Origin of the sequence: Acidovorax sp. NB1 (genome assembly GCF_005405905.1) — a bacterium.
Lineage (GTDB): Bacteria > Pseudomonadota > Gammaproteobacteria > Burkholderiales > Burkholderiaceae_C > Acidovorax.
On record NZ_BJHU01000049.1, the window covers coordinates 1 to 56,855 of the forward strand.

Consider the following 56,855-nt stretch of genomic DNA (forward strand, 5'->3'; position numbering starts at 1 on the left):
GGGCACGCTGGTCACGGCCATTGGCTTCATGCCCAATGGCTTTGCGCGCTCCACAGCGGGCGAATACACCAGCAACATGTTCTGGATCGTCGGCATTGCATTGATTGCGTCGTGGGTGGTGGCCGTGGTGTTCACGCCGTACCTGGGCGTCAAGCTGCTGCCCGACCTCAAAAAGGTGGAGGGCGGGCACGACGCCATCTATGACACGCCGCGCTACAACCGGTTTCGCCAGTTGCTCGGCCGCGTCATTGCGCGCAAGTGGATCGTGGCGGCCTCCGTCGTCACGCTCTTTGTGGTTTCGGTGCTGGGCATGGCCGTGGTCAAGAAGCAGTTCTTCCCCACGTCTGACCGGCCGGAAGTGCTGGTCGAGGTGCAGATGCCCTATGGCACGTCCATCGAACAAACCAGCGCCGCCACGGCCAAGGTCGAAGCCTGGCTGGCGAAGCAGGACGAGGCCAAGGTGGTGACCGCCTACATCGGCCAGGGCGCCCCGCGCTTCTTCCTGGCCATGTCGCCCGAGCTGCCGGACCCATCGTTCGCCAAGGTCGTGGTGCTCACGGGCAACGACAAGGAGCGGGAAGCACTCAAGTTCAGGCTGCGCCATGCCGTGGCTGATGGCCTGGCGCCGGAGGCACAGGTGCGGGTCACGCAAATCGTGTTCGGGCCGCCTTCGCCCTTCCCGGTGGCTTACCGCGTCATGGGCCCCAACCCCGACAAGCTGCGCGCAATTGCCGCCGAGGTCGAGGCCGTGCTGCAGGCCAGCCCGATGATGCGCACCGTCAACACGGACTGGGGCCCGCGTGTCCCGACCCTGCACTTCACACTCGACCAGGACCGCTTGACGGCCGTGGGGCTCAGCTCCAGCGCCGTGGCCCAGCAGCTGCAGTTCTTGCTGAGCGGCGCGCCGCTCACGGAGGTGCGCGAGGACATCCGCTCGGTGCAGGTCATGGGCCGGGCTGCAGGCGATGTCCGCCTGGACCCCGCGAAAATTTCGGGCCTGTCGCTGGTGGGGTCGGGCGGGCAGCGCATCCCGCTGTCGCAGGTGGGCAAGGTCGATGTGCGCATGGAAGACCCCATCCTGCGCCGGCGCGACCGCACGCCGACCATCACGGTGCGTGGCGACATTGCCGAGGGCCTGCAGCCGCCGGACGTGTCTACCGCCATCACCCAGCAGCTACAGCCCATCATGGACAAGTTGCCGGGCGGCTACCGCATCGTCGAAGCAGGCTCCATTGAAGAGGCTGGCAAGGCCACCGTCGCCATGCTGCCGATCTTCCCCATCATGCTGGCGGCGACCCTGCTCATCATCGTCCTGCAGGTCCGCTCCATTTCGGGCATGGTCATGGTCTTTCTGACCAGCCCGTTGGGCCTGATCGGCGTGGTGCCCACGTTGCTCCTGTTCCAGCAGCCTTTCGGCATCAATGCGCTGGTGGGTTTGATTGCGCTGTCGGGCATCTTGATGCGCAACACGCTGATCCTGATCGGGCAGATCCGCGAGAACGAGGAGGCCGGGCTGGACCCCTTCCGCGCCCTGGTCGAAGCCACCGTGCAACGTGCCCGCCCAGTGATCCTCACCGCCCTGGCCGCGATCCTGGCGTTCATCCCGCTCACGCACTCCGTGTTCTGGGGAACGCTGGCCTACACCTTGATCGGTGGCACGCTGGCCGGCACGGTGCTCACGCTCGTGTTCCTGCCTGCGATGTATTCGATCTGGTTCGGTATCCGGCCCGTTCGTTCTTCATCTGCATCTGTCTGATTGCCCCACTGCACATCCCTCTTACCAAAAAAGGAACTGCCATGTCGAAATCCAAAGTTGTCGTTGTCACCGGCGTGTCCTCAGGCATTGGTCGTGCTGCGGCCATACAGTTTGCCCAGCAGGGCTGCCGGGTCTTTGGCACCGTGCGCAACACGGCCAAAGCACACGCCATTCCCAACGTGACCCTCATTGAGATGGACATCCGCGACGAGGCGTCGGTGGAGCGCGGCATCCAGACCATCATCGCGCAAGCCCAGCACATCGACGTGCTGGTCAACAGCGCTGGCGTCACCCTGCTGGGCGCAGCGGAAGAAACTTCGGTCGAAGAAGCCAAGACGCTGTTTGACACCAACCTCTTCGGCGTCTTGCGCGTGACCAAGGCGGTGTTGCCCCACATGCGCGCACAGCGCTCCGGCCGCATCGTCAATGTGAGTTCGGTGCTCGGCTTTCTGCCCGCGCCCTACATGGCGCTCTATTCGGCGTCCAAGCATTCGGTTGAAGGGCTGGCCGAAACGCTGGACCACGAAGTGCGCCAGTTCGGCATTCGCGTCTCGCTGGTCGAGCCCTCCTTCACCAAGACCAACCTGGATCTGAACGCACCCCAAACGGTCGCCCGGATCGCTGACTACAGCCAAGAGCTGGACATCGTGTCGAAAGCGATCCAGGGCAACGTACAGAAGGCCCCCCCACCCCAGGGCGTGGCCGACACCATCGTCCGTGCCGCACTCGGGGCCTGGAAGATGCGCCACACGCCCAAGGGCGAGGCATCGCTGCTGGCCAAGCTGCGCCGTTTCATGCCCGCAGGCCCGGTGGGCAAGGGCCTGCGCAAATCGTTCGGGCTGGCGTAACGACTGACATCGCCCCCCGCGCAGCCGCTGGCGGCAAGCCCACCGTGGCTTGCGGCAAGTGCACTGTCTTGCAATTCAACAGGAGAGCATCGTGATGGAAGAAAACAACCCCACAGACTGGGCCACGCAGCAGTCAGACGCCGTACACCGCATGCGCGATAACGGTGGCTTGCCGGGCCTGGCCCGCGCAGAGCAAATCGCAGGCAAGAGCGGCCGCCAGATCCTCGAAGCCATGGTGTCTGGCGAACTGCCCTACCCGCCCATGAACGACACCATGAACCTCGCGTTGCTGGAGGTGGGCGATGGCCGTGCCGTGTTCCAGGGCATCCCGCAGCTGGCCCACTACAACCCGCTGGGCAGCGTGCATGGGGGCTGGTTTGCGTCGCTCCTGGACTCTGCGCTGGGTTGCGCAATTCAGTCCGCGCTGCCTGCGGGGCGGTCTTACACCACGGCTGAAATCAGTATCAAGATCGTGCGGTCTGCGTCCCACAGAACCGGCCCGCTGCGGGCCACCGGCAGGCTGGTTCATGGCGGTGATCGGCTCGCGACTGCCGAGGCCCGCGTTGAGGATGAACACGGCAAGCTGTATGCCCATGCGACAACCACCTGCCTGGTTTTTGACCTTCCTCAAAAAGGCAGGGAATAGAGAGACGCTGTTGGGCTCTCGCGCTGGGCAGGGTGGTCGTTAGCGCGCCAGCAATCGAGACACAAGCGATGCGAAAGATACTGGACCTCCCATCGGCAGCCTCGATTCGAAGACTGCGGACCTGTCGGCTTTTTGACGAGATGGACGATTCTCGGCTGGCCGGGGTTGCGAGTCGCTGCTCTTGGCAAAGCCTGCAGCCCGGGCACATCGCCGCAGGCACCTCCCACGACACGTTTTTCATGGTGTGCGACGGCAAGATGCGCGTGTCGGCCTTGTCTCCCAATGGGCGTGAGTTGTTGATATCGGACTTTGAGCGGGGTGGACATTTCGGTGCCATTGGCGTCCTGGGTGCAAGTGCTGCCTCCCTGCAGGCTCAGGCCCTGGTGCCGTCGCTGCTCGCCTGCCTGAGCCGCGCTGATTTCATGAACTTGGTGCGAGAAGACGCTGCGGTGGGCGGCCGCATGCTGGAGTCACTTCAAGTCGCTACAGAACAACTCATCAGCCGGGTGATTGAACTGGGCATCCTGCGAATTGCCGGGCGGCTTTATAGCCATTTGCTGGAGCTGGCACGCGCGGCGGGTGTGCAGGACAACCAGGCCGTGATTGAGCCCGCGCCGCGCCATGTGGACCTGGCCACACGCATTGCGGCGTCCAGGGAGGAGGTCAGCCGGGAACTGGCGCGGCTTCGGCACTTGGGCATTCTTACCTCAATGCGCCAGGCGCTTGTCCTGCATGACGTCTCGGCCCTGGAGCGAAAACTGCAGGCTCTGTGAGTGGCGCCAGGGCGGCAGATATGATGGTCCGATCCATGGGGCGACGGGAGAAGGATGCCTGTCCTTGTCCCGTGTGTCCCTCAAAACTCCCCTGAAGAAATTTCGCCCTTGCGCATCGCTTCGGCGATGGCCGCGCGCACGGTTGTGCGGTCTGCCGTGGATTGGTACGCCAGGGCGAGCGAGCCAGCGGGGTGAACGCTGCGCGTCTTGACCACCGTGGCGGCCTCGGCAGCCACTTCGGCGCGGGTTCGATGGGTCTCGAACTTCAGTGCGTATTGCGAAGCATCGGCCTCATCGGCATGCGCTCCAAAGGAGGCCAGTGCTGCCACAGCGGACACCGACAGAAGGCGGGAGATTGTGTTCATGATGAAGTCCTTTTCAAGAATGCGCTTCGAAGTCCGTTCAAGCTGCACGGAAGCCGGATCGGACATCCTTGATGCAACCAGACCTTCTTGCGCAGAGAAAATTTTCTTTTCTGGGCACGAACGGGTCTGTGTGATTTCTCACCCGAAATCTCTTTTTGGTGCTCTGGTGAAAGGCGCTCCTTGTGGCGCCACAGCGGCTGTTGCCGGGGCCGTTATGCGCCTCCCTGGGGCTTTGCGAGGGAGCGGATCTTGCCCTGCTGTCGCTCAGAACCGGTACAGGAACCCCGCCGTCACTGCAGGCTGGCTCGACTGGCCCACCAGCGGGCTGTTCTTGATGGCGTTGCCCAGGCGCGTGGTGCTCAGGTCCACAAACATCCACTGCCGTGGCGCGAGGGTGTAGCCCACGCGCACGCCTGCCTGCAGGTTCATCGCTGCGCTGCCTGCGTAGGCGGCACGGCCCGGCCGGGCCTCGTGGTTTTCCACGCCGTAGTAGTAGTCCACGGTTTTGCGGTCTTGCCGCTGCAGGGCCAGTCGCGGGGTGATGTCGAAGGCGCCGGCCTGGAAGCGACGCTCTGCCTGCAGCGTGAGCTGGTGGCCCTTGCTGTGGCCCGAGGCATCGGCCAGCAACTCGGCCGACAGGTCCACCACTCCGGTGTGCCAGGTGGCTACGGCGCCCAGCCACAGGCTGCCCTTGCGCTCGGCCATGCCCGCCAGGTGGGGCGAGTCCTTGGCCTCGTAGCCTTCAAATCCGAAGCGGGAGCGCAGCCGCAGGTCCAAGGGGCCTGCCGCGGGCAGCTTGAAGTCCACGCCGGGGCCCATGATGCTGATCCAGCGGTTTTCGTAGGTGACCAGGGGCAGGGGCTGCACCTTGTGGTCAAAGCTGCGGTAGGGCTTGCGGTCGGTGCTCACGGCCAGGCCCAGGCCCCAGGCGGGCTCCTGGGCGTGTGGTTGCGGCTGCTGGGGCTGCTGCGCCCAGAGGCTGGCGGGTGCCGTTGCAAGGGTCAGCAGGGCGGCCATGGCCGCCAGACGGCGGGGAGAGCAAGACGGGGTGTTGGGGAGATGCGTCATGGTTCAGAAGGGTATGAAGGAGGTGGGTACAGGGCTTGCCAGCGTGGACACCCCGCCGCCGGGGTGGTAGCGTGCGGCAGCCTTGCGCTGGAAGGTCGGGCAGCAGGTCGGCTGGCTGGCGGGGCGACTGTAGGAAGCCTCACTTAGCCCAGAGTTAGCCCCTCGGCGCACGGGGCTGGTGGTCTTCATGCGGCGCTCATCTGGGGCTAAGAATGGCGCGCTAGGCTGCCCCCAGGCCTGAATCCGCACACGCTTTGTCTGAAGGAGAACCTGTTGCGCGCACTGCTGGTGGAAGACGACGACATGATCGGGCGCAGCCTTGTGCATGCGCTCAAGGGCGCGGGCTGGTCGGTGGACTGGGTGCGCGATGGCGCCCTGGCACACAGTGCGCTGGCCGATGGCGACTACCGCTGCGTGCTGCTGGACCTGGGCCTGCCCGGGCTGGACGGCACCGAGGTGCTGCGCCGCGCCCGCGCGCGCGGTGACCTCACGCCCGTGCTGGTGCTCACCGCTCGCGACGGGCTGGACGACCGCATCCAGGGGCTGGACCTGGGCGCTGACGACTACCTGCTCAAGCCCTTTGACGTGGGCGAACTGCTGGCCCGCATGCGTGCCGTGGTGCGCAGGCGCAGCGGCGTGGCCCAGTCCGTTGTGGGCAATGGCGTGGTGCAGCTGGACCTGGCCACGCGCGAGGTGCTGCGCGGCGGCGCGCGCGAAGCCCTCACCGCGCGCGAATTTGCGCTGCTGCAGGCGCTGCTGGAGCGGCCCGGCGCGATCCTCTCGCGCGAGCAGCTCGAGAACCGCATCTACGGCTGGGGCGAGGAGGTCAGCAGCAACGCGGTGGATGTGCTCATCCACGGCATGCGCCGCAAGCTGGGCCCCGATGCCATCCGCAATGTGCGCGGCCTGGGCTGGCGGGTGGCGGCAGCATGAGGGCCGCCGCAGAGACCGGCGGCACTGGCGCCGGTGCGCCCAGCCGCTGGTACCGCCTCCGATCGCTGCGTGGGCAGCTGCTGGCGTGGCTGGCGCCCTGGGTGGTGGTGGGGGCCGTGGTCGCCGGGTGGGCGTTTTATGCGAGCTATGGCTTGGTGCTGCACACCTTCATGCAGACCCAGATGGAAGCGCTGGCGCGCTACCACGTGCCGGTAAGCCAAGGGGAGGAGGCGCCGCCCCTGCCGGTGATGAGCGACGAAAACGTCTTCCAGTGGGGCGCATTCGTGGTGCAGGTGTGGTCTGCCGATGGGCGGCTGCTGGCCAGTTCCAGCGCCAGCCCGCGCGCCGCACTGCCTTTGCAGCCCACACCGGGCCACCGGCTGGTGCAGCAGGGGGCCGGGTGGGAGCAGGGCTGGAGGGTGTACACGGCGCCACCGGCCGCGCCCGGCCAGCAGCGGGTGCAGGTGCTGCAAAGCGAGCAGTTCCTGCAGGAAGAGGTGTGGGGACGCACCCTGTATGTGCTGCTGCCGCTGGCCCTGCTCGTGCCCGCGCTGCTGTTCACGCTGTGGTGGGTGGTGGGGCGTGCGTCGCGCTCGCTGCGGGTGGTGGCGCAAGAGGTGGCCCGGCGCGACGACCGCAGCCTGGGGGCCATCCCCCTGGGCCCGGCGGGCCGGGTGCCCGACGAGATCGTGCCGCTGGTCGCCTCGTTCAACGCGCTGCTGGCGCGGCTGGGCGAGGCCTTTGCTGCCCAGCGCCGCTTTGTGCAGGACGCTGCCCACGAGCTGCGCACCCCCATGGCCGCCATGGCCCTGCAGATGGAAAACCTGCGGCCCTGGGTGCCGCCGGGCGAGGCGCAGCAGCAGTTTGCGCAGCTGGATGCCGGCATGCGGCGCGCGCAGCACCTGGTGGGCCAGCTGCTGCGCCTGTCGCGGCAGGAGGCACCGGCCTCGGCGCAGCCGCCCGCCCCGGTGGACATCACGGCTGTGCTGCGCGACAGCGTGGGCCAGTTGATGCCCCTGGCCGACCAGCGGCGCATCGAGGTGGGTTTTGACGGCGCCGAGCAGGTGGTGGTGCTGGCCTCGGCCGTGGACCTGCGCAGCGTGTTCGACAACCTGCTGGACAACGCCCTGCGCTACACGCCCGAGGGGGGCTCGGTCGAAGTGCGCCTGCACCGGCTGGATGCGGGAGATACAGGGAGCGCGGGCGATGAGGGCGTGGTGGTGGACGTGGTGGACACGGGGCCGGGCATCCCCCCGGACCTGCTGGAGCGGGTGTTTGACCGCTTCTTCCGCGTGCCGGGCACACCGGCCGATGGCAGCGGGCTGGGCCTGGCCATCACCCGGGCGGCGGCGCTGCGTCAGGGCCTGCGGGTGGAGTTGCTGGCACGCAGCGACGGGGCCAGCGGCCTGGTGGCGCGGGTACATCTGTCCTCATTCGCCGCTAAGGCGGTGCTAATGCCGGGCTGAGTCGCGCTTTCTAGAGTGGATGCATGTCCATCCTCCTGAAAGTCATTTCATGACAAAACGCCATCCTCTTGCAATCCTGGCCTGGAGCCTGTTGTTGATGTCGGCCCTGGCTGTGGGCCTTGCCTCGCTGCGTTATGCACTGCCTGGCATGCCGATGTCTGTGGATCTGCCCAGCCTGCAGCAGTCCCGCCAGGCCTTTGTGGTGCACGCGGTCAGCGCATCGTTCGCATTGATGCTGGGGCCGCTGCAACTTCTGGCAGCCCTGCGCACGCGCTACCCTGCAGCCCATCGGTGGACAGGCCGCGCTTATGTGCTGGCCATTGCGGTGGCCTGGGTGTCATCGCTGCCCCTGGCCCTGCACGCCATGACGGGTGTGGTGGCGGCCGCCGGGTTTTTTGCGCTGGGCCTGGTGTGGGTGGCGGCCACGGGCTGGGGCGTGGCCTGTGCTGTGCAGCGGCGGTTTGCCGAGCACCGGCGGTGGATGCTCCGCAGCTACGCGCTCACCGCCGCAGGCATCACGCTGCGCATCTACCTGGGCATGGGCGCAGCAGCCGGGGTGGACATCGAGGTGTCCTACCCCTTCATTGCCTGGCTGTGTTGGGTGCCCAACCTGCTGGTGGCCGAGTGGTGTCTGCGGCGGTCCGGACCGCAGGCCCGGCTATCGCCGCTGGGCGCAGCTTGAAGAAACCCGGTGCGCTGAGGGCGCGTGGCCCCCGGGGGGTCAGCGCACCCGCATCCCTGGCGTAGCGCCTGGCCAGGGGTTCAGCACGTAGATGCCGGGATTGGCCTTTTCGTCGCCGTGGCTGGCGGCCAGCACCATGCCTTCGCTCACGCCAAACTTCATCTTGCGCGGCGCCAGGTTGGCGACCATCACGGTGTGTTTGCCGATCAGGTCGGCGGGCTGGTAGGCGCTGGCGATACCTGAGAAGACATTGCGCGTGCGGCCTTCGCCCACGTCCAGCGTCAGGCGCAGCAGTTTGGTGGAACCCTCCACCGGCTCGCAGTTCACGATCAGCGCAATGCGCAGGTCGATCTTGGTGAAGTCGTCGATGGTGATGGTGGGAGCGAGTTCCTCGCCGCCGGGCGCTGCTACGGTTTCTGTAGCTGCTTGGGCTTGTGCAGCGGGCGCAGGGGGCTCAAAAAGTGCCTCCAGTTGCTCGGGCGTTACGCGCTGCATCAGGTGCTGGTACGGCTGGATGGCCTGCACGTCACCCACCGCGTTCCACTGCTGCATGTTCACGCCCACAAAGCCTTGCACCGCCTGGGCTAGGCCCGGCAGCACGGGGGCCAGGTAGCGGGTGAGGGTGGCAAAGGCGTTGACCAGCACAGAGCACACCTGGTGCAGGGCCTCGTTGTTGGCCGCGTCCTTGGCCAGGTCCCAGGGCTTGTTCTGGTCCACATAGGCGTTGACCTTGTCGGCCAACAGCATGATTTCGCGCGTGGCCTTGCTGTACTCGCGGGTTTCGTACATCTGCGCAATCGCGTCGCTGGCACCGCGCACCTCGGCCAGCAGGGCGGCGCCCGTGGTGCCGAAGTTGGGGGTCAGCTTGCCGTCAAAACGCTTTGTCAAGAAGCCCGCCGCACGGCTGGCAATGTTCACGTACTTGCCGATCAGATCGCTGTTCACCCGCAGCATGAAGTCTTCGGCATTGAAGTCGATGTCTTCGTTGCGTGCCGACAGCTTGGCCGCCAGGTAGTAGCGCAGCCATTCGGCGTTCATGTTCAGGCTCAGGTACTTGAGCGGGTCCAGGCCGGTGCCCCGGCTCTTGCTCATCTTCTCGCCGTTGTTCACCGTGAGGAAGCCGTGCACGAACACGTTGTTCGGCGTCTTGCGGCCGCTGAAGTGCAGCATGGCGGGCCAGAACAGGGTGTGGAAGGTGACGATGTCCTTGCCGATGAAGTGGTACTGCTCCATGGCCGGGTCGGCCATGTAGGCGTCGTAGCTCTCGCCGCGTTTTTCCAGCAGGTTCTTCAGCGATGCCAGGTAGCCCACGGGCGCATCGAGCCACACGTAGAAGTATTTGCCCGGCGCGTCCGGGATCTCTATGCCGAAGTAGGGCGCATCGCGGCTGATGTCCCAGTCACCCAGGCCTTCGCTGGTGGTGCCGTCGGGGTTGGTGCGGACGGTGAACCACTCCTTGATCTTGTTAGCCACCTCGGGCTGCAGCTTGCCGTCTTGCGTCCAGTTTTCCAGAAACTCCACGCAGCGCGGGTCCGACAACTTGAAGAAGAAATGCTCGGAGTGCTTGAGTTCGGGCTTGGCGCCGGAGAGGGCCGAGAAGGGGTTGATCAGGTCGGTGGGCGCGTACACCGTGCCGCACACCTCGCAGTTGTCGCCGTACTGGTCCTTGGCGTGGCACTTGGGGCATTCGCCCTTGATGTAGCGGTCGGGCAGGAACATGTTCTTCTCGGGGTCAAAGAACTGTTCGATGGTGCGCACTTCGATCAGGCTGCCGTCGGCACGGTCGCGCAGGTCGCGGTAAATCTGGCGGGCCAGGTCGTGGTTTTCGGGTGCGTCGGTGCTGTGCCAGTTGTCAAAGCTGATATGAAAGCCGTCCAGGTACTGCTTGCGGCCCGCCGCGATGTCGGCCACGAACTGCTGGGGCGTCTTGCCGGCCTTTTCGGCGGCAATCATGATGGGCGCGCCGTGGGTGTCGTCGGCACCCACAAAGTTGACCGCGTTGCCCTGCATGCGTTGGAACCGCACCCAGATGTCGGCCTGGATGTATTCCATGATGTGGCCGATGTGGAAGTTGCCGTTGGCATACGGCAGGGCGGTGGTAACGAAGAGTTTGCGAGCGGATGACGTCATGAAAAGCGGCTTTCTCAGGCGGAACCCGCGATTTTAGGCGGTCGGCAGCATCCCTGGCCATTGCGGGCCCTGCGCAGGCCTGCCCAGGTCGCGCAGATGCCAATCAGGGCGTGCGTGTTGGCCGCCGATGGCGCCACAATGCCCCGCATTCCAACAACCAACAGGAGACAACACATGGCCGGAACATGGGTAAAGCGGGCAGGGTGGGGCGTGGGGGGCGCCGTGGTGGCGGTGGCTGCCTATCTGGCGGCATGGCCCGTGCCCATACAGCCGGTGGCATGGACGGCGCCTGCGGCGCCCGGCTACCAGGGCGTGCACGCCCCCAACCAGCGCCTGGCCCAGCTGAACATCATCGACCTGAAAGGCGAGGTGGGCCCGGAGCACATCGCCTTGGGCAAGGACGGCAAGCTCTACACCACCGTGCTCAGCGGCAACATCCTGCGCATGAACCCCGACGGCTCGGGCCAGGAGGTGTTTGCCAACACCGGCGGGCGGGTGCTGGGGTTTGACTTTGACGCAGCAGGCAATCTGATTGCGGCCGATGCGGTCAAGGGCCTGCTGTCCATCGCGCCGGACGGCAAACTCACCGTGCTGGCCGACAAGGTGGGCAACGACCCCATCCGCTATGCCGACGCGGTGGTGGTGGCCCAGAACGGCAAGATGTACCTGAGCGACGCCTCCACCCGTTTCGCGCCCAAGGATTGGGGCGGTACGTTTGAGGCCAGCGTGCTCGACATCCTGGAACAGGCCAGCACGGGCCGCGTGATCGAATACGACCCCGCCACCCGCAGCACGCGTGTGGTGGCGCGCGGCATCAGCTTTGCCAACGGTGTGGCGCTGAGCCAGGACGAAAAGCACCTGTTCGTCAACGAAACCGGCAAATACCGGGTGTGGAAGATTGCGGTGGACGCGAATGACCTGGACATCGGCCAGCTCCATGGCCGCACCAGCAGCCAGCCTGGCCCCCAGGCCCGCGTACTGCTCGACAACCTGCCCGGCTACCCCGACAACCTGATGCGTGGGCAGGGCGGCAAGGTGTGGCTGGGTTTTGCCAAGCCGCGTGGGGCGGCCATCGACAACATGGCGGGCAAGCCTTGGCTGCGCAGCCTGACCCTGCGCCTGCCGCGTGCGCTGTGGCCCATTCCCCAGCCCTACGGCCATGTGATCGCATTCACCGACGACGGCAAGGTGGTGGCCGACCTGCAGGACCCGAGCGGTGCCTACCCTGAGACCACGGCCATCACCGAGACCTCCGACCGGCTGTATGTGCAGAGCCTGCACGCGCATGGGCTGGGCTGGTTGCCCAACAAGCCTTAGGGCTCAATCCTGGGGCGCCTCAGGCGGGTTCCCCGTGGTGTCTGGTCTGCACCTCGGCACCGGTATCCGTCCATCCAAAAAATCGGCACACTTCGGCCCGCATGGCAAGGGTGTCGGCCCGGCCCAGGGCCATCAGCTCCTGCGTGTAGCCGGACTCGAACAGCAGGTAGCTGGCCAGCGCCGCGCCGCGCACATCGGCCATGTTGGACGTGACCCCTAGGGCGCCCAGCATGGTGCGCACGGGGCCCGGCAGGTCGCCCACGTGGCGCGCAGCCACGGCGTCCAGGCGCTGTGAGGGTGCGATCACCAGCAGCTCGATGGGGCGCAGCGCGCTGTGCAGGCGTTTTTCTTCGGGGATGAGGGACAGGGTCTGGTTGATGCGCTGCACGCGCTCCACATCCACCGCCAGCGCGTCCAGAAAGATGTTGGACAGCGCATGCCCCGCGATCTGCGCCAGGGTGGGGTAGTTGGGTGTGGGGTTGGCGGCGGCATCGCCCTTGGGCTCGTGCATGCGGCCTGCGCCGATCACCAGGATGCGCTCGGCCCCCAGGTGGATGGCCGGGGCGATGGGCGCCGACTGGCGCATCGAGCCGTCGCCAAAGTATTCGATGTGGTCATCCACCTCGATGCCCTTGGCCGGGAAGATGAACGGAATGGCCGAGGACGCGAGCAGGTGCTCGTGCGTGATGCGGTCGCTGGCGGCTTTGCGCTGCGAGCGCACCCAGGGCTTGACGGGCGTGGCTGCTTCAAAAAAGGTGACGTGCTCGCCCGAGCTGTAGCTCGACGCCGTCACGGCCAGCGCGGTCAGGTGCCCCTTGCGAATCAGCCGGGGCAGGCGCACCAGCGGCACCATCTTGACCAGCAGCTTCTCCAGCGGCGTGTTGTCCAGCAGCGAACGCGGCCGCATGCGCCGCCAGCGCGCCAGGGCCCAGCCCAGCGATACCAGCGTGAGCCAGCGCGCGCCGCTGCGCATCACGCTGAGCGAGTCGGCGCCATACACCTGGCTGGCGTGGAACTGCCGCCACACGCGCGCAATGCGGCGCACGGCCCGGTCAAAGTGGTCGGCCCCGCAGGCCAGCGCGGCCGCGTTGATGGCCCCGGCCGAGGTGCCGGTGATGATGGGAAACGGGTTGGGGCCGTCGCCTTCACCGCAGGCCAGGCGCAGATCGGCAATGGCTTCCAGCACGCCCACCTGGTAGGCGGCACGGGCACCGCCGCCGGTTAGCAGCAGGCCCGTGGCGGGTGTAGACGGCGCGGTGCCAGGGGCTGCGGAGGGGGTTGTGGGCGGCATGGACGGTCGGACGGTGTGAGTCCCCCAGTGTGGAGGGGCGCCCCGGCGCGGTTCATGTGGGAAAACCCGCATGTGCGGGCCACCCCACAGGGGGTTGGGGCGGTCTTAACGCTACTTGAGCAGCAACTGAGCCACCGCATCGCCCTGCAGCACCACGATGCCATGGTCGCGGGCGTAGATGCGGGCGTTGTCGCTGACCTGCCCAAGCGCCGCCACATACACGCCGGCGGAGGCATCGGCCGCGGCCATCGCGGCCTGCAGCTCGCGCAGGGGCTCCACGCCGTGGGTCGCGGCCTTCCAGCGTTTGGCGCTGACCAGCGTGGTCTTGCCGCCCATGGTCAGGCGCATGTCGGCGGCGTTGTTGCCGCCCGCGTTCAGGCGCTCCACGGTGTAGCCTGCGCGCTCCCAGGCCGTGGCCAGGGTGTCGGCAAAGCTGCGCCAGGGCATGCTGGCCACGGCGTCGAGCATTTCGGCCACCTTGGCGGGGTTGGGGGCGCGCAGTTGCTTCCAGGCGGCCATGCAGCCCACCACGAAGATGGGGAAACCCGCCAGCGCGCCCACCACAAAGTATTCCTTGGGCAAAAACGCTCCGGCCGCCAGCGTGATGAGGCCCACCACCACAAAGCTGATCCACCACGGCGAGCGCAGCAGCACGGCAAACAGGGAGTTTTCGGACATCTTGAATTTCACGGGAGGCCTTTTGGGGTGAGTGCGACGGTGCTATGCGGTGCGCATTGTCCTTCAGCGGCAGGGGGCGGGAGCTTGGGAATAGACTACCGGCCCCACAGGAGTTAATTGAATGTCAGTCACCGAACAGGGCCTTTTGGCCGCACTTTCCAGCGTGCTGGACCCCCACACGGGCAAGGATTTTGTCAGCACCCGCGCCCTGCGCAACCTGCAGATCACCGGTGGCGACGTGGCTTTTGACGTGGAACTGGGCTACCCCGCCAAGAGCCTGGTGCCCGAGCTGCGCCGCAGCCTGGTGGCCGCCGCCAAGGGCGTGGCCGGGGTGGAAAACGTCTCGGTCAACATCACCACCAAGGTCATCGCCCACGCCGTGCAGCGCGGCGTGCAGCTCTTGCCCCAGGTCAAGAACATCATCGCCGTGGCCTCGGGCAAGGGTGGCGTGGGCAAGAGCACCACGGCCGCCAACCTGGCCCTGGCCCTGGCCGCCGAGGGCGCCAGCGTGGGCGTGCTGGACGCCGACATCTACGGTCCCAGCCAGCCCATGATGCTGGGCATCAACCGCCGCCCCGAAAGCGACGACGGCAAGACCATGGAGCCGCTGGAGAACTACGGTGTGCAGGTCATGTCCATCGGCTTTCTGGTGGACCAGGACGAAGCCATGATCTGGCGCGGCCCCATGGCCACCCAGGCGCTGGAGCAGCTGCTGCGCCAGACCAACTGGAAAGACCTGGATTACCTCATCATCGACATGCCCCCCGGCACCGGCGACATCCAGCTCACATTGAGCCAGCGCGTGCCCATGACCGGCGCCGTCATCGTGACGACCCCGCAGGACATCGCGCTGCTGGACGCAAAGAAGGGCATCAAGATGTTCGAGAAGGTGGGCGTGCCCATCCTCGGCATCGTCGAGAACATGGCTGCCCACGTGTGCAGCAACTGCGGCCATGTGGAGCACATTTTTGGCGCCGATGGCGGTAAGAAGATGGCCGCCGACTACGGCATGGACTACCTGGGTGCACTGCCGCTGAACATGAGCATCCGCCTGCAGGCCGACAGCGGCAAGCCCACCGTGGTGGCCGACCCGGACGGTGAAGTCGCCGCTATCTACAAGAAGGTGGCGCGCGATGTGGCGGTGAAGATCGCCCAGCAGGCCAAGGACTTCTCCAGCAAGTTCCCCACCATCTCGATCAGCAAGAACACCTGATCTTCCTGAGCCGCCCCGCCGCGCCATGAACCTGCTCGCGTCCCTGCGCTATCTGGTGGCGCTGCACGAGCACCGGCACTTTGGCCGGGCGGCGCAGGCCTGCCACATCACCCAGCCCGCGCTCTCCAACGCGCTGCGCGCGCTGGAAAAGGAGTTTGGCGTGGTGGTGGTGCGCCGGGGGCGTAGTTTTGAGGGCTTTACGCCCGAAGGTGAGCGCGTGCTGGCCTCGGCCCAGCGCATGTTGCACGAGCACCAGGTGCTGCAGCAGGACCTGAGCAGCGATGCCGCCCACCCGCGCGGCACGTTGCGGCTGGGCGCCGTGCCCACGGCCATGCCCATCCTCGCGCGGTTTGCGGCGCAGCTGCAGGCCCGGCACCCGGGCATCGTGCCGGTGGCACTGTCGATGAGTTCGCAGGCGCTGGAGGCAGGGCTAGAGAACATTTCGCTGGACCTGGCGCTGGGCTACACCGAACGCATGCCCGCACGCGGCGGTCCGCTGCGGGCCTGGCCGCAGTATGTGGAGCACTACTTTCTGCTGCGCCGCGCGCCGCGCCCGCCCAAAGGTGCACCGCGTGGACTGCAGATCGGCCCGCCCATGGCCTGGGCCGATGCAGCGGCGCTGCCGCTGTGCCTGCTCACCCCCGAGATGCACAACCGCAGCCTGGTCGATGGCGCCTTCCGCGCTGCAGGCGCCACGGTCATGCCCGCCATGGAAACCGATTCGGTGCTGACCCTGGCGCTGAGCGTGGTGGCAGGCCAGGTGTGCAGCGTGCTGCCCGGTGCGCTGGTCGATGCCGTGCGCGGTCACGACGGGCTGGAGGCGCTGCCGCTTACCGCTCCGGTGCTTACCACGCCGATTGGATTCATGTCGCACCGGCAGGTGCAGCCCACGCGCGCGCTCGATGCCGCACTGGCGCTGGCGCAGGACGCGGACTGGCTGCAGCATGCCGCAGCGCACAGTGGGCTGTTGATCGCCGATTGAGCGCTGACCGCAAGGATTGCGGTGGTTGATTCATGAGCCGTTGTTAACCCGGCCGTTTCATTTGTTTTTGTGATCGACCCATGTGCATCGGCAATTTGACGCCGCCTGCACCCCTGGCCGACACTGCGGCGGCGCGCCTGGCCTATGCAGGCGCCTTCATACAAAACAACGCTCCCACGCCCCCGGTCCATGCACCTTGCCCCTGAAGCCCCTCCCGCAACCGTTGTCGCCACCGTGTCGGTCAGCGACATGCGCGAGCGCATCCGCCGCAAAAGCCGCCTCAAGGGCCGCCAGCCCGAAGACGCCGCGATGGCCGAAGTGGCGCAGCTGCTGGGCCCGCGCCCGGCCACCGGCTTTCGGCGCGATCTGCTCATTGAGTATTTGCACCGCCTGAACGACCACTTTGGCGTGCTGCACGACCGGCACCTGGTCGCGCTCGCCAAGCAGATGAACCTGCCGATGGCCGAGGTGTACGAGGTGGCGAGCTTCTACCACCACTTCGAGATCGTGCGCGGCGAGGAAGCCCAGGCGCCGCGCCTGGTGCTGCGGGTGTGTGACAGCCTGAGCTGCAGCATGGCGGGCGCGCACGAGCTGCTGGCTGCGCTGCCCGACCGCCTGCGTGCGGCCGGTCAGGGTGACGTGCAGGTGTTGGCTGTGCCTTGCGTGGGCCGCTGCGAACAGGCGCCCGTGGCCGTGGTGCACCAGTGCCCGGTGCCGCACGCCACGATAAATACCGTGCTGCAGGTGGTGGAATCCAAGCCAGAAAGGGCGCTTGCGCGCCACCCACAAGCGCTGTCTGCTATCAATTTTGATGTTGCGGCGCTGGCGGAAAAAAGCATCCCCCTGCCACCCGGCGAGGTCAGCCCGGCCCACACCGACCTGGCCACCTACCGCGTCCATGGTGGCTACCAGGTGGCGGCGGCCCTGGTGAATGGCGAGATGGACGCCGAGGCCGTGCTCTCGGCCATGGAGGACTCGGGCCTGCGTGGCCTGGGCGGCGCGGGGTTTCCGGCCGGGCGCAAGTGGCGCATCGTGCGCGACCAGCCCGCGCCACGCCTCATGGCCGTCAATATCGACGAAGGCGAGCCCGGCACCTTCAAGGACCGCACCTACCTGGAGCGCGACCCGCACCGCTTCCTGGAAGGCGTGCTCATCGCCGCCCAGGTCGTGGGCACCGAGGCCATCTATATCTACCTGCGCGACGAATACCACGGCTGCCGCGCGCTGCTGCAGCGGGCTTTGGATGACCTGCGCGCCGAGCCACCATGCCCGCTGCCGCACATTGAACTGCGGCGTGGCGCGGGTGCCTACATCTGCGGCGAAGAGTCCGCGATGATCGAGAGCATCGAAGGCAAACGCGGCGAACCCCGCATGCGCCCGCCCTACATCGCGCAAGTGGGCCTGTTCGGCCGTCCCACGCTGGAGCACAACTTCGAGACGCTGTACTGGGTGCGCGACATCGTGGAACGTGGCCCGCAGTGGTTTGCCAGTTTTGGTCGCCACGGGCGCAAGGGGCTGCGCAGTTTCAGCGTGAGCGGGCGTGTGAAGTTTCCCGGCGTCAAGCTCGCACCGGCGGGCATCACGGTTCAGGAACTCATCGACGAATACTGCGGCGGTTTGCTGGACGGCCACCAGCTCTACGCCTACCTGCCCGGCGGCGCGTCGGGCGGCATCCTGCCCGCCAGTCTCAACAGCATTCCGCTGGACTTCGACACGTTGCAGCCCTACGGCTGCTTCATCGGCTCGGCCGCCGTCATCGTGCTCAGCCAGCACGACCGCGCGCGCGACGCGGCGTTGAACGTCATGCGGTTTTTTGAACACGAAAGCTGCGGCCAGTGCACGCCCTGTCGCGTGGGCACGGCCAAGGCGGCCGCGCTGATGGAAGCTCCGCAGTGGGACGCCGACCTGCTCGACGACCTGGCGCAGGTGATGGGCGATGCCTCCATCTGCGGGCTGGGGCAGGCCGCGCCCAACCCCATTCGCTGCATCCACAAATATTTTCCGCATGAGGTGGGCGAGGGGCCCTGGCCTGGTGACCTGCCCAAGCCGCGCAACAGCCCGCTCACGGAGCAACTGCCCAAGGGAGCTCAGCCATGAGCGGCTTGCACGAAACCGGCGGTGTGGCCTTTGAGCTGGACGGTCAGCCTGTCACCGCCCACCCCGGCGAAACCATCCTGAAAGCCGCGCAGCGCCACGGCGTGGAGATTCCGCACCTTTGCTACACCGACGGCCTGCGCCCCGACGGCAACTGCCGTGCCTGCGTGGTCGAGATTGCGGGCGAGCGCACGCTGGCCCCCAGCTGCTGCCGCGCGCCCACCGAGGGCATGAAGGTTCAGGCCGCCAGCCCCCGCGCACGCAAGAGCCAGCAGATGGTGGTGGAGATGCTGCTGTCCGACATGCCGGACCAGGGCTACCGATGGAACGATGGAGGTATCAATACTCCTGAATTGATAGCTAAAAATGCAGACCCATCAGGCGGTGACGGCCAATTTGATTCAAAAAATACCGCAACCATCGGCCAGCATGGCGAGCTGAGCGCCTGGGTCGATCGCTTGGGCGTGACCGTTCGCCCGGCGCTCCAGGCCCTGCGCCGCGAACAGCCCGCGCCAGACCTGAGCCACCCGGCCATGGCCGTCAACCTGGACGCCTGTATCCAGTGCAACCGCTGCGTGCGCGCCTGCCGCGAGGAGCAGGTCAACGACGTGATCGGCTACGCGCTGCGCGGCTCGAATAGCAAGATCGTCTTCGACCTCGACGACCCCATGGCGGAGAGCACTTGCGTGGCCTGCGGCGAATGTGTGCAGGCCTGCCCCACGGGCGCGCTCAGCCCCAAGACACACATCGGCTCCCAAAAGGTGGACCGCAAGGTCGAATCGGTCTGCCCGTTCTGCGGCGTGGGCTGTCTCATCACCTACAACGTGCGCGATGAAAAGATCATCAGCGTCGAAGGCCGCGACGGCCCCGCCAACCATGGCCGCCTGTGCGTGAAGGGGCGCTTCGGTTTTGACTATGCCCACCACCCCGACCGCCTCACGGTGCCGCTGATCCGCAAGAGCGGCGTGCCCAAGGAGGTGCGGCCCTACGGTGCCGACTGGCGCGATACCTTCCGCGAAGCGACGTGGGACGAGGCGCTGGACCTGGCGGCAGGCCAGCTCAAGGACCTGCGTGACACGCACGGCCACAAGGCGCTCGCAGGCTTTGGCTCGGCCAAGGGCAGCAACGAAGAGGCCTATTTGTTCCAGAAGCTGGTGCGCACCGGCTTTGGCAGCAACAACGTGGACCACTGCACGCGGCTGTGCCATGCGTCCAGTGTGGCCGCGCTGCTCGAAGGTGTGGGTTCGGGCGCGGTCAGCAACCCGGTGAACGACGTGGAGCATGCCGAGCTGATTTTCGTGATTGGCTCCAACCCCACGGCCAACCACCCGGTGGCGGCGACCTGGATGAAAAACGCGGCCCAACGTGGCGCGAAGATCGTGCTGGCCGACCCGCGTGTGACCGACATTGGCCGCCATGCCTGGCGCACGCTGCAGTTCAAGGCCGACACCGATGTGGCCATGCTCAATGCGCTGATCCACACGGTGATCGACGAAGGTCTGGTGGATGAAGCCTTCATCAAGGACCGCGCCAACAACTTCGAGGCGCTCAAGGCCAACGTGATGGGCTGCAGCCCCGAAGCCATGGCGCCCGTGTGTGGCATCCCGGCCGAAACGCTGCGCGAGGTGGCGCGGGCGTTTGCCACATCGAAGGCGTCGATGATCCTGTGGGGCATGGGCGTGAGTCAGCACGTGCACGGCACCGACAACGCGCGCTGCCTGATTGCGCTGTGCGCCGTCACCGGCCAGATCGGCAAGCCGGGCTCGGGCCTGCACCCGCTGCGCGGCCAGAACAATGTGCAGGGCGCGAGCGATGCGGGGCTGATCCCCATGATGTTCCCCAACTACCAGCGCGTGGACAACGCCGGGGCGCATGCGTGGTTTGAAGAATTCTGGGGGACGAAGCTGGACGAGGCGCCGGGCTACACGGTCGTCGAGATCATGCACAAGGCCCTGGCGCCCGACAGCGACCCCCACAAGGTGCGCGGCATGTACATCATGGGCGAGAACCCCGCCATGAGCGACCCCGACCTGAACCACGCGCGCCACGCACTGGCCAGCCTGCAGCACCTGGTGGTGCAGGACATCTTCCTGACCGAAACCGCCTGGCTGGCCGACGTGGTGCTGCCCGCCAGCGCCTGGCCCGAGAAGACAGGCACGGCCAGCAACACCGACCGCATGGTGCAGATGGGCCGCCGCGCGCTGAACCCGCCTGGTGACGCGCGCCCGGACCTGTGGATCATTCAGCAGATCGCGCAGCGCATGGGACTGGGCTGGAACTACGAGGGGGAAGAATCCGGCGTGGCCGCCGTGTACGACGAAATGCGCCAGGCCATGCACGCGAGCATCGAGGGCATCACCTGGGACCGGCTGGAGCGCGACTCCAGCGTGACCTACCCTTGCCTCACGCCCGATGACCCCGGCCAGCCCATCGTCTTCACCGAAAAATTCCCCACGCCCACGGGCCGCCTGCAGCTGGTGCCCGCTAGCGTGATCCCGGCGGCCGAAACGCCTGACGCCGACTACCCCCTGGTGCTGATCACCGGCCGCCAGCTGGAACACTGGCACACCGGCAGCATGACGCGGCGCAGCACGGTGCTGGATGCCATCGAGCCCATGGCCACAGCCTCGTTGCACGGTGACGAGCTGGCGCGGCTGGGGGTGGCGCCAGGGTCCCTGGTGGGCATCCGCTCCCGGCGCGGCAGGGTGCAGGTGCGCGTGCGTCGCGACGACGGCACGCCGCGTGGCACGGTGTTCATGCCGTTTGCGTACGTGGAGGCGGCGGCCAACCTGCTGACCAATGCGGCACTCGACCCGTTTGGCAAGATTCCGGAGTTCAAGTACTGCGCCGTGGCCGTGGAGCGGCTGGAAGTCGCTGCAAGCTGAGGGCAATCAAAGGGTTTTGCAGGCTGCGCTGACCCTGGCCGCGCACCGGGGTACAGTCAGCGCCCATGACAGAGCGCCCCTACACCGACGTTGCCGTGATCATGCGGTGCGAGCACATCGACAACCGCTGGCAGCCCTGGCGCTGGTCGCTGGCCGAGGTGGTGGTCCATGAACCCACCTTCGGCACCGAACCCCGGCCGCTGATCCTGGACGAGCGCGAGCAGCGCTGGCTGTTCCCGGGCTTTCGGGTGGAGCTGTTCCGCGACGATGCCGAGGGTTATCACCTCAACCTCACCTCCCCAGCCCCCTGCTGGTTCGTGATGTGGCGCCGCGACGAAGACACGGGCACAGGGGCCATCCCCCTGGCGCGCCCAGTAGCGGTGAGCCTGAGCTACCACGACGCCGGCCGCTGGCTGGACGCGCAGGAAACCGTGGAGCAGGTGCCTGCCGCCCCCGAAGTGCTGGAGGTGCTGCGCGCTTTTGTGGACGAGCACTACCAGCCCGAGCCCAAGCGTCGCAAGCGCCCCGACAGCTTCCGCCCGCTGCAGGACCGGTTTGGCAACCCCGCTTCGGTGTCTACGGAAAAGACGCGGGGCGGAGGCATGGGAGGAGGGGGCGGCCATGGCTGACGGATTCCTCGGCCGCTGGTCGCGCCGCAAGCAGGATGTGCGCGAGGGCAAGCCGGTGGCGGAGCCCCCGCCGCCAGCTCCCGCGCTGGCGCCCCAGGCCGCCGCACCAGCTCCTGCCACCGCCGCTGTCGCGCCTACCCCCCCGGCACCTGTCGCCGAGCCACCCGCGCCCACGCTGGCGGACGCCGAGGCCCTGACCCCCGCGTCCGACTTCAAGCCCTTTGTGTCCCGTGCCGTCTCGCCCGAGGTGCGCAACCTGGCGATGAAAAAGCTGTTTGCCGATCCGCACTTCAATGTGATGGACGGTTTGGACATCTACATCGACGACTACACCCAGCCCGACCCGCTGCCCGCTGGCATGCTGCGCCAGATGGCCAGCGCCCATGCGATGGGCTTCTTTGACCATGAGAAGCAGGCTGGGGGAGGCGAGGATGCCGGCCCCGCAGGCGCAATAGCCCCGGCGTCCGCTCAGCCTCGGGATGATGCGGGGGCCAGCGGCGCCGCAGACGTGGCACAGTCCGAGGTATGCAACGCTGTTCCTAGCGTTCCCACCAGCGAGCCTGTGCGGGTCGCCCGTTCTGAAGAGGATGGGGTGACCACGCCAGCCAGCCACACCCACGATGACCAAGACGCTCATTTGCGACTGCAACCAGACGATGCCCCTCAACGCCAAGGCGTTGGGCGAGGCACTGCATGAAGACCTGACCCTTCACTCCACCCTGTGCCGGCGCGACGCAGGGGCGTTTCAGAAAGCCATCCAGTCCGGGCAGGACGTGGTGGTGGCGTGCACCCAGGAGCAGCGCCTGTTTGGCGACCTGGGCCAGCAAACCGAAGGCGCGGTGTCGCCCATCCGGTTTGTGAACATCCGCGAAACCGGCGGCTGGAGCCGCGATGCCGCCCAGGCCAGCCCCAAGATCGCTGCGCTGCTGGCAGCAGCGCGTTTGCCCGACCCGCCCCCCGTGCCCACGGTCACCTACAAGAGCACGGGCCGCTTGCTCATCATCGGCCCGCTGGACCTGGCCGAGCAGGCGGCGGCCCTGGTGTCGGACGTGCTGGATGTGACGCTGTTCACCCAGGGCCCCGGCAACGCCGGTGGCGCGCAGGCACGGCGGTACCCGGTGCTGGGCGGGCGCATCACAGGGCTCACGGGCTGGCTGGGGGCGTTCGAGCTGCAGTGGTCGGCCGACAACCCCATCGACCTGGACCTGTGCACGCGTTGCAACGCCTGCGTGGCGGCTTGTCCCGAGAACGCCATTGGGCTCGACTACCAGATCGACCTGGCCGCCTGCCAGTCGCACCGCGCCTGCGTGAAGGTGTGCCAGGTGGCGGGCGCCATCGACTTCACCCGCGATGCCACGGCGCAGACCGAGCGGTTTGACCTGGTGCTGGACTTGCGTTCGTCCACTGCCACGCCCACCTTCCTGCAGCACGCGCTGCCGCAGGGCTATCTGCGCTGGGACGGGCGGGACCTGGGCACGCTGCTCAAGCTGCGCGAGCTGGTGGGCGAGTTCGAGAAACCCAAGTTTTTTGCCTACAAACAAAAACTCTGCGCCCACAGTCGCAACGAAACCGTGGGCTGCAACGCCTGCGTGGACATTTGCTCGGCCGAGGCCATCGCCAGCGACAAGAGCCGCCAGCAGATCAAGGTGAACCCCAACCTGTGTGTGGGCTGCGGCGCCTGCACCACCGTGTGCCCCACAGGCGCGCTGACCTATGCCTACCCCAGTGCGACGGAGCAGGGCACCAAGCTCAAGACGCTGCTGTCCACCTACACCGCTGCCGGTGGCAAGGATGCGGTGCTGTTGCTGCACAGCCAGGAGCGTGGCCAGTCGCTGGTCGAAGAACTGGGCCGTGCCGCCCAGCTCAAGTTGGCGCAGGGCGTGCCTGCCAACGTGATCCCGGTGGCGTTGTGGCACACGGCCAGCACGGGGGTAGACCTGTGGCTTAGTGCCATCGCCTACGGCGCCTCGCAAGTGGTGGTGCTGAGCACTGATGAAGAAGCCCCGCAGTATCTCGATGGTCTGCAGGCGCAAATGGATGTGGCGCAGGCCATCCTGCGGGGCCTGGGCTACACCGGCACCCATGTGCAATTGCTGCGCGCCAACCACCCCACCGCGCTGGACGCTGCATTGCAGGCGCTGGGCCAGACGCGCCAGAAGACCCCGGCCGTGGCGGCCCGCTTTGCGGTGGCGCAAGAGAAACGCAGCACGCTGGAGATGGCGATCGACCACCTGATCGAGCAGGCCCCGATGCCCTTGGCTGAGCGGCCCGAGGCCATTGCTCTGCCCGCCGTAGGGTCGCTGTTGGGCACCATCGAGGTCAACAAAGACCGTTGCACCCTGTGCCTGAGCTGCGTGAGCGCCTGCCCCGCCAGTGCGCTGCAGGACAACCCGCAGCTGCCGCAGTTGCGCTTCATCGAAAAGAACTGCGTGCAGTGTGGCCTGTGCGCCACCACCTGCCCGGAAGACGCCATCAGCCTGCAACCGCGCCTGCTGCTCACGCCCGAGCGCGCGCAGCTGCGGGTGCTCAACGAGGCCAAGCCCTGGGCTTGTGTGCGCTGCAGCAAACCCTTTGGCACGGTAAAGGCCATCGAGGCCATGCTGGGCAAACTCTCGGGCCACCCCATGTTCCAGGGCGAGGCGCTGGAGCGCCTGAAGATGTGCAGCGACTGCCGCGTGATCGACCTGTATTCCGCACAAAACGAGACGAAAGTGACCGACCTGTGAGCGCATCCTCTGCTTCTTTGACATCCCCGGGCAGCAGCTCCGCGCTGGACGAGGAAACCGCGCGCGCCGAACTCTACGGTTTGCTGTCGCAGCTGTACTACGCAGCGCCCAGCCCTGAGCTGATGTCGGCCCTGCGCGTGGCGGTGACCGAGGCGCCCGCCGATGGGGGCTTTCTGCAGGAGCCCTGGCAGCAGCTGGTGGGCGCGGCACGCGTGCAGGATGACGCGGCCATTGCGCAGGAGTTCGACCGCCTGTTTGGCGGCGTGGGCAAGCCCGAGGTGTACCTGTATGGCTCGCACTACCTGAGCGGCTTTTTGAACGAAAAACCCCTGGCCCGTTTGCGCACCGACCTGGACCGCCTGGGCCTGTCGCGCGACGAAGCCATGCCCGAGACCGAAGACCACGTTGCCTACCTGTGCGAAGTGATGCGCTACCTGATCGCGGGCGACGATGTGGCTGTCTGCAACCTGACGGCGCAGCGCGACTTTTTTGCCACACACCTGCAGCCCTGGGTGATTTCGATGTGCGACGCGCTGGCGGCCCACCCGCAGGCGCGCTTCTATGCCGCGCTGGCCCAGTTCACACGGGCCTTTGCGTCGGTGGAGGCCCAGGGCTTCGACATGCTCGATTGATCCGCTGGCGGCCGCAATGGGGCTGCAGCGGGCGCTACAAAAGATGAGTGGTTTAGTGGGGGGTGTAAAGCTGGATTGCAGGCTTTTACACACTGACATAGACTGTATGAATAGCTTTTCATAGCTTCCCCTTGCTGCCAGCCATTCTGGAGACAACCATGCAGAACCGCCAGCCGAATTCCTCACGCCGCAATTTCTTTGTCGGCGCCGCCACCACAGGGGCTGCAGCAGCGGCCGTGGTGGCCCTTCCCCATGTGGCTCCGTCCGAATCTGTGGTCTCCGATGCGCCCCGGCCCGTGCCCGAAAAAGGTGGTGGCTACCACTTGTCTGCGCATGTGAAGCAGTACTACAAGACCACCCAACTCTGACCGGGGCCTGCCATGTTGCTGACCAAAAAGTCTTCCCACGCCGCGCAGAGCGCAAGTGCCTCTGCATCGCCTTTTGTCCACAGCCTGCGCCGGGGCCTGTCGCAGGCCCTGCCCACCATGGACCGGCGCTCCTTCCTGCGCCGCTCTGGCCTGGGGGTGGGGGTGGGCATTGCTGCCTCCCAGCTTGCGCTGGTCAAGAAGTCCAACGCCGCCGAAGGTGCCAAGGTCGCCATCGGCGACAGCAAGATCGAAGTGCGCCGCACCATCTGCACCCACTGCTCGGTGGGCTGCGCGGTCGATGCCGTGGTCGAGAACGGCGTGTGGGTACGGCAGGAGCCCGTGTTCGACTCGCCCATCAACCTGGGCGCGCACTGCGCCAAGGGCGCTGCGCTGCGCGAGCACGGCCATGGCGAATACCGCCTGCGCTACCCGATGAAGCTGGTCAATGGCAAGTACGAGCGCATCAGTTGGGACACGGCCCTGAACGAGATCACCGCCAAGATGCAGGAGCTGCGCAAGGCCAGTGGCCCTGACAGCGTGTACTTCGTGGGTTCGTCCAAGCACAACAACGAACAGGCCTATTTGCTGCGCAAGTTCGTGAGCTTCTGGGGCACCAACAACTGCGACCACCAGGCGCGCATCTGCCACTCGACCACCGTGGCGGGCGTGGCCAACACGTGGGGCTATGGCGCCATGACCAATTCGTACAACGACATGCAAAACAGCAAGGTCGCTCTGTACATCGGCTCCAACGCGGCCGAAGCCCATCCGGTGTCCATGCTGCACATGCTGCATGCCAAGGAAACCGGCTGCAAGATGATCGTGGTGGACCCGCGCTTCACCCGCACGGCAGCCAAGGCCGATGAGTACGTGCGCATCCGCTCGGGCACCGACATCCCGTTCCTGTTCGGCCTGCTGTACCACATCTTCAAGAACGGCTGGGAAGACAAGAAGTACATCAACGACCGTGTCTACGGCATGGACAAGGTGCGTGAGGACGTGCTGGCCAAGTGGTCGCCCGACAAGGTGGAAGAGGCCTGCGGCGTCAAGGAAGACCAGATGTTCAAGGTCGCCAAGATGCTGCACGACAACAACCCCGGCACCATCGTCTGGTGCATGGGTCAGACGCAGCACACCATCGGCAATGCCATGGTGCGCGCCTCGTGCATCCTGCAGCTGGCGCTGGGCAACGTGGGCAAAAGTGGTGGTGGCACCAACATCTTCCGGGGCCACGACAACGTGCAGGGCGCGACCGATGTGGGTCCCAACCCCGACTCGCTGCCTGGCTACTACGGTCTGGCCGAAGGTTCGTGGAAGCACTTCGCCGCCGTGTGGGGCGTGGACTTTGAATGGATCAAGAAGCAGTACGCATCGCCCGCGATGATGACCAAGAGCGGCATCACCGTGTCGCGCTGGATTGACGGCGTGCTGGAGAAGAATGAGCTGATCGACCAGGACTCCAACCTGCGCGGCGTTTTCTTCTGGGGCCATGCGCCCAACTCGCAAACCCGTGGCCTGGAAATGAAGCGCGCCATGGACAAGCTGGACCTGCTGGTGGTGGTGGACCCCTATCCATCGGCCACCGCTGCCATGGCCGCCATGCCGGGCAAGGCCGAAGACCTGAACCCCAACCGTGCGGTGTACCTGCTGCCCGCCGCTACGCAGTTCGAGACCAGTGGTTCGTGCACAGCGTCCAACCGCTCCATCCAGTGGCGCGAGAAGGTGATCGAGCCGCTGTGGGAGAGCCGCTCGGACCACATGATCATGCACCAGTTCGCCGAAAAGCTGGGCTTTGCAGCCGAGCTGTCCAAGAACTACAAGATGCAGAAGGTCAAGGGCATGGACGAGCCCGTGCCCGAGGACATCCTGCGCGAAATCAACAAGTCGGTCTGGACCATTGGCTACACCGGCCAGAGCCCCGAGCGCCTGAAGGCCCACATGAAGAACATGCATGTGTTCGACGTGAAGACCCTCAAGGCCAAGGGTGGCAAGGACAAGGAAACCGGCTACGACTTTGCTGGCGACTACTTTGGTCTGCCCTGGCCCTGCTACGGAACGCCCGAGCTGAAGCACCCCGGTTCACCCAATCTGTACGACACATCCAAACATGTGATGGATGGCGGTGGCAACTTCCGCGCCAACTTTGGTGTGGAAAAAGACGGTGTCAACCTGCTGGCCGAGGACGGCTCGCATTCGCTGGGCTGCGAGATCACCACGGGCTACCCCGAGTTCGACCATGTGCTGCTGAAAAAGCTGGGCTGGTGGGATGACCTCTCCGATGCCGAGAAGGCCAAGGCCGAAGGCAAGAACTGGAAGACCGACCCCACGGGCGCGATCATCCGCGTGGCACTCAAGCATGGCTGCCACCCGTTTGGCAACGCCAAGGCGCGCGCCGTGGTGTGGAATTTCCCCGATGCGATTCCGCAGCACCGCGAGCCGCTGTATGGAACCCGGCCAGACCTCATGGCCAAGTACCCCACACACGACGACAAGAAGGCTTTCTGGCGCCTGCCCACGCTGTACAAGAGCGTGCAGGAGAAGAACGTGGCCGACAAGGTGCACGAGAAGTTCCCGCTGATCATGAGTTCGGGCCGCCTGGTCGAGTACGAAGGCGGCGGCGAGGAAACCCGCTCCAACCCCTGGCTGGCCGAGCTGCAGCAGGAGTCGTTTGTCGAGATCAACCCCAAGACCGCTGCCGACCGGGGCATTCGCAATGGCGAACGTGTGTGGCTGAGTTCACCCACGGGCGCGCGGCTCAATGTGCAGGCGCTGGTCACCGAACGCGTGGCGCCCGACACGGTGTGGATGCCGTTCCACTTCTCGGGCCGCTGGCAGGGGGCTGACATGCTGGCGTATTACCCCAAGGGCGCGGCCCCTGTGGTGCGCGGTGAGGCCGTCAATACCGCGACGACGTATGGCTACGACAGCGTGACCATGATGCAAGAAACCAAGACCACGATCTGCAACGTGGAACGCGCCTGATCGCGCCACGCAAGGAGACACACATGGCACGAATGAAATTCATCTGTGACGCAGAGCGCTGCATCGAGTGCAACGGCTGCGTGACCGCCTGCAAGAACGAACACGAAGTACCCTGGGGTGTGAACCGCCGCCGCGTGGTCACACTCAACGACGGTGTGCCGGGCGAAAAATCCATCTCGGTCGCCTGCATGCACTGCAGCGATGCGCCTTGCATGGCGGTCTGCCCTGTCAACTGCTTCTACCGCACCGAAGAAGGTGTGGTGCTGCACGACAAGGACGTGTGCATCGGCTGCGGCTACTGCAGCTATGCCTGTCCCTTTGGTGCGCCACAGTTTCCGTCGCAGGGCACCTTTGGTGTGCGCGGCAAGATGGACAAGTGCACCTTCTGCGCTGGTGGTCCCGAGGCCCACGGCAGCCAGGCCGAGTTTGAAAAGTATGGCCGCAACCGCCTGGCCGAAGGCAAGCTGCCCGCCTGCGCAGAAATGTGCTCCACCAAGGCCCTGCTGGCCGGTGATGGTGATGTGGTCGCCGACATCTTCCGCAACCGTGTGGTGCAGCGTGGCAAGGGTGCAGAGGTCTGGGGCTGGGGCACGGCCTACGGTTCGCAACAGGCAGGCCAGCCTGCAGGAGGCAAGTCATGACCCATCGCCTTCATCTCATCGCCATCGCCGCTCTGGCCCTGGGCACTTTGGCTGCCTGCGGCGAAAAGCCGCAGACCGGCGCAGGCATCCGCAGCGATGCCGCGCCCTATGCGGGCACCGGCAGCAACTTCACCGAGCCGGGCTGGAAGGCGGGTGACAAAGCCAGCTGGGAAGCCCAGCTGAAGGCGCGCCAGCAGTACGGCCAGAACGAGTACACCCGCACCCAAACCAAGTGAGGCCCACCATGAAACACATCGTGTGGTCCCTGGCTCTGGTGGCAGGGCTGGCCGGGTTGTCGGGTGGCGCTGCGTATGCGCAGCAGGCGCCAGCGTCTCCGGCTGCAGCCCCTGCCACAGCGCCTGCGCCCGGTGGCATCCAGAGCCAGAACATCTTCGAAGTCAAACCCGACGCCAGCGCCGACCCCAAGTACGCCGAGCAGACCAATGGCGAACGCGCCAAGGTGCAGCCCGGCAACAACGCGCCCATGTGGCGCCAGGTGGGGCAGGGCGTGACCGGCTACAGCAGCCTGCCCAAAACGCAGGCGCCCGAGGCGGGTAACCTGATCCAGCCGTTTGTGCAGTACCCCGGCTCGCGTTTCACCAATGCGGGTGAGGCGTGGCGCCAGGTGCGCAACCACTGGATCATTCCCTACGGCGCAGCGCTGTTTGCCATCGTGTTGCTCGCGCTGGGCATCTTCTACTTTGTGAAGGGCCCGTTGGGGCATGAACACCCTGACGGCACCGGCCCCCGCCGCATCGAGCGCTTCACCCCGTTCGAGCGGGCCGCCCACTGGACCAATGCCTTTGCCTTCATCGCACTGGCCATCTCCGGCATCGTGATGGCGTTCGGCAAGTTCTTCCTGCTGCCCATCCTGGGGACCACTCTGTTTGGCTGGCTGACCTACGCGCTCAAGAACGTGCACAACTTTGTGGGCCCGCTGTTTGCCGTGTCGCTGCTGGTGATCATCCTCACCTTCATCAAGGACAACATCGCCAACCGCGCCGACTTTGTCTGGCTGGCCAAGGGTGGCGGCATGCTGGGCAAGGGTGACCACGAAGTGCCCTCGCACCGCTTCAACGCGGGCGAGAAGGGCCTGTTCTGGTGGGGCATCACCATCCCCGGCATCCTGGTGGTGGCCACGGGCCTGGTGCTCGACAAGCTCATCCCCGGCTTTGGCGACGTGCGTGGCGACATGCAGATTGCCCACATGATCCACGCCACCCTGGCCATCTGGATGATGGCGCTGATCTGTGGCCACATCTACATGGGCACGGTGGGCATGAAAGGCGCCTACAAGGCCATGCGAACCGGCTACGTGAGCGAGGGCTGGGCCAAGGAACACCACGAGCTTTGGTACGACGACGTGCAGGCAGGCAAGATCCCCCGCCAGCGCAGCGCCAGCCAGCCAGCGGCCGATGCCGCCGCCACAGCATCTGCGGGTCAGCAGCCCGCGCAGGTATGAGGACCCGCACCATGACGACACCAAGCATCCGCACCTCTTTGCTGGCGCTGTGCGCGGCAGGCGTGTGCACCCTGGCATCCGCCAAGCTGCCCGCTCCGTCGCCCGAGGCTGCCGCCAAGGCCGCAGAAGCTGCTGCCAAAACGGCCTGGGCAGGCAAGGTGGACAACTACAAGCTCTGCCTCTCGCAGGACAAGGTGGCGGCGCACTACCGCAAGACCACCCCATCGGCCAAGCCCGCCGCCGCAGGTGCTGCCTGTGCCGATCCCGGGCCCTTTGCCTACACGCCTCCCGTCGCCAAACCTGCCGAAGCCGCTGGCGCCCATTCGCCACCCGGCACGGCCAGCAGCCCTCCCAGCACCCAGACGCCCGCAGCAGCGGCCACGCCTGCGTCCAAGTCCTGAGCGCACCAGCTCCCGGCCAGCCCGCTGGGCTACAAGCCGCGTCCCCTTGGGTGGCGCGGTTTTTTCTTTTGGGGGCACCTTACCCGTGTAACCCCATGGCTCGGCACCACAGATGACCACGAGGTGCTGTAGTGCGTATATTCAGCCCATGACCCGCCCTTCGTTGTCTTCGCATTCACCCGCAGTGCCACCCGCGCTGCCGCGCCTCACGCAGGCCCAGGCGCCGCTCACCCACCATGTGGAGGTCGTCAACGAACGGGGCGAAACCGAGCAGGTGCAGATCCCTGCCGAGCGGCCGCTCACTATCTATGTGGACAAACGCGAGCTGGTCACCCTGATGACGCTGGGTGCGCAGCCCGAACTGCTGGTGCTGGGCTATCTGCGCAACCAGCGGCTGGTCGAATCGGTGTTTGACATCGAATCGATCACAGTGGACTGGGAGGTCCACGCAGCTGCCGTGCGCACGCGCCACGGCATCGCCCGCATCCAGGAACGCACCGCCAGCAAGGTGGTCACCACCGGCTGTGGCCAGGGCAGCGTGTTTGGCGGCCTCATGGACGAAGTGGACCGCATTGCACTGCCCGATGCACAACTGACGCAGGCCCAGCTCTACGGCATCGTCAACGCCATCCGCCTCAAGGAGAGCACCTACAAATCCGCAGGCTCGGTGCATGGCTGCGCTTTGTTCCAAGGCGAAGCGCTGCTGACCTTTGTGGAAGACGTGGGCCGCCACAACGCCATCGACACCATCGCAGGCTGGATGTGGATGAACCCGGAAACTGCCGCCGATGGAGTGGCGCCGGGCAACATTTCCGCCATGTCCATGTCGGGTGCCGACAAGGTTTTCTACACCACAGGCCGCCTCACCAGCGAGATGGTCATCAAGTCCGCCCAGATGGGCGTGCCCATCGTGGTCTCGCGCAGTGGCATGACCCAGATGGGCCATGCGGTGGCGCAGCAGCTGGGCCTGTGCGCCATCGGGCGGGCGACGAACCGCCGGTTTGTGTGCTACAGCGGAACGCACCGGCTGGTGTTGCAGCCGGAGCTGGCTCAGGTCGCGTTGGTGCCTGGTGCCCAGGCAGTGCGAGAAACTTGACTGGGGCCAGCATTCGCACCCGATGAACGTGCGTGCCAATGCCTTTCAAGAAACTCTGGCGCGTTGCGCTGAACAACGTTGCCATGAACCGTTGATTGATGGCCGTGGTGGTGGTGCGGCCGCGTGACTCAGGTTGTGTTTCCACAGGACCTGGGTGCCTGGCTCGGAAGGGCGGTTCTGGGTTCTGGTTTCCGCTCGAAAGACACGCCTCTTTTCATATCGTGCAGCTAATCGTCTGTCACCTCCCAATGGCATGATTCACGCATGAAAGACCTGAACGCCAGCAGCAGCACCTGGGCCGACACCTTGCCTAGCCAATGGGGCCCCGAACTTGCCGAAACCCAGTCCGAGGTGGAGGTACCACTGAATCGACTGCAGCAAGGCCCCGCGCCGCAGCCACCGGGTCCGGTGGCCTCAGTTGGTGCCGCTGCCGAGCGGCTTACGCTGTGGGGCTGGATGCGAGAGGGCCTGCGTGCCGGGCTGTTCCTGCCGCCCCGCACGGGCGTCGCTGCGCCCACGCCCTGGCAGTTGCTAGTGCTGTCTCTGGTCAGCGCGGGCCTGCTGGTGGCCGCATCGCGGCTGGATGTGGTGGGGCCTGCGCAGTTCAACCTGCGCGGCTGGCTCGCGCCGATGTGGAGTGGCCTGGTGCTGCTGTGGCTGGCCTGGTGGGCCATGGCCCCGGCCCAGCGTGCTGCTGCGAGCCCATCAGCGTTGGCGTCTGCAGGTGTGCCTCCGCCCACGGGGGGCTTGGCCGCCTGGTATGTGTTGACGGCCTGGGCCCCGCTCGCGCCTTTGCTGGTGCTGTATGCGCTGATGGCCACGGCCGTGCACCGGCCCGGCCTGTGGGATGGCACGGTGGCGGCCATTGTCTTCTGGGTGGCCTACGGGGTGCTCACGCTGTGGATGCTGGCCACGCTGGTGGTGGTGAGTGCACGCTTCATCCAGTCGCGTTGGCGCACGGCGGCGTTTTCGGTGGCCATGGCGGCGGTGATCGGGGTGGGCATGTGGCAGTTCCAGGACCAGCCCTGGGAGCCGGATGTCCAGGCACTGGCCGATGCATCGGCGGAGACGGCTGCAGCCGCCGATGAAGCGCAGGCGCCCGAGCCCGTGCCGCTGGCGCTGACCCAGGCGATGTTTGAAGAGCAGCAAACACTGTGGCAACAACAGGTGGATGCACTGGCGCCCGAGCGCCCCGGGGTGGTCGATGTCTATGGGCTGGTGTTCGCCCCCTATGCCGACGAGAACGTGTTCCGCCGCGAAAGCACCATGGTCAGCAGCTTGCTGGAAGAGCGATTCGACGCCCAGGGCCGGGTGCTGCACCTGCTCAACCATGCCGAGACGGCAGACACCCATGCCTGGGCCACGCCCGAGAACCTGAAGCGGGCCATTACCGCCCTGGCGGCCCGCATGGACCGCGAGCATGACCTGCTGGTGGTCTACCTCACCTCGCACGGGGCACGCGATCATGCGCTGGCAGCCTCGCACTGGCCGCTGCAGGTGGCGCCTGCCACGCCCGAGATGCTGCGGGCCGCGCTGGACGCCGCAGGCATCCGCAACCGGGTGATTGCGGTGTCGGCCTGCTACTCGGGCGGCTGGATCGAGCCCCTGGCCACCGACAGCACGCTCATCATGACGGCGGCCGATGCCACGCACACCTCGTATGGCTGCGGCAGGCTGTCGGAGCTGACCTTCTTTGGCCGCGCCGTGTTCCACGAGCAGCTGCGCCAGACCCATTCGTTCACCGAGGCGTTTGCCAAGGCCGTGCCGCTGATCCAGCAGCGTGAAGTCGAGGCGGGCAAGGCCGATGGTTTTTCGAACCCGCAGATCCGCGTGGGCAAGCAGATCACCCCGGTGCTGCAGGCGCTGGAGCAGCGGCTGCAGACGGCCCAGGCCGATCTTGAAGCCAGCGGCACCAGCGTTGCAGCAGCCCCGGCCCCTGCAGGCCGCGCGCCGTAGCAGCCCCCGCAAACACCCCACGGCCCGCCCGCCCGTTCGCTTTGCGCTAAGGTCCTATGCCATGAACCTGTCATTTCTGCGCCTTGGCTGGCGCACCCTGGCCCGGGACCTGCGCGCGGGCGAACTGCGCTTGCTCATCGTGGCGGTCACGCTTGCGGTAGCCGCGCTCACGTCCGTAGGGTTTTTTGCCGATCGCCTGCAAGGTGGGCTGCAGCGCGACGCGTTGCAACTGCTGGGCGGCGATGCCGTGGTGGCAAGCGACAACCCCACCCCCGCCGCCTTTGTGGAGCGCGCCAAGGCGCTCGGATTGCAGTCGGTGACCACGCTGGGTTTCCCCACCATGGGCCGCGCGAGCGATGCGCAGGGCGGCGCCAGCAAGCTCGTCGCGCTCAAGAGCGTGCAGCCCGGCTACCCGCTGCGCGGCCGCCTCACGGTGGCCGATGCCCCTGGCGCGCTGGAGCAGCCCACGCGCGACATCCCTGCGCCCGGCGAGGTGTGGGTCGATGCCCCGCTGCTCGAATCGCTCAACCTGGCCATGGGCGACAAGCTGCTGCTGGGCGACGCACAACTGCGCATCGCGCGCATCATCGTCATCGAGCCCGACCGGGGCGCGGGCTTCATGAGTTTTGCGCCGCGTGTGATGCTGAACGAGGCCGACCTGTCCGCCACCGGCCTGGTGCAGCCCGCAAGCCGCCTGACCTACCGTTTTGCCGTAGTGGGCCCGGCGCCTGCCGTCAAAGCCTTCAACGAATGGGCGGTGGAAGAGGCCAAAAAGCCCGAGGTGCATGGCGTGCGCGTCGAGTCGCTCGAAAGCGGCCGCCCCGAAATGCGCCAGACGCTGGACCGCGCCCAGAAGTTTCTGAGCCTGGTGGCCCTGCTGGCTGCGCTGCTCTCGGCCGTGGCCGTGGCTTTGGCCGCACGCGGCTTTGCGGCCGAGCACCTGGATGCCTCGGCCATGCTGCGCGTGCTGGGCCAGAGCCAGCGCATGATTGCGGGCGCTTACATCACCGAATTTGCGTTGGTCGGCCTGTTTGCCAGTGCTTTAGGCGTGCTGCTGGGCTATGGGGTGCACCACGCGTTTGTCTTGCTGCTGGCGGGGCTGGTCGAATCGGCCTTGCCCGCATCCAGCCTGTGGCCCGTGGCGTTTGGCCTGGGCATGGGGCTCACGCTGCTGTTTGCGTTTGGCCTGCCGCCCGTGTTGCAACTGGCCCAGGTGCCGCCGCTGCGGGTGATCCGGCGTGACGTGGGGGGGCTCAAGCCCGCCTCGCTGGCCGTGCTGGGGCTTGGGGTGGCCGGGTTTGCGGCGCTGCTGCTGGCCGTGAGCAGCGACATCAAGCTGGGCCTGATCGCCGTGGGCGGTTTTGCCGGGGCTGTGGCCCTGTTTGCGGGGCTGTCGTGGGTGGCGGTCAAGCTGCTGCGGCGCAGCGTGAATGAAAGCACTGCCCCCCGATGGCTGGTGTTGGCCACGCGGCAGATCTCGGCCCGCCCGGCCTATGCCGTGGTGCAGGTCAGCAGCCTGGCCGTGGGCCTGCTGGCGCTGGTGCTGCTGGTGCTGCTGCGCACCGACCTCATCAGCAGCTGGCGCAAGGCCACTCCGCCCGATGCGCCCAACCGCTTCGTCATCAACGTGATGCCCGACCAGGCGGATGCCTTCCAGCAGACGCTCAAGGACAACGGCGTGGGCAAGTACGACTGGTACCCCATGATCCGGGGCCGCCTGCTGGCCGTGAACGGCAAGCCCGTGGGCCCGGCCGACTACACCGACGACCGCGCCAAGCGCCTGGTGGACCGCGAATTCAACCTCTCCAACGCCGTGGAGGCGCCGCCCCACAACCAGGTGGTGGCGGGCCAGTGGACGCCGGGCGAAGAGGGTGCCATCAGCGTCGAAGAAGGCATCGCCGAAACCCTGGGCCTGAAGATGGGCGACCGCCTGATGTTTGACATGGGCGGCGTGCAGAACGAGGCACGCATCACCAGCCTGCGCAAGGTGGACTGGGGCTCCATGCGGGCCAACTTCTTCGTGATGTACCCGGTGGCCACCGTCAAGGACGTGCCTGTAACCTACCTCGCGGCTTACCGCGCGCCCGAAACCAACGGCTTTGACAACGGCCTGGTGCGCCAATTCCCCAACATCACCAACGTGGACATGGGCGCCACCATTGCCCAGGTGCAGCGCGTGCTGGAGCAGGTGATCCGTGCGGTGGAATTCCTGTTCGCCTTCACGCTGGCAGCGGGCTTGGTGGTGCTGTTTGCCGCCGTTACTGCCACGCGCGAGGAGCGCGCGCGCGAGTACGCCATCATGCGCGCCGTGGGCGCCCGCGCCAGCCTGCTGCGCCAAGTGCAGCGCGCCGAGCTGGTGGGCGTGGGCCTGCTGGCGGGCTTCTTGGCCAGCGCCGTGGCGGTGGGTGTGGGCTGGGCGCTGGCGCGCTTTGTGTTCGACTTCACCTGGACGGCCGCCCCCTGGGTGCCGCTGGCCGGGGCCGTGGCCGGGGCCGTGCTGGCACTGGCAGCGGGCTGGTGGGGCCTGCGCGAGGTGCTGCTGCGCCCCGTGGTCGATACGCTGCGCCGCGCGGCAGAGTAGGTGGTGATTGGGTTATTTGCTATTAAAAATATAGCTATAAAGGTATGATGGACGCGCGCAAAGGCCTGTTTTTTTATGAATTCTGAAGCATCGACCACCCCAGAGGCCACTTCCAATCCCACCCCTTCCATCCCGCCTACCACGCCCTTCGAATGGATCGGCGGCGAAGACCGCGTGCATGCGCTGGTCGAGCGGTTTTACGACCTCATGGACCTGGAGCCCGCCTACGCCGAGCTGCGCGCCGCCCACGGCAGCGACCTGGCCAGCGCGCGGCAAAAGCTGTTCTGGTTCCTCTGCGGCTGGCTGGGCGGCCCCGATCACTACCAGAGCCGCTTCGGCCACCCGCGCCTGCGCATGCGCCACATGCCGTTTTCCATTGGCATCAAGGAGCGTGACCAGTGGGTGGCCTGCATGGACCAGGCCATGGGCGAGACCGGCGTGCCCACCGATTTGCGCACGCGCCTGAAGGAGAGCTTCATGGGCACGGCGGACTGGATGCGCAACCGGGCTGGCGCCTGAGCCTCGAAGACCGTCAACGGGTTCGGAGGGCCTAGGCTCCACGGCTCAGCAGCTCCACGGGCCCTGGCCCTATGGCGCCTTGGCGCCCAGGGTGCTACTGTCTGCGCCTTGTCCACTTTGCGCTGATGGCGCTCCGGGGTGCGGACCATGAAAACACCTTTGATCCTCTGCGCGGGCCTGCTGGCCTGCACCCTCGCCCATGCCCAGCCTGCAGCTGCGGGCGACGACACCTGGAGCAACGTGCCGTCGGCCTCGGACGACCGCTTCACTAACCCCAAGAGCAAGCTCTACGCGGGCCCCAATGGCTGGCACAACTTTGGCGAGGTGCGCAGCGAGGTGGCAGGCAAGTCCGGCAAACGCTACGGCTTCAAAACCGGGCTGAATTACCTGGAGACGCCGCAGGCCTTCACCTTTGCCACCAATTCGCAGTTGCAGCTGGCGACCGTGGATTTTGGAACCGCCAAGCCCGCGCCCGGCGTGTACGAGGTCGGCGCCAAGGCCAACGCTGCACAGAAGAAGGCGGCGGTCTCGTTCATGGACAGCTCGGGCGGTACGCTGCTGGGCTGGGAGAGTGCCGACAAGGCTGGCTCCGTCACCGTCTCGCAGGCCAACGGCTACCTGTACATCAAGGCGCGCGGCCTGCGGCTGGCCCCCGTGGGCATGGGCAACAAGGGCGATCTCAAGCAACCGATGGTGCTGGGCCTGGAGGGTGCGGTGGCACCTTGACCGTGCCATTTGCGACTCTATGGATAGCTTGAAAATCAATCAATTGGAGCGGCAACTGGCTATCTAGCCCCTGCCACTTGAAATCGATGTGCAGCGCAAGTGCCGCCATGGCCTGATGCCGATCCCCTCGCGCGGCATACCTGACGCGCCTGTTAAATTGCGGCCCACAAAGATCGCAAACCCGTCTGCCATGCCTGTAACCACTCCCCGCAAATCCACCGCACGCACAGCAGCATCCCCCGCCAAACCCCGCAAGTCAGCCAAGCGCCCCGGTTTTCGGTGCAACAGCTGCGGCGAGTGGCACGACGAGCTGGCCACCGACATCGGCTGCGGCCTGCCGGATGCCGTGTTCGAACTCAGCTACCTGGACCGCTACCGCCGGGCCCGCTACAACCAGGACTTCTGCACGCTCGACGGCAAGCGCTGGTTCATCCGCTGCGTGCTGCCCGTGCCCTTCACCTACCGCGATGACTACTTCGGCTGGGGCGTCTGGGTCGAGGTGACGCAGGCGCAGCACGACGACTACCTCGTCTTCTTCGAGGAAAGCGGCGGTACGCCGCCGGTCATCCAGGGCACCGTCGCCAACCAGCTCAAGGGCTACCGCGCCACGCAGGGCCTGGCCGTGCGCCTGGACATGGCCCCGGACCGCCGGCCCCTGGCCTATCTGCTGCCCACATCGCGCCACGCGCTGGCGCTGGAACAGCGCAAAGGCATGGACGCCGAGCGCCACCATGCGCTGATCCTGCCTTTCGGGGCATGACGCCGGGGCGGGGTCAAAGTGGCACCGCCCTTTTTCTTTTCATTTTTCGAGACTCCCCATTCACCATGTCACGCGACCAACGTTTCAAGGAACAGGCCCAGGCTCTGGGTTACAGCTTCGACGGAGAAATCAAGATCGGCGGCAACTACGTGCCGCTGGTGCGCGATGGTCACCACATCTACCTGAGCGGGCAGATCCCGCGCGTGGGCGACACCGTGGTTGTCACTGGCGCTGCCGGTGCCGGGGCTTCGCTGGCCGATGCACAAAAGGCCGCCAGGGTGTGCGCGATGCGCGCGCTGGCACTGCTGCAGCGGTCGCTGGGCTCGCTCGATGCCGTGCAGTCCATTCTGCGCATCACGGTGTATGTGCAGTCGGCGCCCGGCTTCACGCAGCAAAGCGAGGTGGCCGATGGCGCGTCCGACTTGCTGTTCACCGTGCTGGGCCCCGCCGGAGCGCACACGCGCACCTCGGTGGGTGTGCTGCAGCTGCCCAAGAACGCGACGGTGGAAGTGGATCTGATCGCATCGGTGGCACCGTGACCATGCACCCCCGCTTCAACGTGTTCGGCCGCATCGTCGAAGTGCGCCGCGAAGGCGCGTTGTGGCAAGCCTACCGTGTGGGTGCAGATGGCAAGCGCACGCGCGCAGGTTTTGTGATCCCCGATTTTGTGCAAGAGCAGGAGCTGGCGCAGTTCCTCGAAGACCTGTTCCACGAGAGCGCTTCGCCCCACAACGGCGATGTGCACCGCATCGATTGAAGCTCCGGCGCCACGTCACACCGCTGTCAAACCCCCGCCAGACACTCGGTCCCTTGTTTCAATTCGGGACTGTTCATGTCTGAACACACGCTAAGCCATTCCATTCTTCCTGCGCGGCTGTCACGCCGCTTGGCTGCCCTGGGCCTGGTAGCGCTGGCGGCTTCGCTGGCCGCCTGCGGCAGCGGCAGCGACAACACCACCAGCGCCACCGCCACGCTGGCCGTGCTGGAGACGACCGACCTGCACTTCAACGTGCGCAGCTACGACTACTTCAAGCTGGCCGAAGACAAGAGCTACGGCTTCGAGCGCACCGCCACGCTGGTGCGCGCCGCGCGCAAAGAATTTGCCAACACGCTGCTGGTGGACAACGGCGACACCATCCAGGGCACTGCGCTGGCCGATTACGAGGCCACCATCAGCCCCATCCCTTGCACGCAGCAGCTGTCGATGTACAAGGCCATGGGCGCTTTGGGTTTTGACGCGGGCACGCTGGGCAACCACGAGTTCAACTACGGCCTGCCGTTCTTGAACCAGGTGCTGGGCGGTGGCCTGGAGGTGGACGGCGTGGACGCCTCCAAGAAATGCGCGGGCGCGGGTTTTCCGATGGTGCTGGCCAACGTGATCAGCAACAAGACGAAGAAGCCGCTGGTGCAGCCCTACACGGTGCTGGAGCGCACGCTGGTGGCCAAGGGCACCGATGGCAAGGACGTGAAGCTGCCGATCAAGATCGGTGTGATCGGCTTCACCACGCCGGGCATCTTGAACTGGGACAAGCGCTATCTGGAAGGCAAGGTGAGCACCGAAGGCGCGGTGGAGGCTGCAACGAAGTACGTGCCCGAACTGCGCGCCAAGGGGGCTGACATCGTGGTGGCGCTGCTGCACGGCGGCATGGACAACGCGGCGTATTCGCCCACCATGGAGAACCCGGGCCTGCACTTGTCCAAGGTGCCAGGCATCGACGCTATGGTGATGGGCCACCAGCACGGTGTGTTCCCCGACACGGCGGCCACGCCCGGCTTCAACCTGCCCGGCGTGGACCACAAGGCGGGCACTGTGAACGGCGTGCCCGCCGTTATGGCCAGCTCCTGGGGCAAGGCGCTGGGCGTGGTCCAGCTGGCGCTGCAGTGGGATGGCGCCAAATGGGTGGTCAACAAGTCGGCCAGCAAGTCCGAGCTGCGCAACATCCAGAGCAAGAACGCTGCGGGCGCGAACGTTTATGTAGATGCAGACCCGGTGGTCGCGCCGCTGATCGAGCCGCAGCACCAGGCAGCCATCCAGTACGTGAAGACACCCATCGGCCAGACCGACTTCCGCATGAGCACGCTGTTTTCCGACGTGGGTGACCCCGGCGCGATCCAGGTCGTGAACCAGGCGCAGCAGGCCTATGTGGCCGCCTACATCAAGGCCAGCTTGCCTCAGTACGCTGCGTTGCCCGTGCTGTCGGTGAGCGCGCCGTTCAAGAGCGGCTTCCAGGGCGGGGCCGATTACACCGACGTGGCCGTGGGCCCGCTGGCCATCAACAACGCGGCCGACCTGTACCTCTACCCCAACACGGTGTATGCGGTGAAGGTGAACGGTGGTGACATCAAGAACTGGCTCGAAGCCGCTGCCAAGCGCTTCAACCAGATCGACCCGGCCAAGACCACCGAGCAGCCACTCATCAGCACCTTCCCGGGCTACAACTTCGACATGTTCACCACGCCCGACGTGCGGTACGAGATCGACGTGACCCAGCCCTTGGGCAGCCGCATCAAGAACCTGAGCTACCTGGGCAAGCCCATCGACGTGGCGCAGGAGTTCGTGATCGCCACCAACAACTACCGCGCCACCAGCGGCAAGAGCTTTATCGACAAGCTCGACGGCTCGGGCACCATCTGGGCCTCGCCGGATGCCAACCGGGACGTGGTGATCGACTACATCCGCAAGAACCCGGCGGTGACCCGCGCTGCCAACGGCGCGGCCAAGAGCTGGCGCTTTGCCAAGGCCACGGTGGCGGGACCGGTGGTGTTCAGCTCGGGCGCCAATGCGCTGGCCGTGGCGCAGGCGGCGGGCCTGGCCAACGTGTCGCTGCTGGCGGCCGATGACGGGTCGGGCAAGGGCACGTCGAAATACGCAGTGGATCTGTCGAAGTAGGCAGTGCCTGCAGAGAGCATCACCTTCCCGGTTGGGAGGGTGATGCTTCTCTTTTGATAGCTGCTAGCGTTTGATGGACGGGCGGTGGCGGCTATTTTTTATGAATGCCTGTGCAACACAGGCTGCAGCAGCACCACCAGCGCGCCCGCGCCACCATCCATGGGCCGCGCCTGTACGAAGGCCAGCACCTCGTTCTTCTGCACCAGCCAGCGCTGCACGCGGCTTTTGAGCACGGGGCTCTTGCCGGGCGAGCCCAGTCCCTTGCCGTGCACCACGCGCACGCAGCGCAGGCCGGTCTTGTGGGCGTGGCGGATGAAGTCGCCCAGCGCCTCGCGCGCCTCGTCCACGCGCAGGCCGTGCAGGTCCAGCTGCCGCTGGATGCTCCAGTGGCCCGCGCGCAGGCGGCGCGTGATCTCCACACCGATGCCGGGACGGCGAAAGCTGAGCTGGTCGTCGGTGTCCAGCAGGGTGCTCACGTCGAAGTCGTCGCTGATCGATTCCATCAGCACTCGCTCTTCGTCCAGCCAGTGCTGCACCGGCAGCGGCGGCGGCTGGTGGCGGCGCACGCGTGCCAGGTTGGGGTTGCGCAGTGGGGTGACGGGGCCCACGCTGCGGCTGAAGAGGTGGCGCTCGGCCTCGGCCCGTGCTGCGGCTTCTCGCTGGGCCTTGTCTTCGGCCTCGCGGCGCTCCTGCTCTTCACGCAGGCGGCGGGCCACGGTGGCCAGGTCCTGCAGCTGGGTGATGCGTTCGCCCGCGCGGCGCGGGGCCGGGGGGGCGCGGCGCCGGGGTGGTGCGGGGCTCTCTGTGGGCGCAGCGGGGGCGTGGCGCAGCGGGCGCATGGCCGCCTTGGCTGCTGCTTTTTTGTCGGCCAGGCCTGCGCGCCGGGTGGACCGGGGTGCGCTGGGGGCCGGGGCGGGAACTGTGGCTTCCACAGGGGGCGCCTTGCCGGGTGCAGCGCGCGCAGCACGCGCCAGCGCGGCTTGCAGGGCCGTGGGTGGGTGGGCGGGTGCGGGGGCTGGGGCGGTCACACCAAACCCTTTTCGGCCATCGACAGCGCCTGGCCCGGGGCCACGATCACATGGTCGAGCACGCGCACATCCACCAGCGCCAGCGTGGTCTTCAGGGTCTGGGTCAGTGCCTCGTCGGCGCGGCTGGGCAACACGCTGCCGCTCGGGTGGTTGTGGGCCAGCACCACAGCGGCGGCTTGGTGGTGCAGGGCGCGCAGCACCACTTCGCGCGGGTACACGCTGGTCTGGGTGAGCGTGCCGCGAAACAGCTCCTCCAGCGCCAGCAGGCGATTTTGCGCATCGAGGAACAGCACGGCAAACACCTCGTGCCCCTTGGCGGCCAGGTGCAGTTGCAGGTAATGCTTGACGGTATCGGGCGAGTCGAACACCTCGCGCTCGCGCAGCTGCTGGGCCAGGGCGCGGCGGGCCAGCTCCAGCACCGCCACCAGCTCGGCGCGCTTGGCGGGGCCCAGGCCCTTGATGCGCTCCAGGTCGGCCGCGCTGGTGTGCAGCAGCCCGGCAATGCCGCCAAAGCCGCCGGTGACGGCGCCCGTGTCCGGGTCGATGCCGGGCGGGTCCAGCAGCTCCTGCGCCATCTGCAGCACGCCCTTGCCCACGATGCCGGTGCGCAGCAAGATGGCCAGCAGCTCGGCATCGGCCAGTGCGGCGGGGCCGCGCGCCAGCAGTTTTTCGCGGGGCTGGGCGTCGGCGGGCAGGTCTTTGAGGGGCATGGCGCAGGGTTTTTGGCGCCCGTCGGGGGCCAACGGGCGTAGGGCTTTGCCCGGTTTTCTACAATGCGGGCCAGTTTATCGGGACTTTCATGACCACTACAGCCGCCGCCCTTCCTACCGTCCAGCCGGGTTCTTTCCTCACCTTGCACTACCGCCTGGCGGGCCCGGCGGGGGATGTGATCAACACCTTTACCGACAAACCCGCCACCCTGTCGCTGGGCACGGGCGAGCTGTCGCCAGCCATGGAGCAGCGCCTGCTGGGCCTGGCCGAGGGCACGCGCACCACGTTCGAGCTGCCTGCGGGCGAGGCCTTTGGCGAGCGCAACCCTGACATGCAGCAATGGGTGGCGCGCAAGCTGATGAACGAGCTGGGCGACCCCGACGAAAAGTACAACGTGGGCGATGTGGTGCAGTTCCCCACACCCGACGGCCAGGGCAGCTACGCCGGGGCGGTGATGCAGGTGCGTGACGACGGCGCGGTGCTGTTCGACTTCAACCACCCGCTGGCGGGCCAGCCCGTGACCTTTGAAGTGCAGCTGATCGGGATCCTGTGATGCAGGCACCGCAAGAAATCCTGCTGGCCGAGCCGCGCGGCTTTTGCGCCGGCGTGGACCGCGCCATCGAGATCGTGGAGCGCGCCATCCAGAAGTTTGGCGCCCCCATCTATGTGCGCCACGAAATCGTGCACAACACCTATGTGGTGAACGACCTCAAGGCCAAGGGTGCGATCTTCATCGAAGAGCTGTCGGATGTGCCCCCGGGCGCCACGCTGGTCTTCAGCGCCCATGGCGTGAGCAAGGCGGTGCAGCAAGAGGCCGAGGCACGTGGCTTCAGCATCTTCGACGCCACCTGCCCACTGGTGACCAAGGTGCACGTCGAAGTGGCCAAGCTCGCCAAAGAGGGCTACGAGTTCATCATGATCGGCCACAAGGGCCACCCCGAGGTCGAGGGCACCATGGGCCAGCTCGACCACGGCATCCACCTGGTGGAAGACGTGGAAGACGTGGCCCGCGTGCAGCCCGCGCAGACCGAGAAGCTGGCCGTGGTCACGCAGACCACGCTGAGTGTGGACGACGCCGCCGAGATCTCGGCCGCCGTGCGTGCGCGCTTTCCGAGCGTGCGCGAGCCCAAGCAGCAGGACATCTGCTACGCCACGCAAAACCGCCAGGACGCCGTCAAGGTGCTGAGCCCGCAGGTGGACGTGGTGATCGTGGTGGGCAGCCCCACCAGCTCCAACAGCAACCGCCTGCGCGAGCTGGCCGCCAAGCTGGGCACCACGGCCTACATGGTGGACAGTGCCGACGAACTGCAGGGCGAATGGTTCAAGGGCCGCGCGCGTGTGGGGCTCACGGCCGGTGCGTCGGCACCTGAAATCCTGGTGCAGCAGGTCATCGACCGCATCAAGGCGCTGGGCGCGGTGTCGGTGCGCAGCATGGCGGGCATCGAGGAGACCATCAAGTTCCCGCTGCCCAAGGGGCTGAAGATCGACGCAGCCACGGGGCTGGAGATCCGTGAGCGCACGCCAGAGACGGGGCCGTCTGCCCACTGACGGTCGGGCGGTTCATTTGAGAAAAGGGCGCTTGCAGGCGTCCTTTGTTCTTTTACTCCTGAATTGATAGCTGCTATCGCTTGACTATCGCGCGGTAGCGGCCATTTTTATTCAGATTTTTCACTACAGCGGAACGGCGGGTCCGCTCCACAGGTCCAGCGGCGGGTCGGCCGCCACGGCGCGCAGGATGTCGGTGCGCGAGATGAAGCCCGACAACACGCCCGCCTCGTCCGTCACCGGCAGGCCGGGCAGGCCGGTGTCCAGCAGCACGGCCGCCACGCGGCGCAGCTCGGTGTCCGCCGCGACGGTGGGCACCGGGCTCACCATCACCTCGGCCACCGGGCGGCGGGCCAGGTCGATGGCCTGTTTGACGGCGCCGGGCTCCGGCAGCAGGTCCAGCGGCGCCATGTCGGCGCGCACCAGCAGGCCGATCACGCGGCCCAGCACATCCACCACCGGGGCCTGGGCCACCTTGTGCTCGGCCAGCGTCTGCCAGGCATCGTTCACGCGGGCATCCGGCTGCACGCTGAGTGCGCCCCGGGTCATCACGTCACTGACCCGGGTCAGCGGCTGGCGGGCATGCTGGGGGCCTTGTTCGGTCTGTGCATAGGCGCTCACGGCGTCCTGCAGGCGCAGGTTGACCACGGCGGGCGTGGTGGCTTCTGCCGTGGCCGCGTGGGGCGGGGCGGGGAAGACGGGCACGGGATCCCCCGGCAGGTCCAGCGCCCGGGTGCGCAGCGCCTGGGGCCGCTGCACGCGCCGCACTGACGAGATCTTGGCCAGGTTCTCCGGGCCGCCCCGGTACATCTGGCCCGACGGGCCGAACACAAAGAACATGTCTTTCCTCCTGCGGGCAGGCCCGCAACGGGCGTTGGGTGGGGCTGCCCTGTCCATGTTATCGGCAGTTGTGGGGCGCTCGTGCAGTCAGCGTTGTGTCTGCATGTTGCGGGCAGCCCCTACACTGCCCCTTCTTTTGACACCACCTGCCCTCCGGAGCCCCTGCATGATCGACCGCGCCGCCATTGCCGCCGCCCGCCGCCAACTGGCCACCCAGCCCGACTTTCTGCGCACCACGCCGCTGATGCGCCTGTCCGGCAAGTCCCTGGGCGTGGACTGTGCCGAGGTCTGGCTCAAGCTGGAGCATTTGCAGGTGGGTGGCAGCTTCAAGGCGCGCGGCATGCTGTATCGCCTGCTGGCCAACCCGGTGCCCGAGAGCGGCGTGATCATCGCCTCAGGCGGCAACGCCGGCATCGCCGTGGCGGCTGCGGCCCAGGCCCTGGGCGTGCGCTGCGAGGTGTTTGTGCCCGAGGTCTCGCCCGAGGCCAAACGAGCCCGCCTGCGCGCCCTGGGGGCAGAGGTGGTCGTCACCGGCGCTGCGTATTCCGAAGCCTTCGAAGCCTGCGTGGCCCGCCAGCAAACTACCGGCGCATTGCAAGCCCACGCCTACGACCAGCCCGAAGTGGTAGCGGGCGCGGGCACCATGGCGCTGGAGATGGAAGAGCAGGGCGGCCGCCTGCCCGACACGGTGCTCGTCAGCGTGGGCGGTGGGGGCCTCATCGGCGGCGTGGCCGCGTGGGTGGAAAGCCGCGCCCATGTGGTGGCGCTGGAGCCCGAACGCGCGCCCACCCTGCACGCGGCGCGCGCCGCAGGGCAGCCGGTGGATGTGGAAGTGGGTGGCGTGGCCGCTGACTCGCTGGGCGCCAAGCGCATCGGCGCCATTGGCTGGGAGATGAGCCAGCGCCACGTGCACGATGCGCTGCTTCTGCCCGACGACGCCATCCGCGCCGCCCAGCTGTGGTTGTGGAAGGAGCTGAAACTGGCCGTGGAACCCGCCGCCGCACTGGGCCTGGCCGCGCTACAAACCGGCGCCTACAAGCCCCAGCCGCAGGAAACGGTGGCCCTGATTCTGTGTGGCGCCAACTTCGATCCGACGATGCTGGTGTGATTAGCTGTCAGTAGTTGCTGCGACGCGGCGTTGATAGCTCGGAATCGACCAATAGCGGTGGTTTTGATATGCCAAAACATAGAATTTAATAGGCGGTTTTGGGTTTTTGTTGAGTTAATGAGAAGCGTGATGAGAAAATATCTGATTTGTTTGCCGTTTGCTGTTTTGATAGTTGCTTGCGGAGGCGGTGGCGGTGAGACCGCCAAGACCTCGCAAGACTGCTTTAATGAGGGTTTTTGGGGTAGTGGCTCAAGAATATCAATTTCTGTAAATTATTCTAGTAATTTTGGTGTTTCTTATCAAGAGGATGAAACGTACGCTGTAGTTGATTCATATGTTGAGGGTGGCGAGATCTATGCAACTGTTAGTGAGCCACGTTTTGTTCAATCTAGGTTTTCTCTTGGTAATGGCTACCTGAAAGAGTATGGCTACTCTGGCGGCAAGCCTCCTTTCGTCTCTGCAAGGGAAATCACTCCACCCAAGGTTTTTCCAGTTTCAATGGATATTGGGCAGACGGTTCATCAGAGTTACTTTGTCACTGTTAAGAGCAATGGACCTTCTGGCCCTTCTCAAGATGCTTGGGATGCCCATGAATCAAGAACTTATGTTGGGCGTGAGGTAATCAAAACATCATTGGGGGCTTTTGAAGCCTGCCAATTTAAAATCAAAGAAAATCTGAATGCTTCCAGCGGTGCTGCATCCTCTTTTTCTGATGAGAAAACTGTTTGGATCGCAGCTGGTGGTTCATATCGCGGTTTGGTGCTGAAAACAGAAACTGTCCGATCTCCGTTGAATGGAGCACGTTCTACGACATCGAAGGAGGTGGTGAAAGTAAATGTTTTCAATGTGAATTGAAAAATTACGAACGCTAAGGTGGGTGCATCCAGTTTGTTTTTCTGTGACAGCGACCAGAGCTTGGTATCAGAGCCGTCTGGCTTTCGGTTCGATAGCCACATGGGTCCATCAGCCGACTAAAATCCTTCCATGCTTGACATTCTTCTCCTCCGCAAAGACCTCGACACCGCCATCGCGCGGCTGGAAACCCGCAAAAAGCCCCAGGCCTTCCTGGACGTCTCCGCTTTCCAGGCCCTGGAGTCTGAGCGCAAGACGCTGCAGACCCGCACCGAAGAATTGCAGGCCCAGCGCAACCAGCTTTCCAAGCAGGTCGGCATGCTGATGAGCCGGGGCGACAAGGACGGCGCCGAAGCCGTCAAGGCCCAGGTGGCCGCTGGCAAGGTGGAACTGGAGCAATCCGCTACCCGCCTGGAGCAGATCCAGTCCGAGCTGCTGGCTATGCTGGTCGCAGTGCCCAACCTGCCGCACGAATCCGTGCCCGTGGGCAGCGACGAAACCGGCAATGTGGAAGTGCGCCGCTGGGGCGCCCCTCCCAGTTTCGGTTTCGAGGTGAAAGACCATGTGGACCTGGGCACCCCGCTGGGCCTGGACTTCGACATGGGCGCCAAGCTCTCGGGCTCGCGTTTCACCGTGATGAAGGGCCCCATCGCCCGACTGCACCGTGCACTCGCCCAGTTCATGCTGGACGTGCAGACCCAGGAACACGGCTACACCGAGTGCTATGTGCCTTATGCCGTGAACGCCGATTCGCTCAAGGGCACCGGCCAGTTGCCCAAATTTGAAGGCGACCTGTTTGCTGCCAAGAAGGGCGGCCAGGACGGCGAGCCCGTGCCCGATAACACCGCGCTGTACCTCATCCCCACCAGCGAAGTGCCCCTGACCAATTTTCTGCGCGACGTGGTCACGCCAGAGGCCGACCTGCCCATCAAGCTTACGGCCCACACACCGTGCTTCCGCTCCGAAGCCGGGAGCGGCGGGCGTGATATTCGCGGCTTGATCCGCCAGCACCAGTTCGACAAGGTCGAAATGGTGCAGATCGTGCACCCCGACAAGAGCTACGAGGCGCTGGAAGAAATGACCCGCCACGCCGAAGCCGTGCTGCAGAAGCTGGGCCTGCCTTACCGGGTGATGAGCCTGTGCACGGGTGACATGGGCTTTGGCGCCGCCAAAACCTACGACCTGGAAGTGTGGCTGCCCGCGCAGAACACCTACCGCGAGATCAGTTCGGTGAGCAATTGCGAGGCCTTCCAGGCGCGCCGCCTGCAAGCCCGTTTCAAGAACGCGCAAGGCAAGAACGAGTTGCTGCACACCCTGAACGGCTCGGGCCTGGCCGTGGGCCGCACCCTGGTGGCGGTGCTGGAGAACTACCAGCAGGCCGATGGCAGCGTGACGGTGCCCGAGGTGCTGCGCCCCTACCTGGGCGGCCAGACTGTGCTTCAGGCCTGAGGCCGCGTGAGAGAACCCGGCAGGTCCGTTCGGGCTTGCCTGATTCATCGACTCCTGCAGCGGGCCCTTGTGGCCCGTTGTGTTTTTCACTTCCCGTTCATGCAGGCGTGGCGCGTATGGGTGCCACGTGAAAGACCCTGGGTAAAGCCTTGTGCGGGTGCTCAGGCCGCCAGGGCGGGCGGAGCTGAAAAATCCACCTGCGCCTGGGCCAGGCGCAACATGGCTGCCACCAGCGCCCGCGTATCGCCCCGCCGCCATTGGTATGCGTAGTGCAGCGGGGCCAGTGGCGTGCGTCCGCCCACCGCATGCAGGCCCAGGGTGCGGACCCAGCCAGTAGGCAAGAACCCAACCCCCACACCGGCGCGCAGCATCCCGGCCACGGCCCCCCAGCTGTTGCACAGGATGCGCTCGTGCACCGTGACGCGGTGCGCCAGCAGCCAGTCGTCGAGCAGCCGCGTAGTCCCCGCCCCGGCTGGCAGGGTGACCAGTGCATGGCGCTGCAACAGGGCCCCGGCGCCCATCCGGCCTGCACCGGGCAGGCCCGGTGCGGCAGCCCAGGCGAAGTGGGCAGCGCCTACCGGCTGCGACAGCAGGCTGCTGCGGGATGAGCGCCCGGCGATCACGGCGAAGTCCAGTTCGCCATCGTCCAGGCGGCGTTCCAGCACACTGCCTACGTCCACCACAGGTTCCAGAACGAGGCGGGGGTGCGCGTGCCGGGCCGCTGCCACCAGCGCGGGCAGCCAGGTGAGCGCCGAGAGATCGCCCACACCAAAACGGCAGCGGCCGGTGAGCGCCGCGCGTGCATCCGCCGCCTGGCTCAGTGCCGTCATGGCCTGGAGCACGTCAAGTGCTGCGGGCAGCAGGCGTTCTCCGGCTTCGGTGAGCACGGCGCGGTGGCCGCTGCGGTCAAACAGTGGCTGGCCCAGCACCGACTCCAGCTCGGCGATGCGCTTGGACAGCGACGACACCGATACATGCACACGTTCTGCCGCGGTGCTGAAGTTGGCGCAGGTGGCGGCCCACCAAAAGGCTTCGAGCTGCTTGATGGAAGGGGTGGACATGGGTTGTGAGCGAAAAAGCGAACAACTTCATTCTAGATATTTCGCTTTTATGCGCATTCCATGCTGCCTAGAGTGGCGGCTTGCATGAACCCGTTCTGAACCTGTTCTGACCGTTTTTACCGGCGCCCCCACCATGATTGCTGCCCCTGATTCCTTGTCCCCCGTGGCATCGCCCGCACTGGGTGCTGTGCCGCGCTCCCCGGCCGTGCTGCGCCGCATGCTGTCGCTGCACGACTTTGAGGACGCCGCGCGTCGGCGCCTGCCCCGGCCTATCTTTGGCTACATTGCGGGCGCAGCCGAGGACAATGCCTCGCTGCGCGACAACCGCGAGGTGTTTGGCGAATACGCCTTCACAACGCGTGTGCTGCGCGACGTCTCGCTGCGCTCCCAGTCTGTGGAGCTGTTCGGCGAGCGCTACAGCAGCCCCTTCGGTATTGCGCCCATGGGCATCAATGCTTTGTCCACCTACCGGGGCGACCTGGTGCTGGCGCGTGCGGCGCAGCGTGCAGGCATCGCATCGGTCATGAGTGGCACCTCGCTGATCCCGCTGGAGGAGGTGGCGCGCCAGAGCCCGGGCACCTGGTTCCAGGCCTACCTGCCCGGAGACCAGGCGCGCATCGATGCGCTCATCGACCGCGTGGAGCGCGCGGGTTTCCGCACGCTGGTGGTCACGGTGGACATTCCCATCTCGGCCAACCGCGAGAACAACATCCGCACGGGCTTTTCGACACCGCTCAGGCCCGGCCTGCGCCTGGCCTGGGATGGCCTGGTGCGGCCGCGCTGGGTGGCGGGCACCTTCTTGCGCACGCTGCTGTGCCATGGCATGCCGCACTTCGAGAACTCGTTTGCCACGCGGGGTGCTCCCATCATGTCGTCCTCGGTGCTGCGCGATTTCTCGGCACGCGACCACCTCAGCTGGAACCATCTGGAGGCCATCCGGCGCCGCTGGAAGGGCCCGCTGGTCGTCAAGGGGGTGCTCAGCGTGGAAGATGCGCTGCAGGCCCGGAACCTGGGGGCGGACGGTGTGGTGCTGTCCAACCACGGAGGTCGCCAGCTCGATGGTGCCGCGTCCGCCATGCGGGTGCTGGAGTCCGTGGTGACGGCCGTGGGACCGGCCTTCCCGGTGCTCATTGATGGAGGTTTCCGGCGTGGCTCTGATGTGCTCAAAGCCATTGCGCTGGGCGCACGCATGGTGCTGGTGGGGCGCCCTTTCAACTACGCGGCCGCTGTGGCCGGAGAGGCCGGGGTGTTGCACGCCATCGGGCTGCTGCGCGACGAGGTAGACCGCAACCTCGCCATGCTGGGTGCCAGGGCATGCACGGACCTGGGGCCCGGGCACATCGTTCGCCGACGCGGCTGAGACCGGCGGAACATGCAGGAGCACCCGGTCTGGACGCAGGAAAAACCTTGCTATAATCGCAACTTCGACTCACAGGAGAGGTGGCAGAGTGGTCGAATGTACCTGACTCGAAATCAGGCGTAGTGGCAACACTACCGTGGGTTCGAATCCCACCCTCTCCGCCAGTATTCAAAGGGTTTGCTGCTATGAAAATAGAAGCAAACCCTTTCTGGTTTCTGGGCCCTCCTGCGCTCCCTCTCCTTCCCTCCCTACCTCTTCCTGGCTGCTCTTTGTCAGCCAGCCCGAACCCGGTTGCGGCCCTGTGCCTTGGCTTCGTAAAGGGCCGTATCGGCGCGGGCAATCAGGGCATCGACCGTGGGGTCACCCGCCTGTACCGTGGTCACTCCGATGCTGACGGTGCAGTGCGGCAGGTCTGCGGTGCCGGGTGTTGCATCCAAGGCTGCGCGCATGCGTTCTGCCACGGCCTGGGCGGCGGCGCTGTCGGTTTCCGGCAGCAGCACCATGAATTCCTCCCCCCCATAACGCCCGAGCCGGTCGGCCGACCGAAGGTGCGACTGGACAAGCCGCACAAAGCGTTTGAGGACCTGGTCACCTGCAAGGTGTCCATGTGCGTCGTTGACGCGCTTGAAGTGGTCGATGTCCAGGATCAGCAGTGAAAAAGTGCTGCCGTAGCGGCTCCAGCGGGTCAGTTCTTCTGCACAGGCCGCCAGCACGGACCGGCGGGTGTGTGCCCCGGTCAGGGAGTCGTGGGTGGCGAGGTATTCAAACTCCGCGCGCACGCGTTCACCGGCCATCAGCAGGACCCCGATGCTGACCAGCAGCACCGAGAAGCTGAAGGCGGCAATGTAGAGGGTTTGGACGAAAGACTGTGTGAAGCGATGGGTGTCCGCTTGGTCCAGCCACAGCGTTGATATGGCGCGGCAGACCAGCACCGCTGCCTGCCCCCACAACACCATGGCTGTGAAGCGGGGGGCAAAACCCCGGTTGCCATGGCGGCCCAGCAGGCGCGCATGTTTGGCCACGATGGCTGCCAGGGTGCCGCTGAAGACCAGGACCCGGATGCGGTAGTCCGGGTACACAAACATGAAAAAAGTGATGGCCAACAAGGCCCCCAGGATCACCGTGGCCCAGCGGCGCCATGAGGAAGGCAGGCTGTACAACCGCTCCGAGCCCAGCAGGAACAGCGTGACCCCCGTCAGCAGCAGGGCATTGCCTACCAACGCCACCAGCGGCGCGGGCAGCACGCCGTCCAGGCCGTAGAAAAGGGTGGAACTGGCGCACAGCAGCGGCGCTGTTCCCCACAGCCGCATCCCACGGATCGAAGGGGGATAGCTGCGCCGCAGACCCAGCAGGACCAGCCCCATCACGATGCCTATCATGCCGGCCATGATGGTCAGGGAGCGAAGGTCAAGGCTGAGCATGAAGTGGTGGAGGCGTGGTGGAAGTGGCCCGACTGTGATGGGCGAATGGGGCGAGGTGTTCTACCGGCACCAGGGGGCGATGAGCGCCTTTGCACCGGTCTGGTGCAATTCTAGGGGGCGCTTGGGGCGGGACTATGTCTGGCTTGGTATACCGTCCAGCCGTTTTGGTGGATCGTGCGCGAATGGGGGGAATCGCAGCGGGGAGGCTGGCGTGTTGAGCCGCCGGGCCCTCACCGCCAGAATGGAGGGCTGCGCGGCTTGCGCCCAATGCCCGGAAAGAACCCTGCATGTCCCAAGAATCTACAACGACCCCGCCGATCCGCTTGACCCAGTACAGCCACGGCGCAGGCTGCGGCTGCAAGATCAGTCCCCAGGTGCTGGACGTGATCCTGGCGGGCAGTGGGGCGCAGAACCTGGACCCCCGGCTGTGGGTGGGTAACACCTCGCGCGACGATGCTGCTGTGTATGCCCTCGACGATGAGCGTGGGGTGGTGTCCACCACCGACTTCTTCATGCCCATCGTGGACGACCCCTTCGACTTTGGCCGCATCGCCGCCACCAATGCCATCAGCGACATTTACGCCATGGGGGCCGACCCGCTGATGGCGATTGCCATCCTGGGTTGGCCCGTGAATGTCCTGCCCCCCGAGGTCGCGCGCGAGGTGGTGCGTGGCGGGCGGGCGGTGTGCGATGCGGCGGGTATTCCGCTGGCGGGCGGGCATTCCATCGACGCGCCGGAGCCCATCTTTGGCCTGGCGGTGACCGGAGTGGTGGAGAAGCGCCACCTCAAGCGCAACGACACCGCCACGGCGGGCTGCCGCCTGTACCTGACCAAGCCGCTGGGCATTGGCATCCTGACCACGGCCGAGAAGAAAGCGCGGCTGCGCCCCCAGGACGTGGGTGTGGCACGTGACCTGATGTGCATGCTCAACAAACCCGGTAGCCGGTTTGGCCGACTGCCGGGGGTGAAGGCGATGACCGACGTGACGGGCTTTGGCTTGCTGGGGCACCTGGTCGAGATGGCCGAAGGCAGTGGCCTGAGCGCCGAGATCGACTATGCGGCCGTGCCCCGTCTGGCGGGCGTGGCGCATTACATGGACCAGGGCTGTGTGCCCGGCGGGACGCTGCGCAATTTCGACAGCTACGGCGCCAAGATTGCGCCGCTGACCGAAGAGCAGAAGCACCTGCTGTGCGACCCGCAAACCAGCGGCGGGTTGCTGGTGGCGGTGAGCCCTGAAGGCGAGGACGAGTTTCTGGCGGTGGCAAGCGGGCTGGGCTTGGCGCTGGCACCCATTGGCCAGATGACGGAGCGGCGCGCCCTGGCCGTCGTGTTGCGCTGATGCTGGCCGCTCTGTCGGACTACCGGCACCTGTTACTGAACGGTGTGCCCATGATGGATGTGCGTGCGCCGGTGGAGTTTGCGCAGGGCGCGTTCCCCGGGGTGGTCAATCTTCCGCTGATGGACGATGGCGAACGCCAGCAAGTGGGCACCTGCTACAAGCACAAGGGGCAGGAGGCGGCGATCGCGCTGGGGCACCAGCTGGTGTCCGGGACTACCAAGCAGGCCCGCATCGCTGCCTGGGCGCGGTTTGCGCAGGACCATCCGGGTGGCGTGCTGTACTGCTTTCGGGGCGGCCTGCGGTCGCAGATTGTCCAGCAGTGGCTCCGAAGTGAAACGGGCATCGACTACCCCCGCGTGCAAGGTGGCTACAAGGCTCTGCGCGGTTTTCTCATCGACACCCTGGAGTCGGCTTCGGCGCAGTGCGGTTTTGTGCTGCTGGGCGGCCTCACCGGCACGGGCAAGACCGAGGTGATCGCGCAACTCGCCCATGGCCTGGACCTGGAGGGGTTTGCCAACCACCGGGGCTCCAGCTTTGGCCACCGCGTGAGCAGCCAGCCCTCGCAGATTGACTTTGAGAACCGGCTGGCCGTGGATGTTCTCCAGAAGCGCGACCGGGGTTATGGGGCATTTGTGGTTGAAGACGAAGGGCGGCATGTGGGCAGCTGCTCCGTGCCGTTGGCGTTGCGGCAGCGGCTGGAGCAGGCGCCCATCGTGTGCCTGGATGATGGCTTTGATGCCCGGGTCGAACGCATCCTGCAGGACTACGTGGTGCAGCAACGCGCCGACTTTTTGGCGGCCCATGGCGAGGCAGTGGGTGCCGATCTGTTTGCAGCCCGCTTGCTCGAAAGCCTGGACAAACTCGCCAAGCGCCTGGGCGGCGACCGGCACCGGGCACTGCGCGTGACCATGCTGGCGGCGCTGGCGCGACAAAGGGACCACGCAGACCCCACGCTGCACCGTGGCTGGATCGCCCCTTTGGTGCGCGACTACTACGACCCGATGTATGCCTACCAGCAGCGCCAGCGGGCGGGCCGCATTGTGTTTCAGGGAGACAGGCAGGCGGTGCTGGACTATCTGCGTGCGTCTGTCCGCACGGCAGGTGCTGCGGACAGCAAAGGGGCTTAGTCGGCGCCGCTGCCCTCGCTGTCCTCTGTCGCGCCCTCACCTCGGGGTAGCACCAGCCGGAACTCCGCGCCATGCCCCGTGTCACTGTCTACCTCTAGGCTGCCACCGTGGCGCTGCACCACGGTAGACACCAGCGCCAGACCCAGGCCAACGCCTTGCACGGCAGGGTGGCTGCGGTCGTGCAGCCTTTGGTAGGGCGTGAACAGCTTGTGCTGCAGTTCCGGGGCGATGCCGGGGCCCTGGTCACGCACCGACACCACCCAGTGCGGGCCACGTTCTGCGATGGCGCACTGCACCACACCGCCTTGCGGGCTGAACTTGATGGCGTTGTTGATCACATTGGCCAGTGCACGGCGCAGCAGTGCGCGGTCACCCTCGCACGGGGCGGCTTCGGGGGCGGAAGTGACGCGCACATCCACCTGTTTGTCGCGGGCCAGGGCCCAGAGGTCGTCGGTGGTTTCTGCCAGCAGGGCGACCAGGTCCAGCGGCGCCACGTGGTACTCCTGTGCCTGTGCGCTGGCCAGCTGCACGAAGTTTTCCGCCATGCCCAGGGACGCCTGCGCGTAGCGCTCGATGCGCAGCAGCAGTTCATCGTCCGCCATGCGGCTGGGGTAGGCGCGCTGCATCTCCAGCAGCGTGAGGATGGACGCATTGGGCGCGCGGATGTCGTGCGAGATGAAGTGCATCGCCTGGTCGCGCTGTTGCAAGGCACGGCGCATCTCGGTCAGGTCCACCAGCGTCAGCAGCCATCCCGCATTGGCCAGGTCGGTGAAGGGCTTGCATTGCACCAGCAGGCTGCGGCCTTGAGCATCAATGCCTTCACTGTGCTCGGGCATGGATCGGTGGTGCAGATGCTCCAGGGTGATGAGCGGCTGGCGGCTGCCCGCTTGCACCAGGTCGGCCAGCAACGCTACCACCGACTGGCCTTGCAGCGGGGCCTCTGCGCTGCCGCCCAGGTGCTCGCGGGCAGCCCGGTTGGCCAGCAGGATCCGGCCCTGCGGGTCGCAGACCAGGCTGGGCGAAGGCAGTTGCTGCAGGCTTTCGCTCACGAAGTGGTGCAGGTCACGCAGCTGGCGTGAGGCGCGCTCGACGGCGTTGATGCGCCGCTCCAGAAAATCGGCCGAGTCTCCGGGCCGTTTGCGCAGCCGCATCGACAGGCCCTGCTGCTGCAGGTTCTCCATCTCCAGCCGCAGAAAGTGTGCTGCAGCGCTCAGTCGCCGCCAGCTCCACAGCGGGTAGGCCAGCACCAGCCCCAGCAGGGCCGCCGCCGGGGCAAACTGCAGGCCCGCCCACCAGGGCAGGCACACGCTCAGCACCAGGGTGCCCAGTGCCAGCGCCGCGCTGGTCAGCAGTGCGGCCAAGGGGCCGATCAGCAGCAGGGCCAACAGGGCGGCCGCCACCGGCACCAGGTTGAACAAGGTATTGAGCGTGCGCGAGGCGGGCACGATCTGCTCGCCCGACAGGCGCGCATCCAGCACGTGGGCCACCACCTCCACCCCCGGCATCAAGCGCGACTG

50 protein-coding genes and 1 tRNA gene (1 of these 51 running past the window's edge) are annotated in these 56,855 nt (G+C 66.2%); 40 read left to right on the forward strand and 11 right to left on the reverse strand.

Annotated elements, in window-relative coordinates; genetic code table 11:
* The 4 genes from AvAM_RS22255 to AvAM_RS22270 form a co-directional block, all read left to right on the forward strand.
* Positions 1-1,756 (forward strand): efflux RND transporter permease subunit (locus tag AvAM_RS22255; protein ID WP_137749107.1); only part of this gene is annotated, 1,756 nt, incomplete at its 5' end.
* A gap of 41 nt (positions 1,757-1,797) precedes the next feature.
* Positions 1,798-2,604, forward strand: a complete 807-nt coding sequence (locus tag AvAM_RS22260; protein WP_137749108.1) for an oxidoreductase — start codon at positions 1,798-1,800, stop codon at positions 2,602-2,604.
* A 94-nt stretch (positions 2,605-2,698) separates the two neighbouring features.
* Positions 2,699-3,250, forward strand: a complete 552-nt coding sequence (locus AvAM_RS22265; protein WP_137749109.1) for a PaaI family thioesterase — start codon at positions 2,699-2,701, stop codon at positions 3,248-3,250.
* Positions 3,251-3,390: 140 nt separating this feature from the next.
* On the forward strand, positions 3,391-4,023 hold the full coding sequence (locus AvAM_RS22270) for a Crp/Fnr family transcriptional regulator (RefSeq protein WP_171012369.1): 633 nt from the start codon (positions 3,391-3,393) through the stop codon (positions 4,021-4,023).
* Positions 4,024-4,103: 80 nt separating this feature from the next.
* Here AvAM_RS22270 and AvAM_RS22275 read toward each other — a convergent pair whose 3' ends face one another.
* A complete protein-coding gene (locus AvAM_RS22275; protein WP_137749111.1) occupies positions 4,104-4,388 on the reverse strand; it encodes a DUF4148 domain-containing protein in 285 nt (94 codons plus the stop codon).
* A gap of 264 nt (positions 4,389-4,652) precedes the next feature.
* Positions 4,653-5,456 carry a MipA/OmpV family protein gene (locus tag AvAM_RS22280; RefSeq protein ID WP_137749112.1) on the reverse strand — a complete coding sequence of 268 codons (804 nt, stop codon included), beginning with the start codon at positions 5,454-5,456 and terminating at the stop codon, positions 4,653-4,655.
* A 273-nt stretch (positions 5,457-5,729) separates the two neighbouring features.
* Between AvAM_RS22280 and AvAM_RS22285 the strand changes: the two genes are divergently transcribed.
* The 3 genes from AvAM_RS22285 to AvAM_RS22295 are packed head-to-tail and all read left to right on the forward strand — an operon-like array spanning position 5,730 to position 8,537.
* Complete coding sequence (locus tag AvAM_RS22285; RefSeq protein WP_137749113.1) at positions 5,730-6,389, forward strand: response regulator transcription factor; 660 nt, start codon at positions 5,730-5,732, stop codon at positions 6,387-6,389.
* Positions 6,386-7,855 carry a HAMP domain-containing sensor histidine kinase gene (locus tag AvAM_RS26070; protein ID WP_137749114.1) on the forward strand — a complete coding sequence of 490 codons (1,470 nt, stop codon included), beginning with the start codon at positions 6,386-6,388 and terminating at the stop codon, positions 7,853-7,855. Before AvAM_RS22285 ends, AvAM_RS26070 begins: the two co-directional genes overlap by 4 nt.
* A 49-nt stretch (positions 7,856-7,904) precedes the next feature.
* Positions 7,905-8,537, forward strand: coding sequence for a DUF2306 domain-containing protein (locus tag AvAM_RS22295; RefSeq protein ID WP_171012370.1), 633 nt, complete (start codon positions 7,905-7,907; stop codon positions 8,535-8,537).
* A 39-nt stretch (positions 8,538-8,576) separates the two neighbouring features.
* Here AvAM_RS22295 and metG read toward each other — a convergent pair whose 3' ends face one another.
* Complete coding sequence (gene metG, locus AvAM_RS22300) at positions 8,577-10,667, reverse strand: methionine--tRNA ligase (RefSeq protein ID WP_137749116.1); 2,091 nt, start codon at positions 10,665-10,667, stop codon at positions 8,577-8,579.
* A 174-nt stretch (positions 10,668-10,841) separates the two neighbouring features.
* On the opposite strand from metG, the gene AvAM_RS22305 reads away from it, so the two are divergent.
* Entirely contained in the window at positions 10,842-11,984 is a 1,143-nt protein-coding gene (locus AvAM_RS22305) for an SMP-30/gluconolactonase/LRE family protein (protein ID WP_171012371.1), read from the forward strand.
* A 19-nt stretch (positions 11,985-12,003) separates the two neighbouring features.
* Here the strand turns inward: AvAM_RS22305 and AvAM_RS22310 are convergent, their stop codons facing one another.
* Both AvAM_RS22310 and AvAM_RS22315 read right to left on the reverse strand, forming a co-directional pair.
* Positions 12,004-13,275, reverse strand: coding sequence for a patatin-like phospholipase family protein (locus AvAM_RS22310; RefSeq protein WP_137749117.1), 1,272 nt, complete (start codon positions 13,273-13,275; stop codon positions 12,004-12,006).
* A 111-nt stretch (positions 13,276-13,386) separates the two neighbouring features.
* On the reverse strand, positions 13,387-13,953 hold the full coding sequence (locus AvAM_RS22315; RefSeq protein ID WP_137749118.1) for a restriction endonuclease: 567 nt from the start codon (positions 13,951-13,953) through the stop codon (positions 13,387-13,389).
* A 121-nt stretch (positions 13,954-14,074) separates the two neighbouring features.
* On the opposite strand from AvAM_RS22315, the gene apbC reads away from it, so the two are divergent.
* The 23 genes from apbC to AvAM_RS22430 all read left to right on the forward strand — a co-directional run bounded on the left by apbC (position 14,075) and on the right by AvAM_RS22430 (position 41,496).
* Positions 14,075-15,166 carry an iron-sulfur cluster carrier protein ApbC gene (gene apbC, locus AvAM_RS22320; protein ID WP_137749119.1) on the forward strand — a complete coding sequence of 364 codons (1,092 nt, stop codon included), beginning with the start codon at positions 14,075-14,077 and terminating at the stop codon, positions 15,164-15,166.
* A 25-nt stretch (positions 15,167-15,191) separates the two neighbouring features.
* Positions 15,192-16,148 (forward strand): LysR substrate-binding domain-containing protein, encoded by a 957-nt coding sequence (locus AvAM_RS22325; RefSeq protein ID WP_137749120.1) that lies wholly within the window; start codon positions 15,192-15,194, stop codon positions 16,146-16,148.
* Between the two features lie 189 nt (positions 16,149-16,337).
* Positions 16,338-18,245 (forward strand): NADH-ubiquinone oxidoreductase-F iron-sulfur binding region domain-containing protein, encoded by a 1,908-nt coding sequence (locus AvAM_RS22330; RefSeq protein ID WP_137749121.1) that lies wholly within the window; start codon positions 16,338-16,340, stop codon positions 18,243-18,245.
* Positions 18,242-21,127, forward strand: coding sequence for a formate dehydrogenase subunit alpha (gene fdhF / locus AvAM_RS22335; RefSeq protein ID WP_137749122.1), 2,886 nt, complete (start codon positions 18,242-18,244; stop codon positions 21,125-21,127). The genes AvAM_RS22330 and fdhF overlap by 4 nt, the downstream gene beginning before the upstream one ends.
* Positions 21,128-21,192: 65 nt before the next feature.
* Positions 21,193-21,756 (forward strand): DUF3305 domain-containing protein, encoded by a 564-nt coding sequence (locus AvAM_RS22340; protein ID WP_137749123.1) that lies wholly within the window; start codon positions 21,193-21,195, stop codon positions 21,754-21,756.
* Complete coding sequence (locus tag AvAM_RS22345; RefSeq protein WP_137749124.1) at positions 21,749-22,453, forward strand: DUF3306 domain-containing protein; 705 nt, start codon at positions 21,749-21,751, stop codon at positions 22,451-22,453. The genes AvAM_RS22340 and AvAM_RS22345 overlap by 8 nt, the downstream gene beginning before the upstream one ends.
* A complete protein-coding gene (locus tag AvAM_RS22350; RefSeq protein WP_137749162.1) occupies positions 22,413-24,482 on the forward strand; it encodes a 4Fe-4S binding protein in 2,070 nt (689 codons plus the stop codon). Before AvAM_RS22345 ends, AvAM_RS22350 begins: the two co-directional genes overlap by 41 nt.
* The gene (locus AvAM_RS22355) at positions 24,479-25,114 is read left to right on the forward strand and encodes a molecular chaperone (protein ID WP_137749125.1); all 636 of its coding nucleotides are present in this window, start codon (positions 24,479-24,481) and stop codon (positions 25,112-25,114) included. The genes AvAM_RS22350 and AvAM_RS22355 overlap by 4 nt, the downstream gene beginning before the upstream one ends.
* A 158-nt stretch (positions 25,115-25,272) precedes the next feature.
* Entirely contained in the window at positions 25,273-25,482 is a 210-nt protein-coding gene (locus AvAM_RS22360) for a twin-arginine translocation signal domain-containing protein (protein WP_137749126.1), read from the forward strand.
* Between the two features lie 12 nt (positions 25,483-25,494).
* On the forward strand, positions 25,495-28,464 hold the full coding sequence (locus AvAM_RS22365; protein ID WP_137749127.1) for a formate dehydrogenase subunit alpha: 2,970 nt from the start codon (positions 25,495-25,497) through the stop codon (positions 28,462-28,464).
* 23 nt (positions 28,465-28,487) lie between these two features.
* Positions 28,488-29,105, forward strand: a complete 618-nt coding sequence (fdh3B, locus tag AvAM_RS22370; protein WP_094291273.1) for a formate dehydrogenase FDH3 subunit beta — start codon at positions 28,488-28,490, stop codon at positions 29,103-29,105.
* Entirely contained in the window at positions 29,102-29,341 is a 240-nt protein-coding gene (locus AvAM_RS22375; protein ID WP_137749128.1) for a hypothetical protein, read from the forward strand. Before fdh3B ends, AvAM_RS22375 begins: the two co-directional genes overlap by 4 nt.
* Positions 29,342-29,349: 8 nt before the next feature.
* Positions 29,350-30,567, forward strand: a complete 1,218-nt coding sequence (locus AvAM_RS22380; RefSeq protein WP_137749129.1) for a formate dehydrogenase subunit gamma — start codon at positions 29,350-29,352, stop codon at positions 30,565-30,567.
* A gap of 11 nt (positions 30,568-30,578) precedes the next feature.
* Entirely contained in the window at positions 30,579-30,968 is a 390-nt protein-coding gene (locus tag AvAM_RS22385; protein ID WP_137749130.1) for a hypothetical protein, read from the forward strand.
* A 148-nt stretch (positions 30,969-31,116) separates the two neighbouring features.
* A complete protein-coding gene (locus AvAM_RS22390; RefSeq protein ID WP_171012372.1) occupies positions 31,117-32,064 on the forward strand; it encodes a formate dehydrogenase accessory sulfurtransferase FdhD in 948 nt (315 codons plus the stop codon).
* 264 nt (positions 32,065-32,328) lie between these two features.
* Positions 32,329-34,020: a C13 family peptidase gene (locus AvAM_RS22395; RefSeq protein WP_137749131.1), complete on the forward strand. Its 1,692-nt coding sequence runs from the start codon at positions 32,329-32,331 to the stop codon at positions 34,018-34,020.
* Positions 34,021-34,081: 61 nt separating this feature from the next.
* Entirely contained in the window at positions 34,082-36,601 is a 2,520-nt protein-coding gene (locus AvAM_RS22400; protein WP_137749132.1) for an ABC transporter permease, read from the forward strand.
* Between the two features lie 75 nt (positions 36,602-36,676).
* Positions 36,677-37,120, forward strand: coding sequence for a group II truncated hemoglobin (locus tag AvAM_RS22405; RefSeq protein WP_249368317.1), 444 nt, complete (start codon positions 36,677-36,679; stop codon positions 37,118-37,120).
* Between the two features lie 147 nt (positions 37,121-37,267).
* Positions 37,268-37,846, forward strand: coding sequence for a hypothetical protein (locus AvAM_RS22410; RefSeq protein WP_137749133.1), 579 nt, complete (start codon positions 37,268-37,270; stop codon positions 37,844-37,846).
* Between the two features lie 190 nt (positions 37,847-38,036).
* Positions 38,037-38,606: a DUF2199 domain-containing protein gene (locus AvAM_RS22415; RefSeq protein WP_171012373.1), complete on the forward strand. Its 570-nt coding sequence runs from the start codon at positions 38,037-38,039 to the stop codon at positions 38,604-38,606.
* 65 nt (positions 38,607-38,671) lie between these two features.
* Complete coding sequence (locus AvAM_RS22420) at positions 38,672-39,145, forward strand: RidA family protein (protein ID WP_137749135.1); 474 nt, start codon at positions 38,672-38,674, stop codon at positions 39,143-39,145.
* Positions 39,146-39,147: 2 nt separating this feature from the next.
* Positions 39,148-39,363 (forward strand): hypothetical protein, encoded by a 216-nt coding sequence (locus AvAM_RS22425; protein ID WP_137749165.1) that lies wholly within the window; start codon positions 39,148-39,150, stop codon positions 39,361-39,363.
* A 75-nt stretch (positions 39,364-39,438) separates the two neighbouring features.
* On the forward strand, positions 39,439-41,496 hold the full coding sequence (locus tag AvAM_RS22430; RefSeq protein WP_137749136.1) for a bifunctional 2',3'-cyclic-nucleotide 2'-phosphodiesterase/3'-nucleotidase: 2,058 nt from the start codon (positions 39,439-39,441) through the stop codon (positions 41,494-41,496).
* Between the two features lie 98 nt (positions 41,497-41,594).
* Here the strand turns inward: AvAM_RS22430 and AvAM_RS22435 are convergent, their stop codons facing one another.
* Both AvAM_RS22435 and radC read right to left on the reverse strand, forming a co-directional pair.
* The gene (locus AvAM_RS22435; protein ID WP_375708167.1) at positions 41,595-42,335 is read right to left on the reverse strand and encodes a Smr/MutS family protein; all 741 of its coding nucleotides are present in this window, start codon (positions 42,333-42,335) and stop codon (positions 41,595-41,597) included.
* A 185-nt stretch (positions 42,336-42,520) separates the two neighbouring features.
* Positions 42,521-43,234: a DNA repair protein RadC gene (gene radC / locus AvAM_RS22440; protein WP_137749138.1), complete on the reverse strand. Its 714-nt coding sequence runs from the start codon at positions 43,232-43,234 to the stop codon at positions 42,521-42,523.
* 89 nt (positions 43,235-43,323) lie between these two features.
* Here radC and AvAM_RS22445 point away from each other — a divergent pair, with 89 nt between their 5' ends.
* On the forward strand, positions 43,324-43,788 hold the full coding sequence (locus tag AvAM_RS22445) for a peptidylprolyl isomerase (RefSeq protein WP_137749139.1): 465 nt from the start codon (positions 43,324-43,326) through the stop codon (positions 43,786-43,788).
* Positions 43,788-44,783 (forward strand): 4-hydroxy-3-methylbut-2-enyl diphosphate reductase, encoded by a 996-nt coding sequence (gene ispH, locus AvAM_RS22450; protein WP_137749140.1) that lies wholly within the window; start codon positions 43,788-43,790, stop codon positions 44,781-44,783. The genes AvAM_RS22445 and ispH overlap by 1 nt, the downstream gene beginning before the upstream one ends.
* Before the next feature lie 123 nt (positions 44,784-44,906).
* Here the strand turns inward: ispH and AvAM_RS22455 are convergent, their stop codons facing one another.
* Positions 44,907-45,620, reverse strand: a complete 714-nt coding sequence (locus AvAM_RS22455) for an HPP family protein (protein ID WP_137749141.1) — start codon at positions 45,618-45,620, stop codon at positions 44,907-44,909.
* A gap of 166 nt (positions 45,621-45,786) precedes the next feature.
* On the opposite strand from AvAM_RS22455, the gene AvAM_RS22460 reads away from it, so the two are divergent.
* The 3 genes from AvAM_RS22460 (at position 45,787) to serS (ending at position 49,029) form a co-directional block, all read left to right on the forward strand.
* Positions 45,787-46,728: a threonine/serine dehydratase gene (locus AvAM_RS22460; protein ID WP_137749142.1), complete on the forward strand. Its 942-nt coding sequence runs from the start codon at positions 45,787-45,789 to the stop codon at positions 46,726-46,728.
* A gap of 129 nt (positions 46,729-46,857) precedes the next feature.
* A complete protein-coding gene (locus AvAM_RS22465; RefSeq protein ID WP_137749143.1) occupies positions 46,858-47,583 on the forward strand; it encodes a hypothetical protein in 726 nt (241 codons plus the stop codon).
* A gap of 129 nt (positions 47,584-47,712) precedes the next feature.
* The gene (serS, locus tag AvAM_RS22470) at positions 47,713-49,029 is read left to right on the forward strand and encodes a serine--tRNA ligase (RefSeq protein WP_137749144.1); all 1,317 of its coding nucleotides are present in this window, start codon (positions 47,713-47,715) and stop codon (positions 49,027-49,029) included.
* Between the two features lie 161 nt (positions 49,030-49,190).
* Here the strand turns inward: serS and AvAM_RS22475 are convergent, their stop codons facing one another.
* Positions 49,191-50,090, reverse strand: a complete 900-nt coding sequence (locus AvAM_RS22475) for a LysR family transcriptional regulator (protein WP_137749145.1) — start codon at positions 50,088-50,090, stop codon at positions 49,191-49,193.
* 217 nt (positions 50,091-50,307) lie between these two features.
* On the opposite strand from AvAM_RS22475, the gene AvAM_RS22480 reads away from it, so the two are divergent.
* Both AvAM_RS22480 and AvAM_RS22485 read left to right on the forward strand, forming a co-directional pair.
* Positions 50,308-51,450: an alpha-hydroxy acid oxidase gene (locus AvAM_RS22480; protein ID WP_375708168.1), complete on the forward strand. Its 1,143-nt coding sequence runs from the start codon at positions 50,308-50,310 to the stop codon at positions 51,448-51,450.
* A 74-nt stretch (positions 51,451-51,524) separates the two neighbouring features.
* Positions 51,525-51,614 (forward strand) — tRNA-Ser (locus tag AvAM_RS22485).
* A gap of 108 nt (positions 51,615-51,722) precedes the next feature.
* Here AvAM_RS22485 and AvAM_RS22490 read toward each other — a convergent pair.
* Positions 51,723-52,838, reverse strand: a complete 1,116-nt coding sequence (locus AvAM_RS22490; RefSeq protein ID WP_249368319.1) for a GGDEF domain-containing protein — start codon at positions 52,836-52,838, stop codon at positions 51,723-51,725.
* Positions 52,839-53,158: 320 nt separating this feature from the next.
* Here AvAM_RS22490 and selD point away from each other — a divergent pair, with 320 nt between their 5' ends.
* Together selD and mnmH are read left to right on the forward strand one after the other, a co-directional pair.
* A complete protein-coding gene (gene selD / locus AvAM_RS22495; protein WP_137749148.1) occupies positions 53,159-54,211 on the forward strand; it encodes a selenide, water dikinase SelD in 1,053 nt (350 codons plus the stop codon).
* Positions 54,211-55,338, forward strand: a complete 1,128-nt coding sequence (mnmH, locus tag AvAM_RS22500) for a tRNA 2-selenouridine(34) synthase MnmH (RefSeq protein ID WP_137749149.1) — start codon at positions 54,211-54,213, stop codon at positions 55,336-55,338. The genes selD and mnmH overlap by 1 nt, the downstream gene beginning before the upstream one ends.
* Here mnmH and AvAM_RS22505 read toward each other — a convergent pair.
* Positions 55,335-56,855: the 3' portion of a CHASE2 domain-containing protein gene (locus AvAM_RS22505; protein WP_137749150.1), read on the reverse strand. Its footprint extends 831 nt past the window's final position; only the last 1,521 of its 2,352 coding nucleotides appear in the window; the start codon falls outside the window, past its right edge; it ends in the stop codon at positions 55,335-55,337. The two genes, mnmH and AvAM_RS22505, sit on opposite strands and share 4 nt — an antisense overlap.

Excerpts from the sequence above, each read along its gene's own strand:
- AvAM_RS22260 (WP_137749108.1), top strand. The coding sequence starts at position 1,798 with ATGTCGAAATCCAAAGTTGTCGTTGTCACCGGCGTGTCCTCAGGCATT.
- AvAM_RS22265 (WP_137749109.1), top strand. The coding sequence starts at position 2,699 with ATGGAAGAAAACAACCCCACAGACTGGGCCACGCAGCAGTCAGACGCC.
- AvAM_RS22270 (WP_171012369.1), top strand. The coding sequence starts at position 3,391 with ATGGACGATTCTCGGCTGGCCGGGGTTGCGAGTCGCTGCTCTTGGCAA.
- AvAM_RS22275 (WP_137749111.1), bottom strand. The coding sequence starts at position 4,388 with ATGAACACAATCTCCCGCCTTCTGTCGGTGTCCGCTGTGGCAGCACTG.
- AvAM_RS22280 (WP_137749112.1), bottom strand. The coding sequence starts at position 5,456 with ATGACGCATCTCCCCAACACCCCGTCTTGCTCTCCCCGCCGTCTGGCG.
- AvAM_RS26070 (WP_137749114.1), top strand. The coding sequence starts at position 6,386 with ATGAGGGCCGCCGCAGAGACCGGCGGCACTGGCGCCGGTGCGCCCAGC.
- AvAM_RS22295 (WP_171012370.1), top strand. The coding sequence starts at position 7,905 with ATGACAAAACGCCATCCTCTTGCAATCCTGGCCTGGAGCCTGTTGTTG.
- metG (WP_137749116.1), bottom strand. The coding sequence starts at position 10,667 with ATGACGTCATCCGCTCGCAAACTCTTCGTTACCACCGCCCTGCCGTAT.
- AvAM_RS22305 (WP_171012371.1), top strand. The coding sequence starts at position 10,842 with ATGGCCGGAACATGGGTAAAGCGGGCAGGGTGGGGCGTGGGGGGCGCC.
- AvAM_RS22310 (WP_137749117.1), bottom strand. The coding sequence starts at position 13,275 with ATGCCGCCCACAACCCCCTCCGCAGCCCCTGGCACCGCGCCGTCTACA.
- AvAM_RS22315 (WP_137749118.1), bottom strand. The coding sequence starts at position 13,953 with ATGTCCGAAAACTCCCTGTTTGCCGTGCTGCTGCGCTCGCCGTGGTGG.
- apbC (WP_137749119.1), top strand. The coding sequence starts at position 14,075 with ATGTCAGTCACCGAACAGGGCCTTTTGGCCGCACTTTCCAGCGTGCTG.
- AvAM_RS22325 (WP_137749120.1), top strand. The coding sequence starts at position 15,192 with ATGAACCTGCTCGCGTCCCTGCGCTATCTGGTGGCGCTGCACGAGCAC.
- AvAM_RS22330 (WP_137749121.1), top strand. The coding sequence starts at position 16,338 with ATGCACCTTGCCCCTGAAGCCCCTCCCGCAACCGTTGTCGCCACCGTG.
- fdhF (WP_137749122.1), top strand. The coding sequence starts at position 18,242 with ATGAGCGGCTTGCACGAAACCGGCGGTGTGGCCTTTGAGCTGGACGGT.
- AvAM_RS22340 (WP_137749123.1), top strand. The coding sequence starts at position 21,193 with ATGACAGAGCGCCCCTACACCGACGTTGCCGTGATCATGCGGTGCGAG.
- AvAM_RS22345 (WP_137749124.1), top strand. The coding sequence starts at position 21,749 with ATGGCTGACGGATTCCTCGGCCGCTGGTCGCGCCGCAAGCAGGATGTG.
- AvAM_RS22350 (WP_137749162.1), top strand. The coding sequence starts at position 22,413 with ATGCCCCTCAACGCCAAGGCGTTGGGCGAGGCACTGCATGAAGACCTG.
- AvAM_RS22360 (WP_137749126.1), top strand. The coding sequence starts at position 25,273 with ATGCAGAACCGCCAGCCGAATTCCTCACGCCGCAATTTCTTTGTCGGC.
- AvAM_RS22365 (WP_137749127.1), top strand. The coding sequence starts at position 25,495 with ATGTTGCTGACCAAAAAGTCTTCCCACGCCGCGCAGAGCGCAAGTGCC.
- fdh3B (WP_094291273.1), top strand. The coding sequence starts at position 28,488 with ATGGCACGAATGAAATTCATCTGTGACGCAGAGCGCTGCATCGAGTGC.
- AvAM_RS22375 (WP_137749128.1), top strand. The coding sequence starts at position 29,102 with ATGACCCATCGCCTTCATCTCATCGCCATCGCCGCTCTGGCCCTGGGC.
- AvAM_RS22380 (WP_137749129.1), top strand. The coding sequence starts at position 29,350 with ATGAAACACATCGTGTGGTCCCTGGCTCTGGTGGCAGGGCTGGCCGGG.
- AvAM_RS22385 (WP_137749130.1), top strand. The coding sequence starts at position 30,579 with ATGACGACACCAAGCATCCGCACCTCTTTGCTGGCGCTGTGCGCGGCA.
- AvAM_RS22390 (WP_171012372.1), top strand. The coding sequence starts at position 31,117 with ATGACCCGCCCTTCGTTGTCTTCGCATTCACCCGCAGTGCCACCCGCG.
- AvAM_RS22395 (WP_137749131.1), top strand. The coding sequence starts at position 32,329 with ATGAAAGACCTGAACGCCAGCAGCAGCACCTGGGCCGACACCTTGCCT.
- AvAM_RS22400 (WP_137749132.1), top strand. The coding sequence starts at position 34,082 with ATGAACCTGTCATTTCTGCGCCTTGGCTGGCGCACCCTGGCCCGGGAC.
- AvAM_RS22405 (WP_249368317.1), top strand. The coding sequence starts at position 36,677 with ATGAATTCTGAAGCATCGACCACCCCAGAGGCCACTTCCAATCCCACC.
- AvAM_RS22410 (WP_137749133.1), top strand. The coding sequence starts at position 37,268 with ATGAAAACACCTTTGATCCTCTGCGCGGGCCTGCTGGCCTGCACCCTC.
- AvAM_RS22415 (WP_171012373.1), top strand. The coding sequence starts at position 38,037 with ATGCCTGTAACCACTCCCCGCAAATCCACCGCACGCACAGCAGCATCC.
- AvAM_RS22420 (WP_137749135.1), top strand. The coding sequence starts at position 38,672 with ATGTCACGCGACCAACGTTTCAAGGAACAGGCCCAGGCTCTGGGTTAC.
- AvAM_RS22425 (WP_137749165.1), top strand. The coding sequence starts at position 39,148 with ATGCACCCCCGCTTCAACGTGTTCGGCCGCATCGTCGAAGTGCGCCGC.
- AvAM_RS22430 (WP_137749136.1), top strand. The coding sequence starts at position 39,439 with ATGTCTGAACACACGCTAAGCCATTCCATTCTTCCTGCGCGGCTGTCA.
- AvAM_RS22435 (WP_375708167.1), bottom strand. The coding sequence starts at position 42,335 with ATGCGCCCGCTGCGCCACGCCCCCGCTGCGCCCACAGAGAGCCCCGCA.
- radC (WP_137749138.1), bottom strand. The coding sequence starts at position 43,234 with ATGCCCCTCAAAGACCTGCCCGCCGACGCCCAGCCCCGCGAAAAACTG.
- AvAM_RS22445 (WP_137749139.1), top strand. The coding sequence starts at position 43,324 with ATGACCACTACAGCCGCCGCCCTTCCTACCGTCCAGCCGGGTTCTTTC.
- ispH (WP_137749140.1), top strand. The coding sequence starts at position 43,788 with ATGCAGGCACCGCAAGAAATCCTGCTGGCCGAGCCGCGCGGCTTTTGC.
- AvAM_RS22455 (WP_137749141.1), bottom strand. The coding sequence starts at position 45,620 with ATGTTCTTTGTGTTCGGCCCGTCGGGCCAGATGTACCGGGGCGGCCCG.
- AvAM_RS22460 (WP_137749142.1), top strand. The coding sequence starts at position 45,787 with ATGATCGACCGCGCCGCCATTGCCGCCGCCCGCCGCCAACTGGCCACC.
- AvAM_RS22465 (WP_137749143.1), top strand. The coding sequence starts at position 46,858 with ATGAGAAAATATCTGATTTGTTTGCCGTTTGCTGTTTTGATAGTTGCT.
- serS (WP_137749144.1), top strand. The coding sequence starts at position 47,713 with ATGCTTGACATTCTTCTCCTCCGCAAAGACCTCGACACCGCCATCGCG.
- AvAM_RS22475 (WP_137749145.1), bottom strand. The coding sequence starts at position 50,090 with ATGTCCACCCCTTCCATCAAGCAGCTCGAAGCCTTTTGGTGGGCCGCC.
- AvAM_RS22480 (WP_375708168.1), top strand. The coding sequence starts at position 50,308 with ATGCTGTCGCTGCACGACTTTGAGGACGCCGCGCGTCGGCGCCTGCCC.
- AvAM_RS22490 (WP_249368319.1), bottom strand. The coding sequence starts at position 52,838 with ATGGCCGGCATGATAGGCATCGTGATGGGGCTGGTCCTGCTGGGTCTG.
- selD (WP_137749148.1), top strand. The coding sequence starts at position 53,159 with ATGTCCCAAGAATCTACAACGACCCCGCCGATCCGCTTGACCCAGTAC.
- mnmH (WP_137749149.1), top strand. The coding sequence starts at position 54,211 with ATGCTGGCCGCTCTGTCGGACTACCGGCACCTGTTACTGAACGGTGTG.